Origin of the sequence: Pseudoalteromonas aquimarina, from assembly GCF_049257255.1 — a bacterium.
GTDB lineage: Bacteria > Pseudomonadota > Gammaproteobacteria > Enterobacterales > Alteromonadaceae > Pseudoalteromonas.
Genome location: NZ_JBMMUG010000005.1, coordinates 344,894 through 402,564, shown reverse-complemented (window position 1 = coordinate 402,564; position 57,671 = coordinate 344,894). Strand labels below are relative to the sequence as shown.

The window sequence follows — 57,671 nt, the reverse complement described above, 5'->3', positions numbered from 1 at the left end:
TCCCAATGCTGAACGAAGTGCTACTTTGCTTACAAGAGAATATTGTTGCATCACCACAAGAAGCTGATATGGCACTTATTTACGGTCTAGGCTTCCCTCCATTCAGAGGTGGTGCGTTCCGTTATTTAGACCAAATTGGTTTAGCTAACTTTGTAGCAAAAGCAGACCAATACGCACACTTAGGTGCAATTTACCAAGTTTCTGATATCACACGCCAGTGGGCAGAAGAAGGTCGTCAATTTTATTCAGTAGAGGGTGCATAATATGAAAACACCAGTAATTGTTGATTGTATTCGTACTCCTATGGGTCGTTCTAAAAACGGTGTTTTTAGAAACGTACGTGCCGAAGATTTAAGTGCACAATTAATGAAAGGGCTAGTTGAACGTAACCCTGCTTTAAATCCAGCTGATATTGATGATATCTACTGGGGTTGTGTACAACAAACCCTAGAGCAAGGTTTCAATGTTGCGCGTAATGCGCAGCTTCTAGCAGGTATTCCTCATAGCGTACCAGCAACTACGGTTAACCGTTTATGTGGTTCATCAATGCAGGCATTACATGATGCTGCACGCGCAATTATGACTGGCTGTGGTGATGTTTACCTAGTTGGTGGTGTTGAGCATATGGGTCACGTACCAATGAACCACGGTGTGGATTTCCACCCAGGATTATCAAAATCAGTAGCACAAGCTGCAGGCATGATGGGTTTAACTGCTGAATACCTAGGTAAGCAGCACGGTATCTCTCGTCAGCAACAAGATGAGTTTGCAGCACGCTCGCATGCACGCGCTCACGCAGCAACCATTGAAGGTCGTTTCAAAAATGAAATCTACCCGATTACTGGCCACGATGCTGACGGTGCAATGATTTTAGTTGAAGACGATGAAGTTATTCGTCCTGAAACAACTGTAGAAGGCCTTTCACAGCTTCGCCCTGTGTTTGACCCAGCAAATGGTACTGTAACAGCTGGTACATCATCAGCGCTTTCAGACGGTGCATCTGCAATGCTTATTATGAGCGAAGAAAAAGCTAACGAACTTGGCTTAACTATTCGTGCAAAAGTAAAAGCTATGGGTGTTGCTGGTTGCGATCCATCAATCATGGGTTACGGCCCTGTTCCTGCTTCTAAAAAGGCATTAAAAGCAGCTGGCTTAACCATTGATGATATTGATGTAGCAGAGCTTAACGAAGCATTTGCAGCACAAGCGTTACCAGTACTGAAAGACCTAGGTTTAACCGACGTGGTTGACGAAAAAGTTAACCTAAACGGTGGTGCTATTTCACTTGGTCACCCACTTGGTTGTTCAGGTACGCGTATCAGCACAACGCTTATTAATCTTATGGAAGACAAAGACGCAAAATATGGTCTTGCAACAATGTGTATTGGTTTAGGCCAAGGCATCGCAACCATTTTTGAACGCCCATAGGTTTTAAGCGAATAGATTTATTCTTGGTGATAAGGCGCTGTCTCGAAAGAGCAGCGCCTTTTTTAGGCACAATTAACACATTTTAGACTGAAATTATTAACTAAAAAGCCCCATTTTTAGGTGGGGCTTTTGTTTTTACCTCAATAAGCTGAGGTCGCTACTCTTTAATAATACCTACAACTCTATCGTTTATTTTTAATTCGCCAGAAAGCAATTTTGTCGATTCTGTTGTGCCTCTTGTATACCATAATTGATAGCCAAATTTATTATTCGGAGATGCGAAAAATACAATATCATCACCGCTTACTTGGTGAATATGCTCTTTTGATAACCGGTTTAAGTTTAATGTCTCTGTTAGATTTACTAATTCACTTTCACTACCTTGCACATTAATAGTCCAAAGAGATGCGTCTGAAATTAAGTAAAGTCGCTGATTTACCAATTTGTAACTAAATTCCTCACCAAGATCACCAATAAAGGTCAGCTCACCGTTTTCTATTCTGAATAATTCTGTATTCAATCTAGCAAAATCAATTCCCGAAACTCCAAACACTTCGACATCTCCCTCTAAGTTTGAAATATCCAGTATTTGCTTCGTACCACTTTCTGTGCCGTCGGTTCGCCATATCTGAGTATTATCATTGATAAAGTACAGCAAGTTTTCGACTCTGTTAAAAAGGTGTCTTTTATAACAGTTGGTGTAGCCACAATAATCCGAAGGCTTTATATTCTCTTTAAGCTTTATCTCTTGTTTGGTTTGGTCATTTATTACAAAAAGATCAACAAGATTATTATCCCATGTAAACTCTTCATTTTTTCTTGTAAAGAAAATGTTTTCAGAATATTGACTTGTGTATGGCCATTCATATAAAGAGTAGGAATCAGATATTTTCAAAGGTGCATTTTTGTTTGGTAATCAAATATAGATATTACATTACCATCAGTATATACAAGTGCATTTTTTGACTTAAACAGTTCGTCTTTGTGTCCATGAGTTTCATTGTCTTGAAGCACACTTTTTTCATTACTACCATCAAACTCAATTATATCTGAGAATGATCTGTAATAAATTTTGCCATCAATTTCATGTCGGTAGTGCTTGGGGATGTCAAACAGTGAGATTCCATTAACATCTTTCTCTACGGTGCCTTGCTCAGTGCCATCAGTACTAGTTATTTTGGTAAGGTTATAACCCAAAGCAGAGCATAAATATGTATACACCTGATTGCTAGCAACCGCTAAATCATTAATACATGTACCTGCTTTTTCGAGTTCAGCAATACTTCCCTTAAATTCATATTCAAGTTCAATATGTTGATAGTCAAAGGCATAAAGACTCATTTTCTGGTCAGTAAGCGACATAAAATAGGCTATGTGATTTTCATCATCAACAACTGGATAACCCTTGTATAAATTTGAAAGTGCTCCAGGTAATACTCGTGTTCCTACTAACGTGCCATCAGATATCCAAGTATGACTATCACCACTTTGGTTTTTGGCGAAATAGTAATGATGCTGACCAAGTTGAAATACATGTTGAAATTCAGTCAGTTCGGTACTTAAATCTTCTATCATGAATGTTTCAGCATTTTTTATGCTGTTACCTTCATGCTCAAAGCTTACTAGCGCTTGATTCCAACGCAATGTTACACGCTCACCAAGTAATCTAGCCTCAAGGCTATAATTAGGCTTTTCGCTTTCTAAGAGCGTGGTTACTAAAACCGGTGACGTATTTGGACTACCTAAGAACCAAATTTCATTTTGGCTATTAGCCCAAACAATTATGCCTCCTAAATTTGCTGTTTCTTCTATTCCAAGGCCATGCTCAGATGAAATAATCAAAGAATGCTCGCCGGTCATGCTATCTAAGGAGTAAATTGCCTTATCAGAACTATAAATGAGCGCACTTCCAACAACACCCATAATTTTAAATTCATTAACAGGCACACTAACTTTGAATGTGCCAGCTTCAGTACCATTCGTAGTCCACAGCTCATCATATCGATTAGCATAATAACCACCTACCCCGAAGTAGAGCTGATTATCGATCTGAAAAAGTTCTGAACTTTCAGTATCCCAAGCCCTCTGAAATTTAATAGAAAATAAACTTTCGGCCGTTTCGTTAGCAATGTTAGTGACGCTTAGCTCAGGGTACCTGTCATCATAATTGTAATAATCTGTATCGATAATTTGTTTTAGCGAAACGTGTTTATCAAGTAAAAATAACCCTTCGTTAGAACTTTCGATAATACTTAACTTATCAAGTAACTTTTCTGTTCCTTGGCGTATAGAGGTGCCATTAGTCTTATATAAAGTTGTTGATGTTCCATAGGGAGTATAATAACCCGCTCTAAAACGCAGCTCGTTATCTGCAATATGCATATCATTAAGAATACTGCCATATAATGCGCCAGGATCTATATCAATAGAGCCACCTCTCACGGATGTAGCAATACCTAAATCTTGTAAATCCAGTACTGTACTGAGTTGTTTTGTTGCCAAGTCAAATTTTATTAATGCGCCTGAGTTGGATGAATAGAAACTATTTTTATAGATGACGCCTTTTTGTTGCTTGATATATCCTGATGATTTATCTTTAGTTAAGTCTTTTACTAATTGCTGTGTGTTTTCAACGAAGTTTGAAACTCTCAACTCATTCCCAAACTCTTGATCTTCTCCTGTAAAAATCAGTTTTATATGAGGACTCTTAACCTTAAATAGCCCCTCTACTGAGCCAATATTTACAACCGTTGTATTCGTCTCTGAGTATTCATTTACCATGGCCCTAACTGAAACTTTTTGACCATTTTTTACTGTGGAGCTGCTACTACTGTACTCCCCTCCATCAATCCGGTATTCACCATTTTCAATCGAAATTGCTGTTGCAGTGTTAATACCTGAAATAGTAATAGCTTCTGACTCTACCCATTTATTTAACAGAACATTTTCAACCGTCGTAAATGTAAAGTTGTCTGGAATGCTATCAACAACTTCTGTTGGAGGTTTAGGTTTATCATTTGAAGAGCCACCACAAGCAGTGATCGCAAGAGAGATAACAGAAAGCAGTAAAGCCGATTTAAGCTTCATTCTAACATTCCTTGTTTTATTAATTTATTTAATCATGACCAAAAACACCCTATTATTCAATTTAAATCAAATACTTAAAAAAAATCACTTTAACTTTTTCATTCCCATGCAATCAGCCAAATTCATTTACAACCATCTGATTGAAAAGTTTCGTGCTTATTATATTTTTACCAATAAAGATATGTAAACAATAGACAAGGCATCGCAAACGCCTATTTGTTTTAACGTATTGATTTATTTTTGGGTGATAAGGCGCTGTCTCGAAAGAGCAGCGCCTTTTTTGTGGTTAATTATCTGTTAGACGTTCTAAGTCTAGTGTTTGGTTATTCAACATCCATACTTCTCTGCCATTGACTCCATCATCCGCAAAAAAAGTTAAGTAGCCATACTCTGATGTTAAATTTGAAATATTAGAACCACTTGCACCACTCTTAATATCTTTAACTAAGCGCGTACCTTCTTTAGTTCCATCAGTACGCCATAGTTCTTGACCGTATTCCTCAGAAGTAGAGATAAAATACAACAAACCTTGGTGTTCAACAAAGCCATCATTAACCTCATTTAGACCTGCATCATGTATTTCTTGTAAACTAAAGGATTCCGTATTAACAGTCCAAGTTTTATTATTCATAGACAACATCAAGGTGTCGCCTAAAGTAATTACGCTATCTTGATTTACTTCACCCTGCAGCGGCATTTTATCAACAAGAGGTAAGCCTTTTTTGCCTATCCACAAAAAAGACTCAGCGTTTTCAGAATCAAATGTTACAACATACAAAGTTTCTTTATCACTTTCTTTTAGAGCTAATACTTTATCGAATTCACCAACGAATTCTTTACTATTGTCAGTATCGTTATAGTGATATAGGTTTTCAGAATCCGCACCGTAATTACTCTCTGTGAAGTATATGGTTTTATTAACTGATAAGTGGCCTATTGACATATCAGCCTCTAAATCTATGATTTTTATTGTATCAGCCCACTGCCCAACGGTTTGATAAAGCGACTTTTGACCATTCCATTCATCACTAGCCGTAAAATAAAGTTGATTATTACTGCGTGTTAAAACGTCATATTGCTCAAAACCATAATCATTACCTTCTTTTATTTGTTCTCGGGTATATGCGTACAACTTGTAAGGAAAACTCATAATACTCGAAAAACTAATATATCGGTCTGACAAAGAAAATTGTTCAGAGTACGCTTCAGCACCTGATGATTGGGACTGAAATAGAAATTCCGTATCGCTAGGCGTCCCATTTGTTGCCCATCGATGGGTATAGTTTTGTGATGAGTAGTCCGCATCTTTATTCACAGCTTTAATATCAAAATAGAAGTCATTATCTGTGCGAATTGTTTTCCCGATTGAGTAAGTAAAATTAGTATCTTGATAGTCGTCTGCATTTTTTAAATCAAACAACATTACATCTTTTTTAGATTCTAAATTTAGAGCCCAAACCTCGACTCCATGTGTCTCTAAATTTTGTTTTATCGTAACTAAATGAGTATTGATTACAGCTTTATTATTCAAGCTATAAAGTTGATTATCGACTAAAGAGGCATCTGTATTAGAATCAGAAGATGAATCCCCGCACGCGGTTAAACCTGAAAGAGATATAACACCTACTAGTATAGATTGCTTTATGCGCATATTGCTGTCCTTTGCTGATTGATGATTGATGATTGATGATTGATACCTGATACCTGATACCTGATACCTGATACCTGATACCTGATACCTGATACTACATGAATTTTAGCAAAACGAAAACCAACCAAGTTTTACATGTTGTTGTAATTTTTAAATTTATTAATGAATATAACTTTAGCTTTCAGAAACTTAATATATCATCCCTCTATCGTGCTTAACCTTATCTCTGATAAGCCTCACATTCCTAAAAATAACAAGTCATCTCAGTATGTATTAAAGCTCTCATGATGTGCCTCAACAAATCACTAATTTAAGATTACACGCCTCAAAATCCTTTTATTTTACTATGGTTTTAGGTTTACATCACACGCTTAGCCACCTACAATTCCGCCTCTACTTTTTAACAGGGCTAAATTTTAATGACTGATTTTTCAAATGCAGACCACACTCTTGATGCTATTGGTTTACGATGCCCTGAACCGGTAATGATGGTGCGTGGTGCAATTCGAAAAATGCAGCACGGTGAAACTTTAGTAGTGATCGCAGATGACCCATCAACAACCCGCGACATTCCCTCATTTTGTCGTTTTATGGATCACACCTTGCTGGCACAAGAAGTGGAAAGTGAACCATACAAATATTTAATAAAAAAAGGGCTTTAAATGCCCTTTTTTATTGCTCGTCGTTAAGTCGTAGAGCTAATTTAATTTTGCTAAGTTGCTGTTGCTTAATCGAAAATTTGGTTAATTGTCACCAGCGGTGTACTTTTATTACGGAAGTTAATTGATACTTCATACCAACCCGCTTCATAAGGTGTAAAACTGAAATAGTTATAAACGCTGTCACAGTTTGCTTGTACTGGAATACCAATTTCTAAAAACTTATCTAAGTCTTCGTTTTTAAAACCGCAGTTGTAGCCTTGCGTCCAATTCGCATCTGCTACTTTAAATTCGTATGCTTTACCAATTGTGCCAAATTTAACTTTGGTGCTAAAAACATTCGCAGTTTGCTGTGTCAACTGATACGCCTTTTGCGCTTCCCATAGAGTGAAGTCACCTCGTAAATAAAGCGTAGTATCTACATTACCAACATTGCTTGTTTGATCTAACAGGCTATCGTCTGTGCTTGAGCAACCAGCGAGCACTAAACTTGCTGCTGCCATAATTGTAAGTGATGCTTTTTTCATTGTTGTTATCCGCGATTTTCTAAGCTTAATTACTATACTAAATATCGTAAAATTTAATGCAAGCGGCTTTTGTACCTAGCGTAAATATTTCCGCTATAACTAAGCTAAATACTGAATAAGTGAATTGAAAATAAAAAAGCCGGTGAAATCACCGGCTTTTTTTATTATGTTTTTACTTACTTTTGTAACAGTGAAATATCTGCTACTTGTAAGAACAAACTTCTAAGTTGGCTTAATAATGTTAAGCGATTTAGTTTCACTGCCTCGTCGTCAGCCATAACCATTACGTTGTCGAAGAAGGTATCAACTACTTCGCGTAAATCAGCAAGACTTGCTAAAATCGTTTGGTAATCATGTGCTGCAAATGCAGGCGCTAGCTCTACTTGGTAGTGTGCAATTTTCTCTGCTAATTGCTTTTCAGCATCTTCAACTAATAAGCTCTCATTAACGCTGTCAGCAAGCGTTACTTCATTCTTAGCTAAGATGTTACCTACGCGCTTATTTGCCGCTGCAAGCGCTTCTGCTGCGTCTAATTCACGGAAATGAGATACCGCTTTAACGCGCTGATCAAAGTCCGCAGGCTTAGTAGGACGACGAGCAAGAACAGCTTGAATAATATCAACACTGAAGCCTTCATCTTGATACCAAGCACGGAAGCGACCAAGCATAAATTCAATTACATCAACTTCAACATTGTCATTACTAAGCTTATCGCCGAACAGTGATTTTGCTTTCGCAATTAAATCAACTAAGTCGAGGTTGTAACCCTTTTCAACGATAATACGCAATACACCTAACGATGCGCGGCGAAGCGCAAATGGGTCTGAACCTTTTGGTGCTTGACCAATACCGAAGATACCCACAATCGTATCAAGCTTATCAGCCATAGCAACTGCCGCCGACACACCTGTACTTGGTAATTCATCACCTGCAAAACGCGGCATATACTGCTCGTAAAGTGCTTTTGCTACTTCAGCATCTTCTCCATCATGGGTTGCGTAGTGCATACCCATTACACCTTGTGTATCTGTAAATTCAAATACCATTGAGGTCATTAAGTCACACTTTGCTAGTAAACCTGCGCGTTTAGATTTTTCAACATCTGCTTCGATTTGCTCAGCAATGTAGCCAGCAAGCTCGGTAATGCGGTCAGTTTTATCTTTAATGGTACCCAACTGTTTTTGGAAAATAGCTTGGTCTAACTCTGGTAAACGTTCGATTAACGGACGTTTACGGTCAGTATTAAAGAAGAACTCTGCATCGGCTAAACGAGGACGAACCACTTTCTCGTTACCTTCAATTACGTAACGAGGCTCTTTTGACTCGATGTTCGATACGAAGATAAAGTTTGGTAATAAGTTTTTGTTTTCATCGTAAACTGGGAAGTACTTCTGGTCACCTTTCATGGTGTAAACAAGCGCTTCTGAAGGTACTTTTAAAAACTCTTCTTCAAATTTAGCTGTCAGTACTACAGGCCATTCAACAAGTGAAGTTACCTCTTCAACTAGGTCATCTTCTAAGTCAGCAATACCACCAACAGCTTGCGCAGCCTTTTGTGAATCAGCAAGAATAATCGCTTTACGAGCTTCGTAATCAGCCATTACTTTTCCGCGTTCTTCTAGAATCGCTGGATATTGCTCGGCAGAATCAATGGTAAACTCTTGTTCACCCATAAAGCGGTGACCACGAATAGTTCTATCTGATGCGACACCTAAGATCTCACCAGTAACTAACTCGTCACCCATCAGCATTGTTAACGTTTTCACTGGACGAATAAATTGAGTCGCTTTATCACCCCAACGCATTGGCTTAGCAATCGGCAGCTTCGCAAGTGCCTGTGCTGCTAACTCAACAATAATCTCGTTTGTCGCTTTACCTTTTACTTCTTGCTTGAATAAAAGCCACTCGCCTTTATCTGTTTTAATTCGGTCGGCTTGCTCTACAGTAATGCCATTACCACGTGCCCAGCCTTGTGCTGCTTTTGTTGCATTACCGTCTTCATCAAATGCAACCGATACTGCCGGACCGCGTTTTTCTACAACTTTATCCGCTTGTGATTCAGCAAGTGATGCAACTTTAAGTGCTAAACGACGTGGTGCTGCGTACCATTTAACACCCTCATGGCTTAGTTCTGCAGCTTTTAATTCTGCTTCAAAATTTGATGCAAAGCTCTCTGCTAGTGTACGAAGTTGTGTTGGTGGCAGTTCTTCCGTGCCTAATTCAATTAAAAATTCTTTTGCCATGATTACTTCTCCTCACCACTTTTTTTACACATTGGGAAACCAAGCGCCTCACGCGATGCGTAATACGCTTCAGCAGTTGCTTTGGTAAGGTTACGAATACGAAGAATATAGCGCTGACGTTCTGTTACTGAAATTGCTTTACGAGCATCTAATAAGTTAAATGCGTGCGCAGCTTTTAAGATTCGCTCATATGCAGGTAACGGTAATGGTTTCTCAAGCGCTAATAAATCTTGTGACTCTTTTTCACATTGGTCAAAGAAGCTAAATAAGAAATCTACGTCTGCATGTTCAAAATTATAAGTCGATTGCTCTACTTCATTTTGATGGAAAATATCACCATAAGTAACTTTGCTACCGTCTGGTGCATAGTTCCACACTAAGTCATACACAGAGTCTACTTCTTGGATATACATAGCTAAGCGCTCAATACCATAAGTAATTTCACCTGTAACAGGCTTACACTCAAGGCCACCTACTTGTTGGAAATAAGTAAACTGAGTTACTTCCATACCGTTTAGCCACACTTCCCAACCAAGGCCCCATGCACCTAGCGTTGGATTTTCCCAGTTGTCTTCTACGAAGCGAATATCGTGTACTAGTGGGTCAACACCTAGTACTTCTAAAGAGCCTAAATAAAGCTCCTGAATGTTATCTGGAGACGGTTTTAACGCTACTTGAAACTGGTAGTAATGTTGAAGGCGGTTCGGGTTTTCACCATAGCGACCATCGGTAGGACGACGTGATGGTTGAACATATGCAGTCGACATTGGCTCTGGGCCAAGTGCACGCAAACATGTCATTGGGTGCGATGTTCCCGCACCTACTTCCATATCGAGTGGCTGAACGATAGTACAGCCGTTTTGTGCCCAGTAATCCTGTAATGCTAGGATCATTCCCTGGAAGGTTTTGATATCGTATTTTTGCATTGGCTTTAGCTGATAATTTAATCTGAAAAATTACCTTACAGTATACCGCGGCAACAAACAGGTTTTAAGCGATTTGTTAAGTAACAGCCAATAAAAAAGGGCCATTTAGGCCCTTTTATTAAAAATATTCACGATGTTCTAAACATCTAAGTTCACAACTTTAAGCGCGTTTTGTTCAATGAACTCGCGACGCGGTTCAACTTGGTCACCCATCAGTGTTGAGAATAATTGATCTGCACCAATCGCATCTTCAATGGTTACTTTCAACATACGACGTACTTCAGGGTCCATAGTTGTTTCCCAAAGCTGATCTGGGTTCATCTCACCTAGACCTTTATATCGTTGAATGTATAAGCCGCGCTTAGATTCAGAAATTAACCACTCAAGTGCTTCAACAAAGCTAGAGACTTGTAATGTCTTCTCGCCACGCTGAATGTAACCACCTTCTTCAATTAGGTTACCAATTTGCTCACCTGTTTTTGCAATTGCAAGGTAATCACGAGAAGTTAAGAACTCATAATTAAGCACGTGTTCACGGTCAACACCGTGTTGGCGAATAACGATATTTGGATAGTATAAATTGCGCTCTTCGTCTTTCTTCACTTGTGCTGTGAATAAAGTCGCATCTACATCATTTTCAGTTAAATACGCTACCACTTTATCTGTCCACTCACGAACATGAGCTTCATTTGATAAATCAGCTTCGTTAATTCTTGCTGAGTAAATTAATGAATTAAGCACACTTAACGGATACTTACGTGTTAAACGTGTAATAATCGCTTCAGTTGATTGGTAATCTTTAACTAATGCTTCAAGCGCAACATCACTAATACCTGGCGCTTCTTCATTTACATGTAAAGAAGAACCATCTAATGCAAGAGTGGTTAGGTATTCAGTTAACGCTGGGTCATCTTTAATATAACGCTCTTGCTTACCTTTTTTCACTTTATAAAGTGGCGGCTGAGCAATATAAACATAACCACGCTCTACAATTTCTGGCATTTGACGATAGAAGAAGGTCAATAGTAGCGTACGAATGTGCGAACCATCGACGTCAGCATCGGTCATGATAATAATGCTGTGATAACGCAATTTTTCAGGGTTATATTCATCGCGACCAATACCACAACCTAATGCTGTGATAAGTGTTGCAACTTCTTGTGAAGATAGCATTTTATCAAAACGAGCTTTTTCAACGTTAAGAATTTTACCTTTCAGCGGTAGAATCGCCTGATTCTTACGGTTACGGCCTTGCTTAGCCGAACCGCCCGCTGAGTCACCTTCCACTATGTATAGTTCAGAAAGTGCTGGGTCTTTTTCTTGGCAGTCAGCTAATTTACCTGGTAGACCAGCTAAATCCATCGCACCTTTACGACGTGTCATTTCACGCGCTTTACGTGCTGCTTCACGAGCACGTGCAGCATCAATAATCTTAGTTACAACTATTTTTGCATCTTGTGGGTTTTCTAATAAGTATTCACTTAATTTTTCACCCATAGCTTGCTCAACAGCAGACTTAACTTCACTTGATACAAGTTTGTCTTTTGTCTGAGAAGAGAACTTAGGATCAGGTACTTTAACAGAAATAACTGCAATTAAGCCTTCACGGGCATCATCACCTGAAGCACTGCTTTTTTCTTTTTTGTTAAAGCCTTCTTTATCCATATAGGTATTTAGAGTACGTGTAAGTGCACTTCTAAAACCAGCTAAGTGAGTACCACCATCACGCTGTGGAATGTTGTTAGTAAAGCAGTAAATACCTTCTTGGAAACCATCGTTCCACTGCATTGCAACTTCAACACTAATGCCATCTTCTTCACGCGTTGAAGTGAAGTGGAATACATTTTGGTTAACTGGTGTTTTATTCTGATTTAAATACTCAACAAACGCTTGAATACCACCTTCGTATTTAAAGTGGTCTCTTTTCTCATCACGCTCATCTGAAAGAATTATACTCACACCTGAGTTTAGGAATGATAATTCACGTAAACGTTTTGCAAGAATATCGTAATGGAAGTTAGTATCGCTGAAGGTTTCTGCGCTTGGCCAAAAACGGATTTCGGTACCGTTTGTTTCAGACTCGCCAATGACTGCTAATGGTGCAGCTGGTTCACCCATGTTATAGATTTGCTCGTGAATTTTGCCACCACGACGAATCGTTAACTTTAGCTTTTCTGATAATGCGTTTACTACTGAAACACCAACACCGTGAAGACCGCCCGATACTTTATAAGAGTTATCATCGAACTTACCACCGGCATGAAGTACCGTCATGATAACTTCAGCAGCTGATACACCTTCTTCTTCGTGAATCTCTGTCGGAATACCACGACCATTATCGCGCACCGATACAGAGCCATCAGAATGGATGGTTACATAAACATCATCACAGTAGCCAGCAAGAGCTTCATCTATTGAGTTATCTACAACTTCAAACACCATATGATGAAGACCCGTTCCATCATCCGTGTCACCTATGTACATCCCAGGACGCTTTCTTACTGCATCCAGTCCTTTTAGTACTTTAATACTCGACGAATCGTAATTTTCAGACATGGTTTCTTCCAATTAACTTGTTATTAGTTTGCCATGTTTCACGTGGAACACTTTCATAGTTTTATTTAGAGGTTCCACCACAGCTGAAATACTGTCGTAATCAATCGCGCTTATAAACAACTGTGAAGTTGAATGAGATAATAACTCACTCACAGCTTGTTTGGTTTCGCTGCTTAATTCAGACGGTAAATCATCAATTAAAAAAAGTGATTGTTTATCTGTTTCGCTTTCAATTAGGCTATTTTGACAAATCTTTAGCGCATACATTAAAAGCTTTAGTTGGCCACGTGATAAAAAATTCTCGACAGCTATGCCATCTATTAGAAAATTAATATCTGCTTTATGCGGCCCTTTACTGGTGTGACCCAGTTTAGCGTCCCTTTCAAAGTTATTTCTAAGCTGTTCAGCTAAATCTTCTTCAGCTTTCCAACCCGGAGAAAAATCAAAAGTAAGACTTTTAAATAATTCAATCTGACTAGCTATCTTATCAAAAAACAGGTTAGATAACCTAGTTATATATGAGGTTCTTAATGCATTTATCTTAGTTGCGATTGTTACAAATTCTTTATCCCAAAATAGAATTTGCTGCTCAAAACCCTGTGGTTTTTGCTTTAGTAATGCATTTCTTTGCTTTAACAGTTTATTAAAGCGATACCAGTGATAATAAAACTCTTGTTCCACGTGGAACAATCCTAAATCCAAAAAGCGTCTTCGCTCTTTGGGACCACCAAAAAACAACTCAAAACTCTCAGGTGTAATCACTTGAACAGGCAATACTTCAGCAAGCTGAGCCATGCGTTCACAGCGCTTTCCATGCACTTTGGCTAGAGTATCACCAGAACGTTCTTTTTGGAGCCCTACAGGGATTTGTAAGCTGTTAAATTGCTTTTTACCATGTAACACCATGGCATTTTTTTGATGCTGAATAACTGCTTTGAATTTTGAAGTGCGAAATGACTTACCATGTGAAAGGAAATAAATAGCTTCTAGTAAGCTACTCTTTCCACTACCATTTTCACCAATGATGACATTGATTTCTGGCGAGGGGTCAAAGCTTAGCGCTTCAATATTACGAAAGTTGGAAATATTAAAGTTAACTAAGCTCATTGATTATTCTTACACAATCCAATTCTATAAACGCATTGGCATAACAACGTACATAGCGCCTTCGTCACCCTGACCTTCAATTAATGCACTGCTATTTGAATCTAATAATGTAAATAAAACGTCATCCGTTTTTATGGTATTCAACACATCAAGTAAATACGAAACGTTAAAACCAATTTCTAAATCTGGCCCTTGATACATTACTTCAACGGTTTCTTCCGCTTGTTCTTGCTCAGGGTTATTGGCAGAAATTGTTAACTCACCCGAGGTAAGATTTAATCGCACACCACGGAATTTTTCGTTTGATAAAATTGATACGCGAGCAAATGCACTGCGCAACCATTCACGATTAGCAATAATTTGCTTATCACCACCACGCGGTAAAACGCGACGATAATCAGGGAAACGACCATCAACTAGTTTAGAGGTAAAAATAAACGCTTGGTCAATTATACGAACATGGTTAGCGCCTAATTGGATTTCAACACTTTCATCATCAGCAACCAACAGGCGCATAATTTCTTGCACGCCTTTACGCGGAATAATCACCTGACGTTGTGTGTTTAACGATGCGCCAAGAGGTTTTTGTGCTAATGCTAAACGGTGGCCGTCTGTTGCAACCGTTTTAACAACATCGTTTTCAATTTCTAGCGACATACCATTCAGATAATACCTAACATCTTGATTAGCCATAGAAAAACTTGTACTTTCAAGTAGCTTTCTAAGTTCAAGACGGGTTAGGTTCATGGTTACTTCGCTATCCCAATTCTCTAAATTAGGGAAATCTTCAGCAGCGAGTGTTGCCAGTGAAAAGCGGCTTTTACCCGATGTTAGTAACACTTGTGCATCTTGAACAGTTAATGTGATATCTGAGCTATCAGGCAAACTCTTACAAATATCCAATAACTTTTTAGCCGGTAATGTCAGCTTACAGTCTGCTACAGGCTCAGCAAGCACCACACTCGCAACTAACTCTATTTCCATATCTGTACCAGTGAAGTAAAGAACACCTTCTTTTACTTCTAACAATACATTAGAAAGAATCGGTAACGTGTGTTTGCGTTCAATCGCCCCTGAAACCTGCATTAAAGGTTGTAAAAATTGCTCGCGCGAAATTGTAATTTTCATGCTGTACTCGTCCTAAGATGACAAAGTTCTAATCAAGTTTTGATAATCTTCTTTTACTTCGTGAGATTCTTCACGAAGCGACTTCACTTTTCTACATGCATGTAGCACAGTTGTATGATCTCGACCGCCAAACGCATCACCAATTTCAGGCAAACTGTGGTTGGTCAATTCTTTTGATAACGCCATTGCTACTTGGCGTGGTCTTGCTACAGAGCGACTGCGACGTTTCGATAGTAAATCAGAAACACGAATACGATAGTATTCTGCAACCGTTCTTTGAATGTTATCTATGGTAACCAATTTATCTTGTAATGCTAATAAATCACGCAGTGCTTCTTTTACAAAATCAATCGTGATTGGCCTACCTGTAAAGTTAGCATTAGCAATTACACGGTTTAATGCGCCTTCTAATTCACGTACATTTGATCTTAAGCGTTTAGCAATAAAGAAAGCCACTTCTTCAGGCAGTTTAATCTGGCTTTGCTGTGCTTTTTTCATCAAGATGGCAACACGTGTTTCAAGCTCTGGCGGCTCAATCGCAATTGTTAAACCCCAGCCAAAGCGAGACTTAAGACGATCTTCTACCCCTTCAATTTCTTTAGGGTAGCGATCTGAAGTTAAGATAATTTGCTGGTTACCTTCTAATAATGCATTAAAGGTATGAAAAAACTCTTCTTGTGATCGTTCTTTATTAGCAAAGAACTGAATATCATCAATAAGTAATGCATCAACACTGCGGTAATAACGCTTAAATTCTTCAATCGCATTATTTTGTAGAGCTTTTACCATATCTTGTACAAAGCGCTCAGAATGCATATAAACAATTTTTGCATTTTCTTTTTTAGCAAGAATACCGTTACCCACAGCGTGCAATAAGTGTGTTTTACCTAAACCAGTACCACCATATATAAATACAGGGTTGAATGCCGAACCTGGATTATCAGCAACTTGCGTTGCCGCAGCTTTCGCTAACTGGTTAGATTTACCTTCAACAAAGCTATCAAAGGTATAGTTTTCTTTAATATTGGATTTAGGCATGTTCTTAGGCGCAGGCTCAACAGGAGCTTTGCTTTCCTTTTTAACAGGCGCTTCTACTACTGTTTTTTCTTGTGCTGCCGCTTGTGGTGCAGCTGGTTTACTAATACTAACCGTGCTACCAACCTCAAAACGTAATTCAGGTGCTTCATCACCACAAATTTCAATGAGAAGTTCATTTATACGGTTTAAGTATTTTTCGCGAACCCAATCCAGTACAAAACGGTTTGGTGCATATATTGTAAGGGTATCTTCTGTGCTTTCCGCCTGAAGAGGGCGCACCCACATACTAAATTGTTGTGATGGCAGTTCATCTTGTAAAACGTAAAGACAGCTTTGCCAAACTGACAAATACACGGCAACCCCCAATAATATTCCCGCTCACCATAAACGAGCAGAAAATAAGCATAAAATCCAAGTTAAGACTGCCATTATGAAGCTAGTTTATCCACAACATCAATATTGATTTTTCTATTTTTTATGATCTCACGCACGAAAACATTTAAACACATGTTTTAAAACAATTTATTTATTAAAAATAATGTGGATAAATTACTTATAAAAAACAAGATCCAAAAGATTAAAGATGATCTATAAAAGTTTTCCAAAGAAAAGTCGCAATTTTTACACTATCATTGTGGAAAACTTTATTTTAAAATTGATCCCCGCTGGATCATGTAAGAAAGCAAAAGCGATCACCCCTCTATAACAGTTAAATGTAATTAACTTGTTAAGATTAGATTAGCTTTTATCCGCCGCCTATAATTAATACTGTTATTGAGTGTTTTTTATTGACTTTGCGTATGCTTCTCTATAACATCTCGCGCTCGCAATGGCACCTGTGCCAGGATCGCGACCTGCATAGGATGTTTTAATTTTTAACCGATCGGATGGAATATAGTTATGAAAAGAACTTTTCAACCTAGCGTTCTTAAGCGTAAGCGTACTCACGGTTTCCGTGCACGCATGGCGACTAAAAATGGTCGTAAAGTTTTAGCACGTCGTCGTGCTAAGGGCCGTAAGGTTCTTTCTGCTTAATATAGTGGAAGACTTTCGCTTTGGTAGGGAGTTACGTCTGTTAACTCCCTCACACTACTCCCGCATCTTCAATGAGCCTGCTCGCGCAGCAAATCAACACTTTACTCTTCTAGCAAAACGTAACGATTTAGACCACCCTCGTCTTGGTTTAACTATTGCTAAAAAACGCGTTAAAAAAGCAGTTCAACGTAATCGCATTAAACGCCTTGCTCGTGAAAACTTTCGTCTTAACCGTCACAAACTCGACAACATCGATATTGTATTAATGGTTAAAAATGGCGTTGATGAGTTATCAAATGAAGAGTTACACGCACAATTAACTAAGTTGTGGCGTAAAATCAACGAACGTTGCCAGCCTGGCTATAAGCCAAAACCGCGTCCTAATAACTGGCAAAAGAATAAAAACACAAAAAAAGCGTCTAACTAAAGCGAATTAGCCAGCAGTTGCATAGCAAATGCAGGTAAATTTAGGTAAAGTTAGCTCACCTTTTAATCAGGCACTTTTTCATTAAATGCACTTTTTATTTGCTCTGCCAAGTAATGTGATGATCTTTATTATTAAAGCTTATCAAAAGTTACTCAGTCCACTGCTTGGACAGAACTGTCGCTTTACTCCGACATGTTCAAGTTATGCGATAGACGCAATAAAAATACATGGATTTGTAAAAGGGAGTTGGTTCGCAGCGAATCGCATTATAAAATGTCACCCTTTGCATCCAGGTGGGGATGATCCCGTGCCTGATAAACAAAATTCAATTAAACAACACCACGAGAAATAAGAGCTGTTATGGAATCACAACGCACGTTTTTATTTATCGGTTTTCTTTTGGTAAGTTTTCTTTTATTCCAACAGTGGAATATGGATAACAACCCTCAAGTAAATACCGAGACAAGTGCTACAACACAATCATCTACAAACCAGTCAACCGACAATGACTTTGTTCCTCAGTCATCTACCGGCGACTTACCTGTAGCTAGCGTCGCTAATTCACGTCAAATTGTTGAAGTAACAACTGATGTATTTTCTGTAAAACTAGATACTTTTGGTGGCGATATTATCGAAACCAAACTATTAAAGTTTAAAGAAAAAATCGATAGCGATGAACCATTCATGTTGCTTGGCGTATTAGACGGCAATCAATATTTCTCACAAAGTGGCTTAATCGGTTTACACGGACCAGATGCATCAGCTGAAGGTCGTCCAACATACCAAGCAGCACAAACAAGTTACCAACTTGAAGGTGATGAGTTACGTGTACCACTTACATTTGTTAAAGATGGCGTTAGCTTCACTAAAACATACATCTTTAAAGCCGGTCGTTACGATGTTGATGTTGAATATCAAATTGCTAACAACACAGCTGAAACAAAACAAGTACAACTGTTTACACAAATTAAGCGTTCGATCACCGAAAAAGGTGGCATGATTGACCAAACGTACTTAGGTACAGCTTACGGTACAACAGAAGAGCCTTACGAAAAATACAGCTTTGATGACATTAAAGAGCGTGATTTAAATATTAACACTACTGCGGGTTATATCAGCTTTATCCAGCACTACTTTGTAAGTGCGTGGGTGCCTAAGCAAGACCAGCAAAATAATATTTATACCAAAGCGCGTAACGATAATTCAATTATTATTGGTTTAAAAGGCCCACTTGAAAATGTTGCAGCAAACAGCGCGCAAACAATTACTTCAACTTACTATATGGGTCCTAAAGATTCAGCAACGCTTGAAGCATTACAAGAAGATTTAGACCTAACGGTAGACTACGGTTTATTCTGGTTTATCTCACAACCGCTACATTCACTATTAATGTGGTTATACGGCTTAATTGGTAGCCTTGGTTTAGCAATTATCGCGATTACGCTAATTGTTAAAATGGTGCTTTACCCGCTTACCAAAGCACAGTACACCTCAATGGCTAAAATGCGTAACCTTCAGCCTAAAATTATGGCACTTAAAGATCGTTACGGCGATGACCGTCAGAAGATGGGTCAAGCGATGATGGAAATGTACCGCAAAGAAAAAGTTAACCCTATGGGTGGCTGTTTCCCACTATTGCTACAAATGCCAATCTTCCTAGGTTTATTCTATGTGTTCATGGAATCGGTAGAAATTCGTCACACTGAATTCTTATACCTAAATGACTTAGCAGCAATGGATCCATACTTCATTTTACCAATTCTATTTGGTGCAAGTATGTTCCTAATGCAAAAGCTACAACCAATGACAGTAACTGATCCAATGCAGCAGAAAATGATGACTTGGATGCCGGTAATGTTCTCAGTATTCTTTATCTGGTTCCCTTCAGGTCTTGTAATGTACTGGTTAGTATCTAACTTAATTTCAATTGCTCAGATGCTTTACATCTACAAGGGCATGGAAAAGAAAGGTATTTCGGTTAAGTCATAATCTGTACTTAATAGATAATAAAAGGCGACATTGAGTCGCCTTTTTTGTGCCTGCAATTTTCACATTGGCATTATCTTTTCATTACCGCTCTTGCTATTTATCTAACACAATAATTGACCAGACAATTTATCTAATTGGTATTACAATACACCTATTCGTAGCTATCAATTATCTCTATGTTTAATCAAGACACCATCGTTGCACAAGCAACCGCGCCAGGCAAAGGCGGCGTTGGCATTATTCGTGTTTCAGGCAAACTGTCACAACAAGTTGCTGAAAAAATCTTAGGCAAATGCCCAAAGCCACGTTATGCCGACTACCTCTCATTTAATACCTTACAAGGCGAACAACTCGATCAAGGTATTGCACTCTATTTTAAAGGTCCAAACTCCTTCACTGGTGAAGATGTACTAGAACTACAAGGGCACGGTGGCCCTGTTATTATCGATATGCTACTGCGTGAAATTACGCAAATTGAAGGCGTACGTTTAGCAAAACCAGGTGAGTTTAGTGAACGCGCATTCTTAAACGACAAAATGGATTTAACCCAAGCAGAAGCAATCGCAGATTTAATCAATGCAAACTCAGAGCAAGCAGCCAAAAGCGCCCTACACTCGCTGCAAGGCCAATTCTCTAAGCATATCGACACGCTGGTGGAACAAGTTATTCATCTGCGCATGTATGTGGAAGCAGCCATTGATTTCCCAGATGAAGAAATCGACTTTTTATCTGACGGTAAAGTATCGAACGCCTTAAATGCGATTATTGAACAACTCGATAACGTAACCGCGCAAGCCAAACAAGGCGCGATTATGCGCGAAGGTATGCGCGTAGTAATTGCTGGTCGCCCTAACGCGGGTAAATCGAGTTTGCTTAATGCACTTGCTGGTCGTGAAGCAGCAATTGTTACTGATATTGCCGGTACTACCCGAGATGTACTTCGCGAACACATAGATATCGACGGTATGCCGCTACATATTATCGACACCGCAGGTCTGCGTGAAAGCCCTGACGTAGTTGAACAAATAGGTATTGAACGCGCTTGGCAAGAAATCAATCAAGCTGATCGCGTATTGTTTATGGTTGATAGCACCGAAACAAGCGAGACCGATCCTGCAAAAATTTGGCCTGAATTTGCTGAGAAACTTCCGCAAGGCATGGGCATAAGTGTGATCCGCAATAAAGCCGATTTATCAGGCGAAGCAATTCGCATCGATGATTCTGCACAAACACCTGTACTAAGCGTAAGTGCTAATAATGGCGAAGGTGTAGAGCTGGTAAAATCGCATTTAAAACAGATTATGGGTTTCCAAGGTGCTACCGAAGGCAGCTTTATGGCGCGTCGCCGTCACCTTGATGCACTTGAAAGTGCAGCGTATCACCTTGCAACGGGTAAAGATCAGTTAGAAATGCACATTGCAGGTGAGATCCTTGCAGAAGAATTACGCTTAACTCAGCAATACTTAAATGAGATCACGGGTGAGTTCACCTCAGATGACTTGCTTGGCAAAATCTTCAGCTCATTCTGTATTGGTAAGTAATAAATTAAGTTTTAGTACTTAGAATTAAGATGTTAGATGCTGATATTTTCTCAGCATCTATTCTTCCAAAATTAATAAAAAAACCATGCTTGATATTCAATTAAACACCTTTGTTCGCCGAATTGAAAAAGCTAACGAATTAAAAGCACAAATCAAATCATCTGGCGCCAAGTTAAGTCGTAAAGGCCGCTCTCGACACTGGCGACTACAAGGCACTTGGCCGCAATTTCAAAACATCATCCAACAAGCACAATCATTCGAAGAACCCAGCTGGCAATGGGTGATTGAAACACTTAAAAGTCATCAACCTAAACCACAAATTGAAGATTTAGTTGAAATTGTTAAAACTAACCCGAGTATCACTCAGCAGCAGCTTATTAGCCAAACCGACTGCACGCTGGTGGAAGCAAGAAAAGCCTTTGATGTGGTTGAGTGGGAAGAGTGATCACTCTTAATTCTGGCTTCCATGCAAATATCTTACGCCATCCATGACGCACTCGTTCATTCTTTTTAAACGGCCAAAAAGAACGAACCAAGAAAAAGCCACCCCCAATATCAAACTGATCTTCAAACGTTATTTAAATATGAACATAAACGCCATGAAGCGGCATCCATTCCTAAGCATGGCTTACTCGACCCGCTACGCTCCCTGTCTCGTATTATTCATTTAAATCCCATTTTCAGGTTTGATATAAGGGGTGACGAAAGACCGAAGCAACGCTTCGCAGCATGAGGAAGTGAGGTCATGGATGACCGATGGAACCAAGCTTCATGGATGAATTACTAACTCGAGTCCATAACACTCTTAGTTACTCTAAGGCAGTAAAGTGCCATAAGTAGAAATTATAAAGATCAAAAATACAACCACCTATTCAAGCTATATCATTTAGGTGGCATTTTATAACGCAACTATTAGGTAAAAGTTGCGTTTATAGCCATATTTAATTTTAGCAATAACAAGAAAAGCTGACACTAGGTCAGCTTTTACAAGGGATGAAAGGTGTTCCATGGGAAACGTATTATTTCGTTTCTTTGGTTGAAAGAGCACCATAAAATTTATTAAAAGATTTTTCAATCCGGTCATGCTCTGCTGTTATTTCTTCAGCATACCTTTCTTGTATCTCTTTAGGGTTTTGAGCAAGAGAAAACACTTTCGTCATTAAATCCAAGCGTAGCTTCGACCTTTCTATATCGTGAGTTAGTGTAGTTAATTGATTTTGCATTTTTAGAGCTTCTAACTGTTCGTTTTGAGCATTAGCTTGACGTGTTAATTCTTTGATAGATTCATCTGTACTTTCGCGCTGTAAAGCTAGCTCATGTCTTTGCAGAATAATTGTATAAATCAAACCAGCAAATGCCAAACCACTGAATAAGGCATTTGTTGGTCCAAACATATCGCCATTGCTTGCACGACTTGCGAGACTGTCATTTATTAATGGGTAGATGTATGCATTAAATAGCCATATAGCTACTACGAGCAAAATGGACCCAATAAACCATCTAAAAGAATGATCTTTCTTTTCATCGACTTCGTTTTTATTAGTGCTCATGTGCTTCTTCAATATAGAATAAAACCAATATGTTACCTAAACAACGGTTCATGCGGCAAATACTGTCTGTGCAGAACTGGGGTTTCTTATCAGGATTTATGTTTAATCAATGCTCCAGCTTTAAACAAAGTCCCCCGTTATTTTGCGAGCTAAAATGAGGTTAGTCTTACTGATAATGGCTTTATAGCCGGCTGCTCTTCGCTCAGCACCTTCCTTATAGAATGTTGTTAAGAATAACCTTCCGCTTTAATCAAACCAGAACAACGAGTTTGAATTGATAATACGAGATAGGAAGCGTAGCGAGTCGAGTAAGCCATGCTGAGATAAGGATATCGATTCATGACGTTTATCATAAAATTCAAATTTGTTGTGAGGATCAGTTTGATTTCGCGGCGGCTTTTGTTACGAAATATATCCCTATATTTCGCCCTTTGGGCCAGCTTCGCTGTTCAAATTTATTCCCGATAAATTTGTGGTTCGTGCTTTTTGGCCGTTTAAAAAGAATGAACGAGTACGCCATGGATGGCGTAAGATAATGCAAGGAGGCAAATTCAAAGGGGATTACCAAAAGATAAATGTATGCACGCCTCTAAATCTAACCCCTCAACACCCCAAATTATGCAATAAAAAGCCAACTTCTTATAAGTTTCTAACCTGAAAACTGCTCTGCCCGAGCTTTTTTAATAGCATTGCTAAGCGATCTAAACGCCATGATCGTAGCTCATCTACCCTCGCTTGGCGGATTGTATAGCCCTTTCCGGTTTGCGTATTTATGGCAAATAAGTGATACTTATTGGGCTCTAAGTTCGATTCTTGGGCAATAAAGTCTGTCATAGAGCCTGTTTCTACAAGTCTTACAAACTCACCTTCTTTGATCCGATAAAAATCAATCACAACAATTCACCAAAATAATCATTACATATTGCCATTTTGTCATATTACGATCTAAAAAGCAGATCTGATATTGGCTAGCTAAGTGAAAAGATCGCCTATTTTTAGAATATTTGGATCTTAAAAACAACTTATTAGATCTAATAAAAAACCTGATCTTGAAACCAAATGAATAGATCTATCCACAAGCAGATAAACCTCCCTGTAAAATGCTCCTTTTTACAGACTTTTTTCCCTAGTATTTAGATTTCATAAATAGCTTAACAACGTGTTGTGCACAGTTAGATCGCAAATATATTAAAAATATAATTAAATTTAAAACATTAAATAACAGATACTTAAACAAATAACGATGATAAAACAATCAGATTTAAACTATCCACTGTGAATAAGATCTTTTAACTATGTAGTTTATACCTTAAGATCGGCAAAAATACCTGATCAACTCATCATGAAAAACCTAAGTATTATCGTTGGTAGCCAAATGGGCTCGGCAGAATATGTTGCAGAGCAGCTACAAGACGCCTTAGCTGAAGAAGGCCTAAGCGTTACAGTACACGAACAACCTGTATTAGCTGATATTACAAATACAGATTGGCTTATTTGTACATCGACACATGGTGCTGGCGAATTACCTGATAACATTCAAGCTTTTGCAGCAGAACTTGCTGAAGGCGAAGCGTTAAATGATATTAACTACGCGGTGATTGGTTTAGGTGACTCTAGTTATGATCAGTTTAATCAAGCAGCTAAGCAGATTGATCATCTTCTGTTGGATAAAGGCGCAAATAAGTTATTAGATCGCCTTGAAATCGACGCGCAGTCAGAAGAATTGCCTGAAGATATAGCTTTAGCCTGGTTACCACAGTTAATTAAAGTGCTTAGCTAATTAATTAGCGATAACGATCATATGAAAAGGTTATTCACAATTTTTGTCTTTTTTAGATCGGAATGTGGATAACCCTTGATCTAACCTTGTATTTATAGATGATTATGCATTGGATAGAATTTTAGCTTGATCGCATTGTTGATAACTAGGCTAGTTGATCAAAGGTTTTAAAGTTGTTGATCCGATCATATCAACATCAAGTGATCTAACTTAACTTAATGATTTAATTATCGAATTGATACTTATCAACAGAAATGGGCGTTCTATATAATATAAATAACAAGATCTTTCTAAAGATCATTTAATTTATATTAGATCAACTCTTTAGATCGTGTTCAATATTTAATCGTTTCACTTCTTAGAATTTCTAGGTAGAATACGCATCCTTTCAAAATCTAACTCGGATATTACGCAGGATCCTTTACATGCTATTTCATGAACAATTTGACGTTATTGTTGTTGGTGGTGGACATGCTGGTACAGAAGCAGCATTAGCTTCGTCGCGCATGGGAATGAAAACATTACTGTTGACTCATAATATTGATACTTTAGGTCAAATGTCATGTAACCCTGCGATCGGTGGGATCGGTAAAGGCCACTTGGTAAAAGAAATCGACGCTTTAGGTGGTGCTATGGCACAGGCGATCGATAAAGGTGGTATTCAATTTAGAACACTGAATTCTTCTAAAGGCCCAGCGGTACGAGCTACTCGTGCTCAAGCAGATAGAAAGCTTTACAAAGAAGCAATTCAGCAAACGTTGCAAAACCAAGAAAACTTAACGATTTTCCAACAGTCGTGTGATGATCTTATTGTTGATGGCGACACTGTAAAAGGTGTTGTAACGCAAATGGGTTTAAAGTTTGAAGCGCGTACTGTGGTATTAACGGTAGGTACTTTCTTAGGTGGCCAAATCCATATTGGTATGGAAAACTTTAGTGGTGGTCGTGCAGGTGATCCACCGTCAATTGCATTAGCAAAACGTTTGCGTGAACTACCGTTCCGTGTGGATCGCTTAAAAACAGGTACTCCGCCGCGTATTGACGCGCGCACTGTTGATTTTTCAGTAATGCAGGCACAACCTGGCGATACACCAACACCTGTATTTTCGTTTATGGGTAAGCAAGAAGATCACCCAACGCAGATCCCGTGTTACATCACATATACAAACGAAAAAACACACGATGTAATTCGCAATAACCTTGATCGTTCACCTATGTATGCTGGTGTTATTGAGGGTATTGGTCCGCGTTACTGCCCTTCTATCGAAGATAAGATCATGCGTTTTGCTGATAAAGACAAACATCAGATCTTCGTAGAGCCAGAAGGCCTTACAACACATGAACTTTACCCAAATGGTATTTCAACAAGCTTACCGTTTGATGTGCAAATGCAGATCGTAAGATCAATCAAGGGCTTTGAAAATGCCCATATTTGCCGCCCTGGTTATGCAATTGAGTATGACTTTTTTGATCCGCGCGATCTAAAACAGTCACTGGAAACTAAATTTATCAATGGTTTATTCTTTGCTGGCCAAATTAATGGGACTACAGGTTATGAAGAAGCAGGTGCGCAAGGCTTAATTGCAGGTATGAACGCTGCATTACAAGCGCAGGGCAAAGAGGCGTGGACTCCTCGTCGTGACGAAGCCTACACAGGTGTGCTTATTGACGACTTAGCAACGCTTGGTACTAAAGAACCGTACCGTATGTTCACTAGCCGTGCTGAATACCGTTTATTACTGCGTGAAGATAATGCAGATTTACGTTTAACAGCAAAAGGCCGTGAGTTAGGCTTAGTTGATGATGCGCGTTGGCAAGCATTTAACGAAAAGATTGAAGTGATGGAACTTGAATCTCAACGTTTAAAGGATACGTGGATCCATAAAGATCACCCTGCCCTAGAAAATGTGAATGCATTACTAAAAATGCCACTCGCTCGTGAGGCAAGCCTTGCTGATTTGGTAAAACGCCCAGAAGTAAATTATAAAGATCTGGTTGCGATTGAAGGCTTAGCGCCTGAAACAAATAATGACCAAGCGCATGAGCAAGTTGAAATTCAAATCAAGTACGCTGGTTACATTGCACGCCAGCAAGATGAAATTGATAAGCAACTGCGTCACGAAAGTACATTACTCCCTACAGACTTTGATTACAGCAAGGTTTCTGGCTTATCAAACGAGGTTGTTGCTAAGTTAACAGATGTAAGGCCATCAACAATTGGTCAAGCATCGCGAATTTCAGGTATAACACCTGCTGCAATTTCGCTATTATTAGTGTACTTAAAAAAACAAGGTTTATTACGCAAATCAGCTTAGTGCTGATTTGCTGCTTTCTAGGTTCATTACGTGATTCGCAATAAATTAGATGCCTTATTGGCAAAAACATCGATTACCCTATCTGAAACACAAAAACAGCAACTGGTTAGTTATGTTGAGATGCTTGATAAGTGGAATAAAGCTTACAACTTAACATCAGTACGCGATCCACAGGAAATGGTGGTAAAACACATTCTTGATTCGCTTGTTGTAGCACCTCACTTAGAAGGTAATAATTACATTGATGTTGGAACTGGTCCTGGGTTACCAGGTGTTGTGCTTGCGATTGCTCATCCAGATAAACAATTTGTACTATTAGATAGCCTCGGCAAACGTATTCGTTTTTTAAATCAAGTTAAGCTAAATTTAAAACTCAAAAACATTACGCCAGTACAATCTCGAGTAGAAGAATATCAACCAGAACAACCATTTGATGGGGTTTTAAGTCGTGCCTTTGCATCTTTGCAAGATATGGTAGACTGGTGTCAGCACTTAGTGGATCACTCTGGTCGTTTTATTGCGCTAAAAGGCCAATTTCCTGAACAAGAAATTGACCAATTACCGGCCTCGATTGAATACCAAGATAAAGTTGTATTAACAGTGCCTGAGCTGGATGCCGAAAGGCATTTAATAATTCTAAAAAAGAACTAATTTGTTAGGGGACACCGTGGCTAGAATCATTGCAATTGCAAACCAAAAAGGTGGTGTTGGTAAAACAACCACTGCGGTAAACTTGGCAGCATCGATGGCTGCAACCAAGCGTAAAGTGTTGTTAATCGATCTAGACCCTCAAGGCAATGCCACTATGGGCAGCGGTATCGATAAATATGACGAAATTGCCACTACTTACGATTTATTGGTTGAAGAAAAACCTTTTAATGACGTTGTAATCACTGAAACCTCGGGTGAATATCATTTAATCGCTGCAAATGGTGATGTTACTGCCGCTGAAGTGAAACTGATGGAAATGTATGCCCGTGAAGTTCGCTTACGCAACGCACTTGAAAAAATTGCTGACCAATACGAGTTTATTTTTATCGACTGTCCACCATCGTTAAATATGCTAACGGTAAATGCGATGGCAGCTGCAGACTCTGTTCTTGTACCTATGCAATGTGAATACTTTGCACTTGAAGGCTTAACAGCTTTAATGGATACCATTACGCAGCTTGGAAAACTAGTTAATCCAAAATTAGAAATTGAAGGCATCTTACGAACCATGTACGATCCGCGTAATCGTCTGGCAAATGACGTGTCTGACCAATTAAAACAACATTTTGGCGAAAAAGTATACCGCACTGTAATTCCTCGCAATGTACGTTTAGCAGAAGCACCTAGTTTTGGTGCGCCGGCAATGTACTACGATCGCGCTTCTACTGGTGCAAAAGCCTATTTAGCATTAGCCGGTGAAATGTTGCGACGTAAAGAGAAAAAAAGTCAGGCCGTTGCTTAATTTTTGAGGAAAGTGAATGTCTGCTAAAAAACGTGGTTTAGGGCGCGGCTTGGATGCCCTGTTAACATCTGCAAAACCAAAAGTGCAGGATGTTGAAGAGCAATCTAATGCACAAAATGACGGTGTAAAAGATTCAACAACAGTTGCATCGTCAAGTGAGTTACAAAAATTACCTATCGAGTTTTTACACCCAGGAAAATATCAGCCACGTAAAGACATGTCAGAAGAGGCGCTTGAAGAACTTGCCTCGTCAATTCGTGCTCAAGGGGTTATTCAGCCTATCGTTGTGCGCCCTATTGCTCATAACAGCTACGAAATTATTGCTGGTGAGCGTCGCTGGCGTGCTGCACAAATTGCAAAGTTAGATATCGTTCCTTGTTTAATTAAAGAAGTGCCTGATGAAGCGGCTGTTGCTATTGCATTAATTGAAAATATTCAACGTGAAGATTTAAATGCAATGGAAGAAGCAGTCGCTCTTGAACGTTTATTGAACGAATTTGAACTTACACATCAACAAGTTGCTGATGCTGTAGGTAAATCACGTACCACTGTGACTAATTTATTGCGTTTAAATAATCTCAATGAAGATGTTAAGCGTTTGCTTGAACATGGCGACATTGAAATGGGCCATGCTCGCTGTTTATTAGCGCTTGATGGTGAAGACCAATCTGCAACAGCACGTATTGTTGTAGCAAAAGCCCTAACGGTGCGTGAAACAGAAAAACTGGTACGTTCAGTATTAGAACCTAAACCTGAAGTTGCGCCAAAAGAGAAAGATCCTGATGTTGTTCAGCTTGAACAACAACTTGCACAAAATTTAGGTGCAAAAGTAGAAATTAGTTATAACCAAAAAGGGAAAGGTAAATTGGTTATTTCTTATACTTCTTTAGACGAGCTTGATGGCATTTTAGAGAAAATTAATTAACGGTATATTAATTTCCGATATACATTTCATTAATATTATCTAATAGTCTAAAAATACCTTAAATTTTGCATAAAAATCACGGTTTAAAGCCTGTTTATGCACCTTCCAAAAGCCTATAAATAAACGGCTTTCAAGTTGCAAATCTGGCAAAAATAAGTATAATTTTGCCAGTTTTTTGTACCCTGTTCTATTGTGCATCGTCAAGGTTGATTATTTTTGTGGCAAATTCATTAGCAAAACCTTTACGAACCAAAGCACTGAAGTTTATTTATTTACAGGGCGTAGTAGCACTTGCAAGTGCGTTAGTTGTTTGGCTTGGTTGGGGAGTTTTAGCGGGCAAATCTGCATTAATTGGTGGATTTGTGGCGTTGCTTCCCAATTTAGTATTTACCCTCTATGCTTTTCGTTTTGCTGGGGCCAGACAAGTACAGCAAGTTTACTCCTCGATAAAACGAGGGGCAGGATTAAAGTATTTATTAACCATTGTGCTGTTTGCACTGGTGTTTAAGTCGTCTGCGGTAATGTTATTACCATTTTTCTCGGCTTATGTACTGGTAATGATAGTAAGTTGGTTTGCACCGATTTTTTTTCATTAACTTTTGGGATAAAACATGGCTGAAGAAGTAACTCTATCGAGTCACATTCAGCACCACTTAACAAATGCTAAGATGTGTTCGACCGATGCCGGTCTTGCCTTCAATAAAGCATGTGCTGACAGTGGTTTCTGGACGTGGCATATCGATACCCTTGCTTGGTCTATCGGATTAGGGATCTTATTTTTATGGATCTTCCGAAGCGCAGCAAACAAAGCAACTACCGGTGTACCGGGTAAGTTTCAATGTTTCATTGAGATGATTGTGGAGTTTGTTGGTGACAACGTACGTGATACTTACCACGGTAAGAGCGCGTTAATTGCACCACTTGCACTGACCATCTTTGTTTGGGTTTTCTTAATGAACCTAATGGACTTAATTCCTGTTGACTTCTTACCTGCATTTGCTGGCTTTGTTGGCGAATCAGCATTTGGTATGGATTCACACGATGTCTACATGAAGATAGTACCAACCACAGATATCAACCTAACTGCTGCATTAGCGCTAGGTGTATTCTTACTGATGATTGGTTACTCAGTAAAAATTAAAGGCATCAAAGGTTTCATTGCTGAACTTACGCTTCACCCATTCAGCACTAAGAACAAAATCGGTATGTTGTTCTTAATCCCGTGTAACCTTTTGTTAGAAACAATCGCGTTAGTTGCTAAGCCGTTTTCACTAGCACTACGTTTATTCGGTAACCTGTATGCAGGTGAGCTTATCTTCATCCTAATCGGTGCAGTTGGCTTAATGCAGTTACCATTACACTTTATTTGGGCAGTTTTCCATATCTTAGTTATCGTTCTTCAAGCATTCGTATTTATGATGCTGACGATTGTTTACCTAAGCATGGCAAGCTCAGACAACCACTAATTTACAAACTTTTTTAATTTAACTTTTAATTTACATTTTGGAGATAAAAATGGAACTAATGATTGGTCTTAAGTACATCGCTGTGGCTCTACTTATCGGTTTCGGTGCAATCGGTACTGCTATCGGTTTCGGTAACATGGGTGGTAAATTCCTAGAAGCGTGTGCTCGTCAACCTGAACTAGCGCCTTCACTACAAGTTAAAATGTTCATCCTAGCTGGTCTTATCGATGCGGTAGCAATGATCGGTGTAGGTATCGCAATGGTATTGTTGTTCGTACTTTAATTTTATTAATCGTTGAACAGCAAACTATTTAAGGAGGAGCGGTCGTGAACTTAACTGCCACTCTAATTGGTGAATTAATTGCGTTTACTGTTTTCGTACTTTTCTGTATGAAATATGTATGGCCACCGCTAAACGGCGCAATTGAAGCTCGCCAGAAAAAAATTGAAGAAGGTTTAGCTGCTACAGACAGAGCTGAAAAAGACTTAGAGCTTGCTCAGCAGAAAGCAGCTGACCAGCTTAAAGAAGCTAAAGCACAAGCAGCTGAAATTATTGAACAAGCTAAAAAGCGTGCTACGCAAATCGTTGACGAAGAGACATCTCGTGGTCAAGAAGAGCGTAAAGCTATCATTGCTCAAGGTCACTCAGAAGTAGAAGCTGAGCGCAATCGTGCGAAAGAAGAACTTCGCCTACAAGTTGCTAAATTAGCAGTTGTTGGTGCAGAGAAAATCTTAGAGCGCGAGATCAATGAAACGGCACATAGCGACATCGTTGAAAAACTTGTTGCTGAGCTATAGATAGGAGGGTATGAGCATGTCTGAATTGACTACCATCGCTCGCCCATACGCGAAAGCGGCTTTTGATCTAGCCGTTGAGAAAGGTACTGTTGAAAGTTGGAACGAGATGTTGTTCTTCGCTGGCGCATTAGCGAGCGATGCACAAGTTAAAGCCCTACTTTCAGGCATTCCTTCTGCAAACGAGCAAGCAGATGCAATCATCAAGCTTGGCGCAGAGCAGATCAACGAACAAGGTCAAAATCTTATCAAGCTAATGGCCGAAAATGAGCGTTTAGCCGCTATTCCTGCTGTTGCTGAGTTATATGCTGAATTTAAATCAGAATATGACAAAGAAATCGACGTTGACGTTGTTTCTGCAACTGAGCTTACTGCACAGCAGCAAGCTACTCTTAGCGCAGCATTGGAAAAACGCTTCGCACGCAAAGTTAAGCTGAATTGTAGTGTTGATGCTAACACTATGGGCGGTCTAGTGATTAAAGCTGGCGATACTGTGATCGATGGATCAGTACGCGGTAAGCTAAATCGTCTTGCAACCACACTACAATCGTAATTGGGAAGAAGAGCATGCAACTTAATTCCACTGAAATTTCAGAACTAATCAAGAAACGTATTGAGCAGTTCGAAGTTGTTAGTGAAGCACGTAACGAAGGTACAATTGTATCTGTTACTGACGGTATCATCCGCGTACACGGTCTAGCTGACTGTATGCAAGGTGAGATGATCGAGCTTCCTGGCAGCCGTTACGCTATCGCACTAAACCTTGAGCGCGACTCAGTAGGTGCAGTAGTAATGGGTCCATACGCAGACCTTAAAGAAGGCGTAAAAGTTAAAGCAACAGGTCGTATCCTTGAAGTACCAGTTGGCCGTAATCTACTTGGTCGTGTTGTTAACACACTAGGTGAGCCAATTGATGGTAAAGGTGCTATCGAAGCTGAAGGCTTCGAACCTGTAGAAAAGATTGCACCTGGTGTAATCGAGCGTCAATCAGTAGACGAGCCAGTACAAACTGGTTATAAGTCTATCGATGCGATGATCCCAGTTGGTCGTGGTCAGCGTGAGCTAGTAATCGGTGACCGTCAGACTGGTAAAACTGCATTAGCTATCGATGCTATCATCAACCAAAAAGGCACAGGCGTTAAGTGTGTGTACGTAGCGGTTGGTCAAAAAGCATCTACTATTGCTAACGTAGTACGTAAGTTAGAAGAGCACGGTGCACTTGAAAACACAATCGTTGTTGTTGCATCTGCTTCAGAATCAGCTGCGCTTCAATTCCTAGCGCCATTTGCTGGTTGTACAATGGGTGAATTCTTCCGTGACCGCGGTGAAGACGCACTAATCGTATATGATGATCTTTCTAAGCAAGCTGTTGCTTACCGTCAGATTTCACTACTTTTACGCCGTCCGCCAGGTCGTGAAGCATACCCAGGTGACGTTTTCTACCTTCACTCACGTCTTCTAGAGCGTGCATCACGTGTTAACGCTGATTACGTTGAGAAGTTCACTAACGGTGAAGTGAAAGGTAAAACTGGTTCACTAACTGCACTTCCAATCATTGAGACTCAAGGTGGTGACGTTTCTGCGTTCGTACCTACAAACGTAATCTCAATCACGGATGGTCAGATCTTCCTAGAAACTGACTTATTCAACTCAGGTATTCGTCCTGCAGTTAACGCTGGTATCTCGGTATCGCGTGTTGGTGGTGCAGCTCAAACTAAGATCGTTAAGAAACTAGGTGGTGGTATCCGTCTAGCGCTAGCACAGTATCGTGAACTAGCAGCGTTCTCACAGTTTGCGTCTGACCTTGACGATGCAACTCGTGCTCAATTAGAGCATGGTGAGCGTGTTACTGAGCTGATGAAGCAGAAGCAGTACGCTCCAATGTCTGTTGCTGAAATGTCTCTGTCACTATTCGCTGCTGAAAAAGGTTATCTAAAAGACATCGAAATCAACAAGATCCTTGATTTCGAAGCTGCGTTAATCTCTTTCGCTAACAGTGAATATTCAGCGCTTATGACTGAAATCAACGAAACTGGTAACTACAACGCCGAGATCGAAGCTCAACTTAAAGAGCTTTTAGAGAAGTGTAAATCTACACAAACTTGGTAAGTTATTAATGGTGACTTCGGTCACCACTGATTCGGAGATAAGTCATGGCCGGCGGAAAAGAGATAAAAACCAAGATCGGGAGTATTAAAAATACTCAGAAGATCACCAGCGCAATGGAAATGGTTGCCGCTTCAAAAATGAAGAGAGCGCAAGAGCGCGTGGCAGCTAGTCGTCCTTACGCTGAAAATATACGCAAAGTGATCGGTCGTGTTGCTCAGGCTAACTTAGACTTCAAACATCCGTTCCTTGAAGAACGTGAAGCGAAGCGAGTTGGTTATATTATTGTTTCTACTGACCGCGGTCTGTGTGGCGGCTTAAACTCAAACGAGTTTAAGAAAGTTGCACTAGACGTAAAAGCGTGGAAAGAAAAAGGCGTAGATGTTGAATTTGCTGCATTAGGTAGCAAGGCAGCAGGCTTTTTCCAGCGCTTTGGCGGTGAGTTAATGGCAAGCAAAGCAGGGCTTGGTGATGCACCTTCTGTACAAGACGTTATTGGTCCTGTAAAAGTAATGCTAGATGCATACTCAGAAGGCAAAATTGACCGTTTGTTTGTTGTTTACAATAACTTTGTAAACACCATGAAACAAGAGCCAGTGATCGATCAGTTATTACCTTTGCCTAAAGCTGAAGAAGAAGTTTCTAGCCACTCTTGGGATTACTTATATGAGCCAAACCCAGAGGCAATTTTAGAAACTCTTATCAAACGCTTTATTGAGTCTCAGGTATATCAAAGTGTTGTTGAAAATGCTGCATCTGAACAAGCTGCACGTATGGTTGCGATGAAAGCCGCAACAGACAACGCTGGTGACTTAATTAATGAGTTACAACTGGTATACAACAAAGCACGACAAGCTGCAATCACACAGGAAATCAGTGAGATTGTTGCAGGTTCAGCAGCCGTTTAACGGTTAGGCAAAGTTAACGAGAGGAATAGACATGAGTTTAGGTAAGGTCGTCCAAATTATCGGCGCCGTTGTGGACATCGAGTTTCCACAAGACAACGTGCCAGCCGTATATGACGCGCTAAAAGTAACAAACGGCGAGCTAGCTGGCTTAACTTTAGAAGTTCAGCAGCAGCTTGGCGGTGGTGTGGTACGTGGTATCGCACTAGGTACTACAGACGGTTTACGTCGTGGTACTGAAGTAGAAGGTACTGGTGAGCCAATTAAGGTACCAGTAGGTACAGCGACACTTGGTCGTATCATGAACGTACTTGGTGACCCAATTGATGAAGCGGGTCCAATCGGTGAAGAAGAGCGTTACTCTATCCACCGTGAAGCACCAAGCTACGAAGAGCAGAGCAACTCAGTTGAGCTTTTAGAGACTGGTATCAAGGTAATCGACCTTGTATGTCCATTCGCTAAAGGTGGTAAAGTTGGTCTATTCGGTGGTGCGGGTGTAGGTAAAACTGTAAACATGATGGAACTTATCCGTAACATCGCAATCGAGCACAGCGGTTACTCAGTATTCGCAGGTGTTGGTGAGCGTACACGTGAGGGTAACGACTTCTACCATGAAATGAACGAATCAAACGTACTTGATAAAGTATCGCTTGTTTACGGTCAGATGAACGAGCCACCGGGTAACCGTTTACGTGTTGCTCTTACAGGTCTTACAATGGCTGAGAAGTTCCGTGACGAAGGTCGTGACGTACTTTTCTTCGTTGATAACATCTACCGTTACACACTAGCGGGTACAGAAGTATCAGCACTTCTAGGTCGTATGCCATCAGCGGTAGGTTACCAGCCTACACTAGCTGAAGAAATGGGTGTACTTCAGGAGCGTATCGCATCTACTAAGACTGGTTCAATCACGTCTATCCAAGCAGTATATGTACCTGCGGATGACTTAACTGACCCATCTCCAGCGACTACATTCGCTCACTTAGATGCAACAGTTGTACTATCTCGTGATATCGCTTCACTTGGTATCTACCCTGCGGTAGACCCACTTGATTCATCTTCACGTCAGCTTGACCCATTAGTAATTGGTCAAGAGCACTATGAGACTGCTCGTGGCGTTCAAACAGTTCTTCAGCGTTATAAAGAACTTAAAGACATCATCGCAATCTTAGGTATGGACGAGCTATCTGATGAAGATAAGCAAGTTGTATCACGTGCACGTAAAATCCAGCGTTTCCTATCTCAGCCGTTCTTCGTAGCTGAGGTATTTACAGGTGCATCTGGTAAATACGTATCACTTAAAGACACTATCTCTGGCTTCAAAGGCATCTTAAACGGTGACTACGATGATATGCCAGAGCAAGCGTTCTACATGGTTGGTTCAATCGACGAAGCGATCGAAAAAGCCAAAGACATGTAATTAGGGGGCTGTTATGGCAATGACAATACATCTTGACGTAGTAAGCGCAGAAGACACTATCTTCTCTGGTCGCGTTGAATCGCTTCAAGTTACTGGTAGTGAAGGTGAACTAGGTATTTTACATGGTCACGCGCCACTGCTAACACCCCTAAAGCCAGGTATGGTTAACTTTGTTAAGCAAAACGGTGAAGAAGAGATGATTTACATTGCAGGCGGTACGTTAGAAGTACAACCTGGCACTGTAACTGTTCTTTCAGACGTTGCTACACGTGCAGAAGACTTAGATGAAGCAACTGCATTAGAAGCTAAACGCCAAGCTGAAGAGCATATGGCGAACGCATCAGCAGCAGACTTTAACTATGCTGAAGCGGCAATTGAGCTTTCTAAAGCGATTGCGCAAATCAAAGTACTTCAGTCAATTCGTAAGAAGTAACCAAACCTTACATGGTTAATTAAAAAACCCGCCTCATGGCGGGTTTTTTGTTTTTTCATTTTCTAAATTGAGGTATATAAGAAACACAACTTGTTATTCAGGAAGTAAGATGGAACTCAAATTAACGACTGTTGAACAACGCATTATTGGCTGTTTACTCGAAAAACAACAAACCACACCCGACCAATACCCTCTTTCGCTTAATAGCTTAACCAACGCCTGCAATCAAAAATCCAATCGTGAGCCGGTTTTAGATTTATCTGAATCAGAAGTACAAGATGGTTTAGATTCACTTGCTGCAAAACGCTTAGTGACAGTTGATGAAGGCTTATCTGGCCGCGTTAATAAATATGCGCATCGTTTTTGTAACACTGAATTTGGTTCAATAAAGTTAACCGATCAGCAAAAAGCGATTATCTGCTTAATGCTGGTGCGTGGTGCGCAAACTCCGGGTGAACTAAGAACGCGCTCTAATCGATTAGCAGACTTTAGTAATGTGACTGAAGTGGAAAGCGCACTAAATGCCTTAGTAGAGCAAGAATATGTTGTGAAGTTAGAGCGAGAGCCAGGCAAGCGTGAATCGCGTTTTATGCATTTATTTGGTGATACAGATATTTCTGAACTCAAGGTGATGAATTCGAATGCACAATCAACGGTTGTGGCTAGCCATCAAAGTGATGAAGTGGCACAATTACGATTAGAAGTTGCTGAATTACGCAGCGAACTTGCAGAAATTAAATCACATCTAGGTTTATAACACAGGAGAAAACCAGTGCGCGCTGAAATCATGGCTGAAATGAAGGTACTGCCTTCAATCGATCCTCAAGCAGAAATTACCCGTCGAGTGGCATTTATTAAAGGTAAGCTGGTGGAATCAGGTACGCGCAGTTTAGTGCTAGGTATCTCTGGCGGTGTTGATTCGTCAACGTGTGGTAAGCTTTGCCAGCTAGCCATTGATGAGTTAAATCAAGAACACGCTACTGATAAATACCAGTTTATCGCCATGCGTTTACCTTATGGGGTGCAAGCAGATGAAGATGAAGCGCAACTTGCTGTTGATTTTATTCAGCCATCAAAGCGCGTGACTGTAAATATTAAACCAGCAACAGATGGTATGCACACAGAGGCGCTAGCAGCGCTTGAGGCTGCGGGTATTGAGCCACCAGCACAAAGTGCTGTTGATTTTACAAAAGGTAATGTAAAGGCGCGTCAGCGCATGATAGCGCAATATGAGATTGCTGGATTAACGCAAGGTTTAGTTGTGGGCACAGATCACAGTGCTGAAAATATTACAGGCTTCTATACCAAGTTTGGTGATGGTGCATGTGATTTAGCACCACTATTTGGTCTTTCAAAACGTCAAGTTCGATTGCTCGCAAAAACCTTAGGTGCGCCAGAACTATTGGTAACTAAAACACCAACTGCTGATTTAGAATGTGACCGCCCAGGCCTTGCTGATGAAGATGCACTTGGTGTGAGCTATGATCAGATTGATGACTTCTTAGAAGGCAAAGAAGTATCGAGTGAAGTTGAAGAAAAGCTGATTGCGATTTATAAGCGCACAGAGCATAAGCGCCAGCCAATCCCAACAGTTTATGATTAATACTTACAAAGTTATGGCATAAAAAACCGAGGTTAATCCTCGGTTTTTTATTTTGTATGACTTTTATTTATTGGGAGTGATTCCCACAGCTAATTTCATCACCACTTCAACAGGCACTCGGTTCGTATTTTGGTCACTTGGTAGATATGATATTTTTGGCATATCTGTTAGCTGCTGCTGCGTAATCCAATTATTTGGTGTAGTTGAAATTAACTCTTTTGTAACTTCGTTACCGTTTGAATCGATAACTAGTTTATAAGTCATCATTCCAGGTTGTTCTGGTAACCAAGAAGGGCGTTTGCCGCTAAATTTTTTTGTTTTTTGCGGTTGAAATACCCAATATTCTTTCACTTCACTTTGATCTACCTTTATAGGAGCTTGTGTAAAGTAAGGCTCTTTTACCTTTTCTGTTGAATTACATGCTCCCAGTAGTAGTGAAAATAAAACTACTATCGCTTTTTTCATATATCATATCCTTTGAAAATAAATCGAAATATGACAATACAATAAAAAAGCCGAACAATAAATGTTCGGCTTTCAAGCATTTTGTCTAAATTCGCGTAGCGATATAAATTACGCTTTTAATGCTTTCTCAATTAGCATATCAATATAGGCTTTTTGTGCTTTCGCAGCATCCGACGCACCCCAAGATAGGCTTGCGCCTTGAATATCTTGAAGTTGCTTAAATGCGGCTGCTTTGGCTAGGTTGTCATGCTTAGATGGCTTATCAACACCAGCAACCTTAATTAACGACTTCACATATTCAGTTTGTACATTGTGGCTTACTGATGTTGCAGACTTAGCATCAACGAAAATGGCTGCTGTTAGATCGTTTAAGAAGCTATTTACATCGTATTCATTGCCGTATTTTGTACTATCAGAAATACGTGTCATTACATTTGGGTGTAACAACTGAGCTAAAACGTTCTTTTGCATACCTAAAACCATAGCATGGTACTTAGGATCTTCGTTTTTACCATAATGGCTAAAGCCGCGGCGTTGGTGCTGCATTTTATTTAGTAGCGGCTCCATTGAAGATAGCGCATCTGGTGCAAATACGAAGCTTGTTAGCACGTTCATCGCTTCTTTTTGCTTAGCAAGTGGCACTGGCGTGTAAGGTTGCGTATTGCTACCTACATTGTCACGTTCTACATAAACACCACCAATATAACGAGATACAACACCCGCTTGAGCACGGTATTGACCAAATAGCATATTCGCTTTTACAAGTAGCTCTTGATACGACTCACCGTCTTTAAGCGCGGTTTGCTCAAGTTTACCGAATGTTTGGTTTACTAATTCCATACGATCTTTGGCATAAGCCACAGCGTTTGATGACATATCGCCAATCATCACGCGTGGGTCGATATGACGACCTGGTGCACGCATATCGTCGGCATCATTACCAAATGCTAAACCATGCTCGCTAGAGCGTTTTAAAATAGATTCTAAACGTGCTGCTTCCGCTGCTGCATCAGTTAAACCTTGAGAGTAACCATACTCAATTGCCCAATCATCGTAAGGGCCTGGCTTATCTTGGAAGTAATCGCCTTGAGTCATACCTTTTGGTGCAATATTCGCAGGTGTGTAGTCCATTACTGAACCAGTTAAAATACCTTGCGTTTTAGATTTGTCGTGAACTTCTTTTTCATCCCACAAAATAGACGCTTTCATATTGTGGTTAAGACCAAGCGTATGACCTACTTCGTGAAGAATCAGCATTTTTAACCCTTGCTCTAAAATTTCTTTCTTCGCAATATCAGTCGTTGCCAGTGAATTAGCTAGCATCATACCCTGCTGCAATTCATGTCCTTGGCTGCAATGTAAACCTTGTTGGCTTGCAATATCATGGTTGTGAGCGCTTGATGATGCCGCTTGGCTGTAAAGGCTATCCATCATCCAACGGTTTTTCATAAACACGTATTCAAGCATGATATCAGAGCCTAAAATTTGGCCTGTTAACGGGTTAGCAAGTGATGGGCCGTAACCGCCAAATGGAGGACGTGGTGAAGATGTCCAACGTAACACGTTATAGTTAATGTCACCTGCATCCCACTCTGCGTCATCTGGTTGTACTTTTACTTCAATGGCATTTTTGAAACCTGCTTTTTCAAATGCTAAGTTCCATGCAAGCACACCCTCTTTTACTGTTTCGCGCCACTCTACTGGTGTCGTATTTTCAATCCACCATGTAATTGGTTCAACTGGCTCTGAAATCGCCGCATTAGGGTCTTTTTTAACAAGGTTCCAACGATTAATGTAATCTTGGTAAGGTGCCCAGTCGCTAGTTGTCATATCGTCAAACTGCTGACCAAAGTAACCAATACGCGAATCATCTTTACGTGGCTGGTAGTCATTTTGTGGCAGTTCAATAAATGAATGCTGAACTTTTACTGAAACTGTGCGCGGATCGGTTACTGATTGTGTGCCACGAACCGTTGGATTAGCATTATTAAATACATAATCAACAACGATATCTAAGTTATTTGTGTAGTTGCGGTTTGATAAAATGCGCGATTTTTTGTCATCTAGTTTACCAGGGTTAAAACGTTTGCTGGCATTTTTATCATCGGTACGCTTCCATGGTGATACTTTATGAAGCGCTTCACTTTTAAATAGCTTATCTACCTTAAGCGCAAACTTGCCTTCTTCTTCTTTTTCAATTTTTAAGCTTGCTAACACCGCTTCGCTGATATTTGCATCGCTAGCTTTAGCAATTGCATTGTTTGGATCAAATTTATAGCGTGGTGTTTTACTAATAATATCAATGCGATCAAAGTGACGACGGAATTCAATTAACTTTGTTTCACGGTATGAACCACGTACATGGCCTGCATCAACAACGCCATCAACGGTGTGTGCAAAGTAAACGTAAGGCTTGTTTAAGTTTGCCTCACTAATCACCATCATGGTTTCGCCGGTTTTTGTATCTTGGTAAAGATTAAAAAGACCTTCTGAAACGGTTTTTTTCTCTAGCATTTCAGCCAGTGTTTTATCTTTTTTCTCGTCTTTTTTCTTGTCATCTTTTGCCAATGCAGCACTGCTAGCAAAGCTAAGCGCCACCGCAAGTGAAAGTAACTTTAATTTCATTGTGTTTCCCTTGGAACATTCAAAGTGAATATTTGCTTTTTTATCAACAAAAGAGTCTACCCAATGCAAAAACAGATTAAAAACGTAAAAAGTAACTTAATGTTAACGATGCTTTATTTTGCTAAACTGCGGCTATTACTAATGCTATTCATTTTGGGTTTATAGCTAACTTCATGACAACTCTACGTTTAAACCGTACCGCAATTGCCCCAATTGCGAATAAAAAAGCAAAAATTCTTAGTTCACACAATTTGGAGCGCACCGATAACTATTATTGGATGCGCGATGATGATCGAAGTGCGCCTGCTGTACTTGACCATCTCGCAGCTGAAAATGCGTATTGTGATACGGTTCTTAAACCGACAGAAGAGTTGCAGCATCAGCTTTTTGAAGAGCTGAAAGGTCGTATTCAAAAAGACGACAGCACAGTACCGGTAAAGGATGGTGATTATTGGTATCACAGTGAAGTAACAGGTGATGATGAATATGCTCGTCACTATCGCACCACCAGCTTTGCTGGCGACAATAAGTTGCTGTTATTAGATGTGAATGCACTTGCCAGCGAGCATGAATTTTATGATCTAGGTGAAATTGGCATTAGCCCTAATGATCAGTTGTTAGCGTATTCAGAAGACACCGACAGTCGACGCATTTACACCGTACGTTTTAAGCATATTGCGTCCAATACTTACTTAGATGACGTACTGGAAAACACCGAAGGCCAAGTGATTTGGGCTAATGATAATAAAACAGTATTTTATGTAAGGAAGGACTTACAAACCTTGTTGGGTTACCAAGTATATCGCCATATTCTAGGAACCCCTCAAAGTGAAGACGTGTTGGTTTATGAAGAAGACGATCACAGCTTCTATATGGGGCTTGGTAAAAGCCGTGATGATAGTTTGTTGATGATTGATCTTGCCGCAACTGAAACTACCGATTGTTTAGTGCTTGATGCAAATAATCCAATGGGCGAATTTAAACGCTTAATTCCCCGTGAAGAAAATCATATTTATGATATTGATAAACTGGGCGATGAGTATGTTATTTACTCTAATTGGCAGGCAAAAAACTTCAGAGTTTTAACAGCAAATGTTCAAACCATTAGCCAAAAATCTCAGTGGCAAGAGTTTGTTGCCCATCGTACCAATGTACTGATTGAAGGTATTGAGTTATTTACCCATTTTAAAGTAGTGACAGAACGTGAGCTAGGGCAAATTCGTTTTATTATTTACCCAAAAAATAGCGACAGTTTTGCGCTTGCGTTTGATGATCCATGCTTTTTTGCCGGAATTGGCGATAACCCCGAGCCAAATACCGATAAAGCACGCATTTTCTATTCGAGCTTAACCACACCAAGCAGTTTGTTTGAGTTTGATTTAAATACCGGTGAAAAGCGCGTTCTGAAACAGCAAAAAGTGTTAGGCGAATTTGATGCATCACATTATCAGGCTGAGCGCTTGATGATCACTAGCCGTGATGGGGTGGATATTCCAGTATCCTTGGTTTATCGCAAAGACTTATTTAAACAAGATGGTACTAATCCGATTTATCAATATGGTTATGGTGCTTACGGTATTACTATCGATCCTAATTTTTCTGCGCATAACCTAAGCTTGCTCGACAGAGGGTTTGTTTATGTCATTGCCCATGTGCGCGGCTCTGAAATGCTTGGTCGTGAATGGTACGAGCAAGGCAAAATGCAACATAAGCAAAATAGCTTTAATGACTTTATTGATGCTACCAAGGCCTTAGTTGAAAAAGGGTATGGTGCAAAAGACAAAGTATTTGCATCGGGCGGCAGTGCTGGTGGCTTACTTATGGGGGCGGTGGTAAACCAAGCGCCAGAGTTATACCTCGGCATTGATTGCACAGTTCCTTTCCTAGATGTACTAACAACCATGTTAGATGAAAGTATTCCACTTACTACCAATGAGTATGATGAGTGGGGTAACCCAAATGAGCGTGATGCTTATGATTGGATTAAAGCGTATTCACCATACGATAATATTTGCGCACAAGATTACCCGAATATTTTAGTCACCACCGGATTTCATGATTCGCAAGTGCAGTATTGGGAGCCAATGAAATGGGTTGCTAAGTTGCGTGAATATAAAACCGATAATAACTTACTATTATTTAAAACAGATATGGACAGTGGCCACGGTGGCGCATCTGGGCGCTTTAAAAGCTTAAAAGAACGTGCGTTAGTGTTGGCTTTCTTCTTGTCATTACTTGCAGAGAAATAACATGCAGCCCTACTCTAAAGCCTGTGAAAAAAACAAAGAACCGATTTTAGCTATTTTAAAATTGGCCTTTGCAGATGTAGCTCGCGTTTTAGAAATAGGCTCTGGCAGTGGACAGCATGCTGTTCACTTTGCCCCTGCACTACCGCACTTAATCTGGCAAACAAGTGATGTACCGGTTAATCATTCAGGTATGCAGTACTGGTTAGATGCGTTCCCTGCACCAAACTTACTACCGCCCTTGTCGCTTGATATTTCAGAGTCTTGGCAAATTACTCTATACGATGGCATATTTACTGCCAATACCTTGCATATTGTTAACCCTCAACTTGTCGAAGCGTTTTTCGAAAAGGTGAAGCGCTTTTTAGCGCCTAATGGCACGCTGTGTATTTATGGGCCATTTAACTACAATGGCCAGTTTACATCAGACTCTAACGCTGAATTTGACCAATGGTTAAAAGTAAAAGACAGCACTCGTGGTATTCGTGATTTTGAATGGATTTGTCAGCTTGCAGCAGATGCTGGGCTTGAATTGATTACCGATCACGAAATGCCAGCAAATAACCGCTTGCTAGAATTTATTAAGCGCAACTAACACTGCCCATCAATTGTATTACTTGCATTGTTTACATTCGTATAAGTTATTAGATAATTTTAGATCAGCTTATCTTGTAAATTGAGGTAGTATTTTGTTATTCCAATAAAAATCGAAAAGGTTGGTTTGATGAGTAACGTATTTAAAAGATTAGGCATTTTGCTACTTTTTATAAGCAATAATAGCTTTGCAAATTGTTTATCCCAAAGTACAGATGTTAAGTTAATCAACCAATCTATCGCTGAGGGTAGTTATCGATTTTTAGTTAAATCTGACGTTGCTAAGGTACTGGATTTATCTGACCTTACTTTTAATGATTACTTAACTCAAACTGAGCAACAAATTATTGCGCTTAATCCGCGTGCTAATGTGCCCTGCCCAATTAACAATTATGTTTTAGCCCAGCAAAATATTAGCTCACCAACCATTGCTGATTTAGTAAAACCGTATCAATTAACACAACCACATAGCCAAAAAGTAGTGGTGCTATTTCATGGTTTAACCGATTCACCGTACAGCTTTCATGACTTGTCTGCGTTTTACCATCAACAAGGTTTCAATGTACGCACAGTGCTATTACCAGGTCACGGTACCGCTGCTGAGCACTTACGCCACGTTGATTACAAAGACTGGCAAGCGATTGCAGCGTTTGCTATTGAGCAATCACTTAATGATTTTGAGCAGGTTTATTTAGGCGGTTTTTCAACAGGTGCGGGCCTTATTTTAGACTATATGCAAACGCGCACGTCACTCGATGAAAAACTTGCTGGCGTAATGCTCTTTGCGCCTGCAACAAAAGCTAAAAATTCAATGTCATGGCTTGCGCAGTACATTGATTATATTCCTTTTTTAAATTGGCTCGACAAAGACGCCGATGTTGATTTTGCCAAGTATGAATCGTTTCCGATTAATGCGGGAGCCCAAGTACATTTACTAATGAATGAAGTGTATCCACTGACAAAACAGCACACCACGCATACTGTACCTATGTTTGTTGCTGTGCCTGAGCTTGATATGACGATTGAAACTAGCGCAACACTTGATTTATTAAAGCAGTGGCAGCAAAGAGCGCCTTCACCACTGACTTTAGTGTATTACGGTGAGCGCAATAATTTAGCCACGTTCAAGGCTTTTGATAAGGTTAAGCTCGTAACACCACAATGCCAAACGGAGTGCGACACGCAAATTCAAATGGCGCATACCGCGTTACCAAATGCTGCTGAGAATGTGCATTATGGTGAAAAGGCTGGTTATCGAAATTGCGGCCATTACTTGGGTGATTTAGCAAAATACAACGAGTGTAAAGTGGTGAGTGGTATCCATGCATCTGAAATTACGCCATCAGCAAAAGAACAACATACAAGTTTTAAGCGATTAACCTATAACCCGTATTACGCGCAGCTAACCGAAGAACTAGCTCTATTTTTAAATAACTAAGCAAGTTGGGTATTAAGTTAACGCTTTTTATACCCTTTCTTGAATATAGATTAGACTGAAAGCTATCGCTTGGTTTACTTTACGCAACTTTTTAAAGATAAAAATAATAACAATGCAGCATAATAACTCACATAGAACAGATTGGTGGCGCAACTTTATTGAAGTTGATGGTTTACACAGTGCTGAATTAAAACGCCGAATTTTTTCGTTTTTGGCAATGTCAGGTATTGCCTTAGTGGTGTTTTCAGGGCTATTGCTAGCAAACTTTCAAACCTACCCGTGGCTTTTAAGTATTACTTTATTGGGCGCACTCATTGCCGTATTTATTAATGTGGTGATTTACTTTAGTACCCGCCAACTTAAGTATTGCAGTATCGGCATTGCACTTACGGTATTGCTGTTAAGTATTTTGTTGGTTTACACCGGAGGCAAAGAAAACACCGCGCTTTATTGGATTATGTTTTACCCTGTTGTGGTATTTACCATGCTAGGCGTGCGCTCGGGGCTTTTATTAACGGCGCTTGCTGTAAGTGCGATTGTTTTTCAGCTATATGGCCCTGATTTTGGTCAAGCAAACTATGGTCAAACTGAAAAATCTCGCTTTCTATCAGGTTTTTCGTTAGTGGTGTTATTTGCTTTTATAAGTGAGTATTTCCGCGATAAAAGTCACCAAGCAATTACCAGCATTACCTATAACCAGAAACAAAAAGCTAATACCGATGCGCTTACAGGTTTACCAAATCGCCGCTTTATCGATGCTATCTTATTAACCAAAATGGAAAGTGCGACATCTGAATTCTTACCAATGACGGTAGTTATGTGTGATGTTGATCGCTTTAAAGCAGTTAATGACAACTATGGTCATGACATTGGTGATAAAGCACTAATGCACATTGCAAAGTTGATGCAAAATCAGCTGCGTTACTCTGATGTGGTGGCGCGTTACGGTGGCGAGGAGTTCATTATTTGTTTGCCACATGCATCAATGCGTCAGGCAGTACAAATAGCCGAAAAACTAAGAAAGAATATTGAAGATCACCCGGTTAATCTAGATAACGGCGAGCAGCTTTCACTTACGGCGAGTTTTGGTGTGGCTGAAGTACATTCAGTAGTTGCGTTTTATAATGCGGTAAAACAAGCTGATGAGGCGTTATACAGTGCAAAACGTAATGGACGAAATCGCGTTGCGACAGCATAAAAAAGCGAGCTATTAGCTCGCTTTTTTAATGAATAATATCTACTTGATAAACCGCAAGGTGCTCTTCAATAAAACGCTCTGTTTCTGCAGGCATAAAGGCTTTAGAAAGATAAGTTTGTTGGCCTTTGTAGTTAACAAATATCATGCCTTTTGGGGTGTGAATGATTTGTTTTATCTGATCCCATTCAAGTAGCGATTCGGTATACGGGTTTTTACTTTCAATGCCATCACCATTCATGGTGATGGTAACGGTTGAATTAGACGCCCTGCTCCACATTTGGCGCGCCAACCACCATGGGCGGCGGTAGTAAAAACTAATAAACTCTAAAACACCTAAACCAACCATAATATAAGGTGCTACGCCACCCATATCAGTAAAGATAATTAATCCCATACCAATACCGATAAAACTCCCAGCAAAACCGTATTTAGGTGATTGATGTGGGCTGTGTGGTAGCGATTCATCAAAACATTCTTCAAGGTAATTTTTATCGAGTGTAAATTGGTAACTAATGGTCATTGGTATTTAACTTTTACTCATAAATAAAGCGAGAGATAACATCAGCGGAGTTAAGTTTGCCGCTGCGGCAACTAAGCCCATGGCGGGCAAATGCTGCGCAATATTATCGCCTAAACGGTACAAGTATACCAAGGAAATCAAGCAAAGTCCGAGCGGCAGCAATGTAATCAATGCAAGTGTTGGCAATAAATTACTTGCAACGAAATAGAGTAAACAACCGATGGCAGCGAATAAAGAAAGGGCAAATACCTGTCTGGCAAATGTAACGCCATAACGAATCGCAAGGTGGTTTCTACCAACGTTTTTATCTGCTGAAATATCAGGAAACTGATTTATTAGTAATAAATTATTGGTAATTAAAAATGGCACTAAGGTGATAGCCAACAAAGAAAAATGCCACTCACCAGTTTGCACCACAAATGCCCCAATTGGCATTAAAACAGCAAAACCAAGGCCAGGTGCAATAAAGCAGAGCCATGGGTGCTTATTTAAGAAATTGGTATACGTGATAACAATAAGCAAACCTAAAATACCTATTGGAATAAGCGACACACCAACAGTTACAATAAAAAATACGCCAATGGCTAACACCACTGTAATGGCGATAATCGCTAGTTTCTTAACATAGGTGGCTAAATGAGGATGCTGTTTTAATAACCCACTGCCGCCACTAAAAGGCGTGCGATTGGTGTTTAAGTCTAAGCCACTTTGAAAGTCTTGATACTCATTGATGGTGTTAACTGCAATTGCAGCAAATGTTGCACCTAAAATTGACAGTGCCGCAAACAGAAAATTAATGTGAAATCCAAGATAATTACAATAGGCTAAGCCAACAAGGCAAGATAAAGGTGCTAAGGTGAGAAATGGTGGCCTTATCGCCGGTAGCGCGGCAATGTAGTTGTTCATAAGACAACTCCTAATGTAGTTTATACTCTTCCTTAAGTGCTAAATGCTGTTCTTTTAACTTATCTAAACTGCTTTGAAATGCATGCACTATTTCGTCAGGTGTATCTTTGCTAAACGCAATGTAATCATCAATCACGTTAAGTAATAGAATACGTTGAAATTGTTCTGTGCCAAGCTTTCTTTGATTTATCGCAGCATTTAACCCTGATTTTGAAATTGCCATTAAATCAACTCGTTTGGCTTTAAAAAGCGCTAAAGCATCATTCATGCTTTTGGCCGCGAGAATTTGCTCGGCTGGAAAATCTGTTTGGTTTATTAAACTTTGCGTTACATCGTTACGAATTACCGCGATGGATTTATCATAAACTTGGGCGATATCGGTAATTAATAACTGCGAATCTGGCTGCGCAATAAGGTAGTACTCAGCTGTAAATAATGGCCCTACCCACTTAAATTTTGCTGCACGATCAGCAGTTTTGGACATGGCAAATAGTGCAGTATTAGTTTTATGAGTGATTTCTTGATAACCGCGCGCCCAAGGTACCACTAAAATTGGCTGTTCGGTGATTCCTTGGTCTTGCCAAATAAGCTTTAACATATCGACAGACAAACCAATCAGTTTTTCGTTGTAGTAATAACTTGAGGGTGGATAAAGCTCGGTATAATAAGTGATTGGGTGAGTTTTTTCAGATGCAGTAAGTTGCGTTACCAGCAATAAACAACCTGAAAGTATTACTAACCAATATTTTAAACTACAAAAACGAAAAAACTGCATTGTACTACATAATTCACACGACCTTTTTCTACTCTAGCTTATTGAATTCATGAGAACAATGCATTTAATCTATACAGTTTTGACCTAGCGCTAGGTTTCTTTAATTTATTATTCGCTCAAGCGGTTGACGGGTAATAAACTGTTGAGTGAAATAACGAATCAGCCCCGCTGTAATTAATACCGCAATACAAATCAAATAAATACTAAGCTGCTCGCTAACATAATGCACTAAGCCAAAAATACCTATTTCAAAGCCACAAATTATTGTGAACAATAAAATGTTTTTCGCATTAATACAGCCATTAAAGAAAACCAGTAATAATGGTGCAAAGGCTAAAAATGTTGCTGTTGCAAAGAGTGTTAAAAACGCTATTTTGATGGCAGCATCAAAATCTTGTTTAAAGAGAGTAATAGCAATAATTGTTGCGAAAATCAGTAAAGTGTTTCTTATTACCACTTTATCAAAGCTATAAATAATGCCTTTAATTACGCTTTGCTTATCAACAAAACAGTGCGCTATTGATTTTAGCTGATGCTTTAACTGCGAAAATTCCTGATAGACCGGAAACTGACAACCAATTACCAAGGATAACAATAAAAAACTCACTAATATTTCGTTATCGTTAGTTGCTAATAAAAAGGCAAAAATTGCAGCAAAGTAGCCGCCCATATAGCCCATTTTTGTTTGTGGGTAACACACTGCCCAAGCGATATCTTTGTTAAATGATTTTTTAAATTTAGCGGTAAAGGTTGCTAGCTTCCCATTCCACCATATCACTGATTGGCGATCTGTTAGCATCATTGACTTACTGCTTATTGAAGCACGCTTTGATGAATTAAATTCTGAGTAAATGACGTAGCAGCAGCTTGCGATAATGATTAATTTAGCTACCTCATGAATTGTTTGAAACATCATGGCAATGAGTAGCGCCGAGCATGCTAAGTTGCGTAAGATATTGTATTTCAAAGACGATGAACTGTTCACAAACAGGCCAATAATTGCAAAGCTGATAGGCAATACAAGGTAGTGCAGCGCGATTTCACTGGTAAAAGTAATATAAAGACTCATACATAGCGCGCCTATTACAGTTACTGTCAGCCCCGCTTTCAGAATGGAATACCGATACACCTCGTTAGTGACCCAAAGGTAATGTGCTTTTAACTTTTGCAAGCCTATACCCAGCATAAAACCCAAAAATAATGAGGGTAAACAAGTCATTAATAAATACGTTTTAATATAACGAAAGCTTGATGGATCAAGCGTTTTTTGTTGCCATAATACGCTAAACACAACGGATAGAATCAACAAAAATGGCAGAGCAATTGTGCCACTACGCATTAAAATCAATGCATTTGATTTAAACAAATTCATTGGCCACCTCTAAATACCAGTCTTCTAAGTTCATTGGTTGAATGGTGGCGTCTAATCCATAAAAAGCGCACCACTCTTCAATCGGCTTTTTCAAAGGTGCAATAATGCTGGTGGTTGTGGTTTCGCCAAACTGTTGAATCTTGCTAATACTTGCATCTTTTTCTAACAGCTTGGTTTTGCTGCTATTGGCAAAACTGAGCTTGGCGATGCTTGCTTTTAACTCGTCTAGCTCGTAGTAATGACGAATTACACCAAATTGCAGTACAGCTACACGATTTGCAACACGCTCTAAATCCGACACAATATGAGTTGAGAAAATCACTGTGGTGCCATGCTCGCAGCAAAGATCTATCACTTCTTTTAAAAATGCTCGGCGCATATTAGGGTCTAAGTGTGCAACAGGCTCGTCTAAAATGAGCAGCTCTGGTCGTATTGATAATGCTTGCACAACATCGAGCATTTGCTTTTGGCCGCCAGAGAGTTTACTGATCACTTGCTCATCACTGATACGCCAGCGTTTTAGTAGGGTTTCACAATAGGCTTTATCCCAACTTGGGAAAAATTGGCAAATATAATTAAGGTATTGCGACACCTTCATCCAATCAAATGCTGAACTGGTTTGTGCAACATAGCCTATTTTTTGCTTTTGGCTTTGCGGTAACTCGTGCCATGAGTAGCCCCACAATTTTATTTCGCCTAACTCTAATTCGCGCAAACCCATAATCGACTCTAACAGAGTACTTTTACCGGCGGCATTTTTACCTAATAAACCTACAATATCGCCTTCGTTTACTTGCCAATTCAGTTTATCGAGTACACGGTGGCTGTTATAAGATTTTATGGCTTTTTCTATAGTGATTATGGGCTGTGTCATGGTTACGTCCTGTTGCTAAGAGCCGAAAGCGCATCTTGAATTAGTGTTATTATTGCGTCGTCAGAAAGCTGATTTTGCTTTGCCAATTGAATAAACTCGTCGCGTTTAGCAAGTAGCGACTCACTGTAATTACTAATATTGTGTTGCTCTGCCACCAGCATACCTATGCCTTTTCGTCTTTCTAAAACGCCTTGTTGCTCCAGCTGCGAAAATGCTTTTGAAATGGTCATGGGGTTCACTTGTAAGCATGAGGCCATCACTCGCACCGATGGCAATTGTTGCCCCGGTAATAATAAACCCGCACGAATGCCTTGCTTGGTTTGCTCCATCACTTGGCGATAAAGCGCGCTCGCTGCTTGCGTGTTTATAGTGTAAATTGCATGAATTAATTCTATGCTCATAGTGTATTAGTAATTTAAAGGTGTATTAATACACTAATACAGTTCAAAAATAAGTCAATATTTAATATGAAATTGATAGAAACACTTAGCTATCCCGTTGTGATTCATTATTGCGGCGATGATGAATTGGAATATGTTGAAAGCATGCAACAACTCCAGAGCTTATTGGGAAGTTTTGTTTGTGATGATGCACTGATTGATAGCCAAGGTTTTCGCTACCTCTGTTTGCATAATGGCGAGTTTAGTAAACCGAGTGCATTCGAATTAGCTGAGTTTGAATTGGTGCTGCAAAAGCACGCCTTTGCATTAGCTAATTGCTGTATTACTAAAATGCGTTTTACCAGCTTTGATGAAGGAATCGCATTTGTAAAAGAAAGCCTCGGTTAAAGCGCTTGTTTTGGCTCTGGCGATAAACGCTTAATATCACCCTCTATCGCTTCCATACGGGCAATTGTAAGCTGCTCATATGGGTCAATATCAAAATGCCAAATTAAATTACCCTGCTTCACTAATTTAATATCGCTGGGGTTTGCCAAATCAAGACGCCAAATTTTATCTTGTTTTGACCAAGAAGACTGCCAATACAGCGCATTGTTTTTGATGCGAATATTATGCAGCAAATTGGTTTGTTCATTACTAAGCTCAGCAAGTTTTTCACCCTCAAGTGATAAATCGACTTTGCTGAAAAGTTGATGCTCTTGCAATATTAGCCAGCGGTTGTTGTGGCTATCGTAATAGGCAAATTGGGCATTTAAGTCGATGCTTTTTAGCATACGGCCTTGTAAGTCATACAGTTGCACTTGTGAGCCGTCAAAGGCGTACACGGTTTGCATATCATACCAACCGGTATTTTTTATAGTGCTATTAAGCTCAGTGGTAAATTGCAAAATTTGGCTCTTGCGATCATATAAAGCCAAATCCATATCACGATTTGATAACAGCATGCTTAAATCAGGGCGCCATTCTAAAAACTTAACGTATTCATAGCCTTTGTGATTCGATAAGCGAGTTACTTTGTTGTCGGCATGCAAATACACTTCACACACACCACTGCGGCGCGACATAAACGCGGTTTCGCCCAGGCTGTTACTCACAGGTAAGTAATCAATGCTTGAGGTTGAGAAAATCGGTAAGTTGTCTTTATCGCGAATATTAACCTGCCAACTCTCAATCGCAGTGTAAATATCGCCATATTTATCGATAGATGCACTGGTAAATAGGCCTTGAGCGGTGTTGTAAATAGGGTAACTTTGGCCATCGCGATGGGTCGCAATTAAGTTATGACGTTGGCTTTCATCGTTACTAATAATTGCGCCATTTTTTGGGTTGTACGCAACAAGCCAAACTGGGAATGACCAGCTTAGGGCTTCTTTACCATCAAGCGATACTAGTTTGCTGGTGTGATCTATGTAATTAAATAAGAAGTAAACACGGTTATCCCAAGCTGAAATTGCGCCTTTATATTCAGCTTGCGCAGGTCGCTCAAGCGGCATAGGGATCAGTTCTTCGGTGCCAATGCGGTATAAATAGGGCACTAACGTACCTTGTTGTAACACGCTTAAAATCAACTCGTCATTAGATTTCCATACGGGAGGCTTTGCGGATTCACAGGCGATACCTTGGGCTGTATGGCTAGTTGCACCTTGTGGCGAAATAATTGAAAGCTCGCATCTATCTTCAATAAATTGCCAATAGGCCAATAATTTACCTTGATGTTGCCAAGCAGGAAAACCGACGCGGTGGGCAAAACTGCGATTAAATAGCATTGCGCCTTGTTTATCTGTGATGGTGAGGGTTTTGATGTCTTTAATATAAGCCATTAAATCGTGTTCACGATGCACATTTACGTCAAACTCTAAGCCAAGCTCATAACTCACATCATGTAACTGATAGTGGGGGATTTCGAACTCGGTTTCCTTGCTATTAAAAAAAGCCCATACGCTAAAGCAAACAATTAATATTGGTAAAGCAGCGACAAGAGGATGAATTTTACGCCCGCGCGGTAGGGTTTTGACAGCAGGGGTATCGTTAGAAATTAACTCAACCTCAGCAATAAAACAGTAGCCTTTTTTTGGCACGGTTTTAATAAATTTAGGATTGCGCGAACTGTCGTTGAGTAATTTACGCAGTTTTGTTAACAGCTGATAAAGGCTGTTTTGTTCAACAATGGTATTTGGCCATAAAGCACTTTGAATCTGCTCTTTTGAAATTACTTGCTGTGCATTATTTATTAACATAGCAAGCAATTGTGATACTTGTGGCTCAAGTTTTTCTATCTGGCCTGTTCGCCATAGGCATAGCTCGTCTTTAGCTGCATTGAATTCAAACTCTGCAAATCTAAATGTACCTTGTTGTGGCTTTTGAGCGTTTTCCATAGCGGTTGAACATGCCTTTTGTTGATTTAACAACAAAAATACGGTTTTGCAGATTAAAGTCAATAAATATAAGACTTCTAGCAGCTTTATTAAGAAAAAAATCAGCTTTTTTATCACCTTTTTCTGCTCATATGTAATGCAAATCAACCGCAAATGAGCTGATATGAAAACACCGTTAATTTACTCTTTTACGCTTGTAAGTTTTGCAACAATGGCTGAGCAATCAGCGATTATATTAGATGGCAAACTTTCAGAGCCTGCATGGCAAAATGCCACGCAATACAGCACCTTTTATCAAGTTGTGCCTGCCACGTTATCTGAACATAAAAATAAAGTGGAGGGGCGTGTCTATAGCGATGAAAAAGGCATGTACATCGGCATGATCAACTATCAGCCGGCAAATCAAAGGCAAAAGCAATACAACCTACAAGATGGCTTTATGCAAGCTGACTTTAACCGCTTTGTGGTTGATTTCTCTGGCGATGGCAGTGGTGCGTATTTATTTGCTGTAACCTTAGGTGGTGGTATTCAAGATGCAGTACTCACGCCACAATTAGCAACCGACTATGATTGGGATGGCGCATGGCAATCTGCGTTTTATGAAAGCGAAGACTTTTGGTCAATTGAAACTTTTATTCCATGGCACGCCGTATCGTTTCGTCATAAGCAAGATGAAAATGGGTATTCACAAGTAGGTGTGTCGCTACAGCTGTATGATTTAGCTAAAAACTATATTTATGGTTCGCAGCAACAAACCACAGGTAACAGCGACTTCTATATTGAAATGCCTAAAGTACAGGTAAAAATCCCGCAAAGCCAACAGTGGGCGTTTGTGCCTTATGCAAGCTACTCAAACAATTTGGTGGCGAATGATGGTGAAGCAAACTTAGGCTTTGATTTAGTGTACAAGCCGAATCACCACCAAAAATTAAGTGTGGCAGTGAACCCTGATTTTGGTCAGGTCGACAGTGATGAAGTGGTGCTTAACTATTCGGCTGTTGAAACACTGCGAACTGATAAGCGCCCATTCTTTACCCAAGATATCAGTGTGTTCAGTATTCCGTCTGAGCGTAATACCAAATTAATTCATACGCGTCGTATTGGTGCGGGCAGTGATGATCAAAGTGAACTAATTACACCAATTGATGTGGCTGCTCGGTTTGTGCATCAAGGTGAAAACTTGCAATTGGCAGGTTTTGCTGTTGCGGAAGATAATTTAGATTCAAACGCTGGCAAAGATTTTTATGCAGGGCGTATTAATTACACCCAGCAAACAGCGCAGCAAAACTGGCAAACTGGTGTGCTGGCGACCAAAACTAAGCGCCCATGGTTAGATAGAGATGCCTATAGTTATGCTTGGGATAGTCAGTATCAAAGTGATACTTGGTCAGGTCAAATTGCATTAATGCACACGGATATAACCGATAAAGGAGTAAGCACACAAGGTACTGGGTTATCGCTTAATGCAAAGTACCAATTTAGCGTAAACACATCAATATCAGCTAATTATTTAAGACTTGATGATAGTTTTGATAATAACGATTTAGGTTATAGCGAACGTAATAATTGGCGTGCCAGTGAAATCAACTTTAGTCATGCTATCAACACTGACAATAAGTGGTTTAACCGCGTACTACAAAAAGCCAGTATAAATTATCACACTGATGATAACGGCCTAAAACTCACTAATAACCCGCAATATTTAGTGAATTTAAACTTAGAAAATGGCGGCCAATTTGAAACCGTTATTAATTATTATGCTGGCGCATGGCATGACAACTTAGGTTATGGCACAGATGCTGTCTATGTTGATGATAATTGGACAACGCGTTTTATGTATATTAGCCCGTATACAGGCATGTTCAGCTGGGCGGCGAGTTATCAAAACGATCAAGAAGGGTTGAATGGCCGTGCTGATCAGTACGCGATTGATCTAACCTTAATGCCACATCCAAATTGGCGCGTTGTATTTAATAATTATTTTCGTACCGGTGATGGTTGGCTGGTTGCTAATCAGCACAATATGATCACTGAATATGACCGAGACTATTACGCCAACTACATCAAAATATCTGGTTTGATAATGGACAACTTAGAGTTTAGCTCGACTTTCCAGTGGGCGAGCTTAAAGGCGAAAAGTAAGGATGTTTACCGTGTGTTTGAAGGAGGCTTAATTTCGCAACATAGCGATACCAGTTTTGATGATTCGCGCTTTAATTTGCAACTAAAACTGCGCTACAAAATGGGGGCGTATTCTGATGTGTTTTTGGTTTATGGCAGAGGCGGTAACGAGTTTATTGAACGCGATTTAACGCAAAACCGCTTTGCAACTTTAGAAAACAGTTGGCAACAGCCAGATCAGGAATTTGTAACCTTTAAAATACGATACCTTTTTTAACTAAACTTTTTTGCTTTTTTCTTGCCTCTTGCAAGTTTTATCCAAAATGCCAGTTCAAATAACACACCTAATATAATTACCAAAAAAGTACCACTTTGAAATGAAACTGTATAAAAGAATATGGCAGTGATCAGCAGCGCCGCTAAAATTAGGTAGTGAGTAACAGTTGAAAACATATTTAGTCCTTAAGCGTTGGCTTTAAATAGCAACTGATTTTGGCCTGCTGACTTTAAATAAAAGCGAATTTCCTGGCCTAATCGTGTGGTTACCTGGCTGATAATAAAATCACCCATTTTTTCAAGCTTAGCTAAGTAGTTAGTGCGATTTTTAAATGATTGCTTAATTAAGGTTTGCTTTTGTCCGTTGATGTAAAGCTTTGCATCCTGCTGATCATTCTTTGTTAAGCGTATTTGCTGTCCAGCTAACACTAATTTGTATGTTTTAAGCATAATGTCTCCTTAATTCGTTAAGACTAGACTAAGCAAAAATTAAAAATGATGAGCTTAAAAGTGTTTAAAGGCGATTTGGGGTGATAACTGGTTTTAGTCGTGGCGTTTTGCCCACAGGTTAACTTTGTTATGTAACTCTTTTTCCACCAGAGGCTTAGATAGAAAGTCATCCATTCCTGCGGCTAAGCATTTATCTTTGGTTTCGCTTTGATTGCTTGCGGTAAGTGCAACGATAGGCGTAGTAATACCCATTTGGCGGATTTGTTTAGTGGCATCAAAACCGTCAAGTTCGGGCATTAAACAATCCATCAAAATAATATCAAATGTGCTTTCTTTTGCTTTAGCAACAGCTTCAACACCATTGTTGGCAGTGGTTATGGTGTGACCGGCTAACATTGCTTTTGCAATATGTTGATTTAGAGGCACATCATCAACTAATAAAATATTGGCATTTTCGACTTTAGTGAGCTCACAATCAGCTTCAGTGTTAATAATAGGTTTTTCAGCTTCGTTGCAGGGTAAGGTCACGACAAAACGAGAACCTTGGCCTAATTTACTAGCTACATTTATGGAGCCGTCCATTTGTTTAACAAGGGCATTGCAAATTGCGAGTCCTAAACCTGTGCCACCATACTTACGTGTGGTACTGGCATCTGCTTGGACAAATTTGGTAAATAAAGAGTCAATTTGTGATTCACTTAAACCAATACCCGTATCGACAATTGTAATAGTAAGAATATGTTTGCCAGGAACGTTATTTTTCAAATCAACAGACACCGACACAGTACCTTTATCAGTAAACTTTATTGCATTACTGATTAAGTTAATGAGTACTTGTTTAACACGCACATCATCCAGCGCTAGGTAAGTGGTTTGTTTGGTATAGTTGGCAATAATACTAACGTCTTTTTCCATTGCTGAGGCATTAAACATATCCACTAC

General features: G+C 39.7%; 54 protein-coding genes (2 of these 54 running past the window's edge). 31 read left to right on the top strand and 23 right to left on the bottom strand.

Annotation, left to right across the window (positions count from 1 at the left end; genetic code table 11):
- Together fadB and fadA are read left to right on the top strand one after the other, a co-directional pair.
- A protein-coding gene (fadB, locus tag AAEU29_RS15080) for a fatty acid oxidation complex subunit alpha FadB (RefSeq protein WP_038638729.1) crosses the window boundary here: on the top strand, positions 1–263 show its end. It extends 1,900 nt beyond the left edge of the window; 263 of the gene's 2,163 nt are visible here — the last part of the coding sequence; its start codon lies off the left edge, out of view; it ends in the stop codon at positions 261–263.
- Position 264: 1 nt separating this feature from the next.
- Entirely contained in the window at positions 265–1,428 is a 1,164-nt protein-coding gene (gene fadA / locus AAEU29_RS15075; protein WP_421974088.1) for an acetyl-CoA C-acyltransferase FadA, read from the top strand.
- Positions 1,429–1,585: 157 nt separating this feature from the next.
- Here the strand turns inward: fadA and AAEU29_RS15070 are convergent, their stop codons facing one another.
- The 3 genes from AAEU29_RS15070 to AAEU29_RS15060 all read right to left on the bottom strand — a co-directional run bounded on the left by AAEU29_RS15070 (position 1,586) and on the right by AAEU29_RS15060 (position 5,938).
- A complete protein-coding gene (locus AAEU29_RS15070) occupies positions 1,586–2,323 on the bottom strand; it encodes a hypothetical protein (protein WP_421974087.1) in 738 nt (245 codons plus the stop codon).
- Positions 2,320–4,515 carry a hypothetical protein gene (locus tag AAEU29_RS15065; protein WP_421974086.1) on the bottom strand — a complete coding sequence of 732 codons (2,196 nt, stop codon included), beginning with the start codon at positions 4,513–4,515 and terminating at the stop codon, positions 2,320–2,322. The genes AAEU29_RS15070 and AAEU29_RS15065 overlap by 4 nt, the downstream gene beginning before the upstream one ends.
- Before the next feature lie 286 nt (positions 4,516–4,801).
- The gene (locus tag AAEU29_RS15060; RefSeq protein ID WP_421974085.1) at positions 4,802–5,938 is read right to left on the bottom strand and encodes an ELWxxDGT repeat protein; all 1,137 of its coding nucleotides are present in this window, start codon (positions 5,936–5,938) and stop codon (positions 4,802–4,804) included.
- Positions 5,939–6,585: 647 nt separating this feature from the next.
- Here AAEU29_RS15060 and tusA point away from each other — a divergent pair.
- Positions 6,586–6,828: a sulfurtransferase TusA gene (gene tusA, locus AAEU29_RS15055; protein WP_421974084.1), complete on the top strand. Its 243-nt coding sequence runs from the start codon at positions 6,586–6,588 to the stop codon at positions 6,826–6,828.
- Positions 6,829–6,893: 65 nt separating this feature from the next.
- On the opposite strand, the gene AAEU29_RS15050 is transcribed toward tusA, so the two are convergent.
- From AAEU29_RS15050 to dnaA, 7 genes are all read right to left on the bottom strand, one after another.
- Complete coding sequence (locus AAEU29_RS15050) at positions 6,894–7,352, bottom strand: hypothetical protein (RefSeq protein WP_421974083.1); 459 nt, start codon at positions 7,350–7,352, stop codon at positions 6,894–6,896.
- 176 nt (positions 7,353–7,528) lie between these two features.
- Positions 7,529–9,595 (bottom strand): glycine--tRNA ligase subunit beta, encoded by a 2,067-nt coding sequence (glyS, locus tag AAEU29_RS15045; RefSeq protein WP_421974082.1) that lies wholly within the window; start codon positions 9,593–9,595, stop codon positions 7,529–7,531.
- Positions 9,596–9,597: 2 nt separating this feature from the next.
- Positions 9,598–10,521 (bottom strand): glycine--tRNA ligase subunit alpha, encoded by a 924-nt coding sequence (gene glyQ, locus AAEU29_RS15040; protein WP_372769886.1) that lies wholly within the window; start codon positions 10,519–10,521, stop codon positions 9,598–9,600.
- 138 nt (positions 10,522–10,659) lie between these two features.
- Positions 10,660–13,077, bottom strand: a complete 2,418-nt coding sequence (gyrB, locus tag AAEU29_RS15035; protein WP_421974081.1) for a DNA topoisomerase (ATP-hydrolyzing) subunit B — start codon at positions 13,075–13,077, stop codon at positions 10,660–10,662.
- Positions 13,078–13,089: 12 nt separating this feature from the next.
- A complete protein-coding gene (gene recF, locus AAEU29_RS15030; protein ID WP_421974080.1) occupies positions 13,090–14,184 on the bottom strand; it encodes a DNA replication/repair protein RecF in 1,095 nt (364 codons plus the stop codon).
- Positions 14,185–14,208: 24 nt separating this feature from the next.
- Complete coding sequence (gene dnaN / locus AAEU29_RS15025) at positions 14,209–15,312, bottom strand: DNA polymerase III subunit beta (protein ID WP_372769880.1); 1,104 nt, start codon at positions 15,310–15,312, stop codon at positions 14,209–14,211.
- Between the two features lie 12 nt (positions 15,313–15,324).
- Positions 15,325–16,704 carry a chromosomal replication initiator protein DnaA gene (gene dnaA, locus AAEU29_RS15020; RefSeq protein ID WP_421974079.1) on the bottom strand — a complete coding sequence of 460 codons (1,380 nt, stop codon included), beginning with the start codon at positions 16,702–16,704 and terminating at the stop codon, positions 15,325–15,327.
- A gap of 546 nt (positions 16,705–17,250) precedes the next feature.
- Here dnaA and rpmH point away from each other — a divergent pair.
- The 6 genes from rpmH to AAEU29_RS14990 all read left to right on the top strand — a co-directional run bounded on the left by rpmH (position 17,251) and on the right by AAEU29_RS14990 (position 21,787).
- On the top strand, positions 17,251–17,385 hold the full coding sequence (gene rpmH, locus AAEU29_RS15015) for a 50S ribosomal protein L34 (protein WP_010376846.1): 135 nt from the start codon (positions 17,251–17,253) through the stop codon (positions 17,383–17,385).
- Positions 17,386–17,389: 4 nt separating this feature from the next.
- Positions 17,390–17,812, top strand: a complete 423-nt coding sequence (rnpA, locus tag AAEU29_RS15010; protein WP_274762661.1) for a ribonuclease P protein component — start codon at positions 17,390–17,392, stop codon at positions 17,810–17,812.
- 85 nt (positions 17,813–17,897) lie between these two features.
- Positions 17,898–18,164: a membrane protein insertion efficiency factor YidD gene (gene yidD / locus AAEU29_RS15005; RefSeq protein ID WP_372769873.1), complete on the top strand. Its 267-nt coding sequence runs from the start codon at positions 17,898–17,900 to the stop codon at positions 18,162–18,164.
- A gap of 8 nt (positions 18,165–18,172) precedes the next feature.
- On the top strand, positions 18,173–19,801 hold the full coding sequence (gene yidC / locus AAEU29_RS15000; RefSeq protein ID WP_421974078.1) for a membrane protein insertase YidC: 1,629 nt from the start codon (positions 18,173–18,175) through the stop codon (positions 19,799–19,801).
- Positions 19,802–19,977: 176 nt separating this feature from the next.
- Complete coding sequence (gene mnmE / locus AAEU29_RS14995) at positions 19,978–21,342, top strand: tRNA uridine-5-carboxymethylaminomethyl(34) synthesis GTPase MnmE (RefSeq protein WP_421974077.1); 1,365 nt, start codon at positions 19,978–19,980, stop codon at positions 21,340–21,342.
- An 85-nt stretch (positions 21,343–21,427) separates the two neighbouring features.
- Entirely contained in the window at positions 21,428–21,787 is a 360-nt protein-coding gene (locus AAEU29_RS14990) for a ribosome recycling factor family protein (protein WP_421974076.1), read from the top strand.
- Between the two features lie 574 nt (positions 21,788–22,361).
- Here AAEU29_RS14990 and AAEU29_RS14985 read toward each other — a convergent pair.
- Positions 22,362–22,892 carry a hypothetical protein gene (locus tag AAEU29_RS14985; RefSeq protein WP_421974075.1) on the bottom strand — a complete coding sequence of 177 codons (531 nt, stop codon included), beginning with the start codon at positions 22,890–22,892 and terminating at the stop codon, positions 22,362–22,364.
- A 639-nt stretch (positions 22,893–23,531) separates the two neighbouring features.
- On the bottom strand, positions 23,532–23,786 hold the full coding sequence (locus tag AAEU29_RS14980) for a hypothetical protein (RefSeq protein ID WP_421974074.1): 255 nt from the start codon (positions 23,784–23,786) through the stop codon (positions 23,532–23,534).
- Positions 23,787–24,234: 448 nt separating this feature from the next.
- On the opposite strand from AAEU29_RS14980, the gene mioC reads away from it, so the two are divergent.
- The 16 genes from mioC (at position 24,235) to nadE (ending at position 38,093) form a co-directional block, all read left to right on the top strand.
- On the top strand, positions 24,235–24,672 hold the full coding sequence (gene mioC / locus AAEU29_RS14975) for an FMN-binding protein MioC (RefSeq protein WP_421974073.1): 438 nt from the start codon (positions 24,235–24,237) through the stop codon (positions 24,670–24,672).
- A 425-nt stretch (positions 24,673–25,097) separates the two neighbouring features.
- Positions 25,098–26,987: a tRNA uridine-5-carboxymethylaminomethyl(34) synthesis enzyme MnmG gene (gene mnmG, locus AAEU29_RS14970; protein WP_421974072.1), complete on the top strand. Its 1,890-nt coding sequence runs from the start codon at positions 25,098–25,100 to the stop codon at positions 26,985–26,987.
- Between the two features lie 30 nt (positions 26,988–27,017).
- Positions 27,018–27,638: a 16S rRNA (guanine(527)-N(7))-methyltransferase RsmG gene (gene rsmG / locus AAEU29_RS14965; protein ID WP_421974071.1), complete on the top strand. Its 621-nt coding sequence runs from the start codon at positions 27,018–27,020 to the stop codon at positions 27,636–27,638.
- 16 nt (positions 27,639–27,654) lie between these two features.
- Entirely contained in the window at positions 27,655–28,440 is a 786-nt protein-coding gene (locus AAEU29_RS14960; protein WP_421974070.1) for a ParA family protein, read from the top strand.
- Positions 28,441–28,456: 16 nt separating this feature from the next.
- Positions 28,457–29,365 (top strand): ParB/RepB/Spo0J family partition protein, encoded by a 909-nt coding sequence (locus AAEU29_RS14955; RefSeq protein WP_421974069.1) that lies wholly within the window; start codon positions 28,457–28,459, stop codon positions 29,363–29,365.
- A 218-nt stretch (positions 29,366–29,583) separates the two neighbouring features.
- Positions 29,584–29,961 carry an ATP synthase subunit I gene (locus AAEU29_RS14950; RefSeq protein WP_421974068.1) on the top strand — a complete coding sequence of 126 codons (378 nt, stop codon included), beginning with the start codon at positions 29,584–29,586 and terminating at the stop codon, positions 29,959–29,961.
- 15 nt (positions 29,962–29,976) lie between these two features.
- On the top strand, positions 29,977–30,831 hold the full coding sequence (gene atpB / locus AAEU29_RS14945; RefSeq protein ID WP_421974067.1) for a F0F1 ATP synthase subunit A: 855 nt from the start codon (positions 29,977–29,979) through the stop codon (positions 30,829–30,831).
- Positions 30,832–30,880: 49 nt separating this feature from the next.
- The gene (gene atpE / locus AAEU29_RS14940) at positions 30,881–31,114 is read left to right on the top strand and encodes a F0F1 ATP synthase subunit C (protein ID WP_010561330.1); all 234 of its coding nucleotides are present in this window, start codon (positions 30,881–30,883) and stop codon (positions 31,112–31,114) included.
- 44 nt (positions 31,115–31,158) lie between these two features.
- Positions 31,159–31,629, top strand: a complete 471-nt coding sequence (atpF, locus tag AAEU29_RS14935) for a F0F1 ATP synthase subunit B (RefSeq protein ID WP_421974066.1) — start codon at positions 31,159–31,161, stop codon at positions 31,627–31,629.
- Positions 31,630–31,645: 16 nt separating this feature from the next.
- Positions 31,646–32,179 carry a F0F1 ATP synthase subunit delta gene (atpH, locus tag AAEU29_RS14930; protein ID WP_421974065.1) on the top strand — a complete coding sequence of 178 codons (534 nt, stop codon included), beginning with the start codon at positions 31,646–31,648 and terminating at the stop codon, positions 32,177–32,179.
- Between the two features lie 14 nt (positions 32,180–32,193).
- Positions 32,194–33,735 (top strand): F0F1 ATP synthase subunit alpha, encoded by a 1,542-nt coding sequence (gene atpA / locus AAEU29_RS14925; RefSeq protein ID WP_421974064.1) that lies wholly within the window; start codon positions 32,194–32,196, stop codon positions 33,733–33,735.
- Positions 33,736–33,779: 44 nt separating this feature from the next.
- Positions 33,780–34,640, top strand: coding sequence for a F0F1 ATP synthase subunit gamma (gene atpG, locus AAEU29_RS14920; RefSeq protein WP_421974063.1), 861 nt, complete (start codon positions 33,780–33,782; stop codon positions 34,638–34,640).
- A gap of 31 nt (positions 34,641–34,671) precedes the next feature.
- Entirely contained in the window at positions 34,672–36,057 is a 1,386-nt protein-coding gene (atpD, locus tag AAEU29_RS14915; protein ID WP_421974062.1) for a F0F1 ATP synthase subunit beta, read from the top strand.
- A 13-nt stretch (positions 36,058–36,070) separates the two neighbouring features.
- Positions 36,071–36,490 (top strand): F0F1 ATP synthase subunit epsilon, encoded by a 420-nt coding sequence (locus AAEU29_RS14910; RefSeq protein WP_421974061.1) that lies wholly within the window; start codon positions 36,071–36,073, stop codon positions 36,488–36,490.
- Between the two features lie 109 nt (positions 36,491–36,599).
- Positions 36,600–37,247: a YceH family protein gene (locus tag AAEU29_RS14905; protein WP_421974060.1), complete on the top strand. Its 648-nt coding sequence runs from the start codon at positions 36,600–36,602 to the stop codon at positions 37,245–37,247.
- Positions 37,248–37,262: 15 nt separating this feature from the next.
- Positions 37,263–38,093 (top strand): NAD(+) synthase, encoded by an 831-nt coding sequence (gene nadE, locus AAEU29_RS14900; protein ID WP_421974059.1) that lies wholly within the window; start codon positions 37,263–37,265, stop codon positions 38,091–38,093.
- Positions 38,094–38,156: 63 nt separating this feature from the next.
- On the opposite strand, the gene AAEU29_RS14895 is transcribed toward nadE, so the two are convergent.
- A complete protein-coding gene (locus AAEU29_RS14895; protein WP_421974058.1) occupies positions 38,157–38,558 on the bottom strand; it encodes a hypothetical protein in 402 nt (133 codons plus the stop codon).
- A 108-nt stretch (positions 38,559–38,666) separates the two neighbouring features.
- Positions 38,667–41,183 (bottom strand): zinc-dependent metalloprotease, encoded by a 2,517-nt coding sequence (locus AAEU29_RS14890; protein WP_421974057.1) that lies wholly within the window; start codon positions 41,181–41,183, stop codon positions 38,667–38,669.
- A 173-nt stretch (positions 41,184–41,356) separates the two neighbouring features.
- Between AAEU29_RS14890 and AAEU29_RS14885 the strand changes: the two genes are divergently transcribed.
- The 4 genes from AAEU29_RS14885 (at position 41,357) to AAEU29_RS14870 (ending at position 46,659) form a co-directional block, all read left to right on the top strand.
- Positions 41,357–43,432 carry a S9 family peptidase gene (locus AAEU29_RS14885; protein ID WP_421974056.1) on the top strand — a complete coding sequence of 692 codons (2,076 nt, stop codon included), beginning with the start codon at positions 41,357–41,359 and terminating at the stop codon, positions 43,430–43,432.
- A 1-nt stretch (position 43,433) separates the two neighbouring features.
- A complete protein-coding gene (locus tag AAEU29_RS14880) occupies positions 43,434–44,024 on the top strand; it encodes a DUF938 domain-containing protein (protein ID WP_421974055.1) in 591 nt (196 codons plus the stop codon).
- A gap of 129 nt (positions 44,025–44,153) precedes the next feature.
- Positions 44,154–45,461, top strand: coding sequence for an alpha/beta hydrolase (locus tag AAEU29_RS14875; RefSeq protein ID WP_421974054.1), 1,308 nt, complete (start codon positions 44,154–44,156; stop codon positions 45,459–45,461).
- A 112-nt stretch (positions 45,462–45,573) separates the two neighbouring features.
- On the top strand, positions 45,574–46,659 hold the full coding sequence (locus AAEU29_RS14870) for a GGDEF domain-containing protein (RefSeq protein WP_421974053.1): 1,086 nt from the start codon (positions 45,574–45,576) through the stop codon (positions 46,657–46,659).
- Positions 46,660–46,684: 25 nt separating this feature from the next.
- Here AAEU29_RS14870 and AAEU29_RS14865 read toward each other — a convergent pair whose 3' ends face one another.
- The 6 genes from AAEU29_RS14865 to AAEU29_RS14840 form a co-directional block, all read right to left on the bottom strand.
- Entirely contained in the window at positions 46,685–47,179 is a 495-nt protein-coding gene (locus AAEU29_RS14865; RefSeq protein ID WP_421974052.1) for a YcxB family protein, read from the bottom strand.
- 6 nt (positions 47,180–47,185) lie between these two features.
- The gene (locus tag AAEU29_RS14860) at positions 47,186–48,085 is read right to left on the bottom strand and encodes a prenyltransferase (protein ID WP_421974051.1); all 900 of its coding nucleotides are present in this window, start codon (positions 48,083–48,085) and stop codon (positions 47,186–47,188) included.
- 10 nt (positions 48,086–48,095) lie between these two features.
- Positions 48,096–48,860, bottom strand: a complete 765-nt coding sequence (locus AAEU29_RS14855; RefSeq protein WP_421974050.1) for a substrate-binding periplasmic protein — start codon at positions 48,858–48,860, stop codon at positions 48,096–48,098.
- Between the two features lie 100 nt (positions 48,861–48,960).
- Positions 48,961–50,232: a hypothetical protein gene (locus AAEU29_RS14850; protein WP_421974049.1), complete on the bottom strand. Its 1,272-nt coding sequence runs from the start codon at positions 50,230–50,232 to the stop codon at positions 48,961–48,963.
- Positions 50,219–51,106 carry an ABC transporter ATP-binding protein gene (locus AAEU29_RS14845; protein ID WP_421974048.1) on the bottom strand — a complete coding sequence of 296 codons (888 nt, stop codon included), beginning with the start codon at positions 51,104–51,106 and terminating at the stop codon, positions 50,219–50,221. Before AAEU29_RS14845 ends, AAEU29_RS14850 begins: the two co-directional genes overlap by 14 nt.
- A 2-nt stretch (positions 51,107–51,108) precedes the next feature.
- A complete protein-coding gene (locus AAEU29_RS14840; protein WP_372766618.1) occupies positions 51,109–51,507 on the bottom strand; it encodes a GntR family transcriptional regulator in 399 nt (132 codons plus the stop codon).
- Between the two features lie 66 nt (positions 51,508–51,573).
- Here AAEU29_RS14840 and AAEU29_RS14835 point away from each other — a divergent pair, with 66 nt between their 5' ends.
- Positions 51,574–51,894, top strand: a complete 321-nt coding sequence (locus AAEU29_RS14835; RefSeq protein ID WP_421974047.1) for a DUF4144 family protein — start codon at positions 51,574–51,576, stop codon at positions 51,892–51,894.
- Here AAEU29_RS14835 and AAEU29_RS14830 read toward each other — a convergent pair.
- Positions 51,891–53,882, bottom strand: coding sequence for a winged helix-turn-helix domain-containing protein (locus AAEU29_RS14830; protein ID WP_421974046.1), 1,992 nt, complete (start codon positions 53,880–53,882; stop codon positions 51,891–51,893). The genes AAEU29_RS14835 and AAEU29_RS14830 overlap by 4 nt on opposite strands.
- A 163-nt stretch (positions 53,883–54,045) precedes the next feature.
- Between AAEU29_RS14830 and AAEU29_RS14825 the strand changes: the two genes are divergently transcribed.
- On the top strand, positions 54,046–56,280 hold the full coding sequence (locus AAEU29_RS14825; protein ID WP_421974045.1) for a DUF5916 domain-containing protein: 2,235 nt from the start codon (positions 54,046–54,048) through the stop codon (positions 56,278–56,280).
- 185 nt (positions 56,281–56,465) lie between these two features.
- Here AAEU29_RS14825 and AAEU29_RS14820 read toward each other — a convergent pair whose 3' ends face one another.
- Positions 56,466–56,729, bottom strand: a complete 264-nt coding sequence (locus AAEU29_RS14820; protein ID WP_010561357.1) for a hypothetical protein — start codon at positions 56,727–56,729, stop codon at positions 56,466–56,468.
- Between the two features lie 93 nt (positions 56,730–56,822).
- On the bottom strand, positions 56,823–57,671 hold the end of the coding sequence (locus AAEU29_RS14815) for an ATP-binding protein (protein WP_421974044.1). It continues 1,038 nt past the right edge of the window; only the last 849 of its 1,887 coding nucleotides appear in the window; its start codon lies off the right edge, out of view; its stop codon occupies positions 56,823–56,825.

Excerpts from the sequence above, each read along its gene's own strand:
- recF (WP_421974080.1), bottom strand. The coding sequence starts at position 14,184 with ATGAGCTTAGTTAACTTTAATATTTCCAACTTTCGTAATATTGAAGCG.
- yidC (WP_421974078.1), top strand. The coding sequence starts at position 18,173 with ATGGAATCACAACGCACGTTTTTATTTATCGGTTTTCTTTTGGTAAGT.
- mioC (WP_421974073.1), top strand. The coding sequence starts at position 24,235 with ATGAAAAACCTAAGTATTATCGTTGGTAGCCAAATGGGCTCGGCAGAA.
- AAEU29_RS14845 (WP_421974048.1), bottom strand. The coding sequence starts at position 51,106 with ATGACACAGCCCATAATCACTATAGAAAAAGCCATAAAATCTTATAAC.
- AAEU29_RS14860 (WP_421974051.1), bottom strand. The coding sequence starts at position 48,085 with ATGAACAACTACATTGCCGCGCTACCGGCGATAAGGCCACCATTTCTC.
- glyS (WP_421974082.1), bottom strand. The coding sequence starts at position 9,595 with ATGGCAAAAGAATTTTTAATTGAATTAGGCACGGAAGAACTGCCACCA.
- AAEU29_RS14880 (WP_421974055.1), top strand. The coding sequence starts at position 43,434 with ATGCAGCCCTACTCTAAAGCCTGTGAAAAAAACAAAGAACCGATTTTA.
- yidD (WP_372769873.1), top strand. The coding sequence starts at position 17,898 with ATGCACTTTTTATTTGCTCTGCCAAGTAATGTGATGATCTTTATTATT.
- fadA (WP_421974088.1), top strand. The coding sequence starts at position 265 with ATGAAAACACCAGTAATTGTTGATTGTATTCGTACTCCTATGGGTCGT.
- AAEU29_RS14905 (WP_421974060.1), top strand. The coding sequence starts at position 36,600 with ATGGAACTCAAATTAACGACTGTTGAACAACGCATTATTGGCTGTTTA.
- dnaN (WP_372769880.1), bottom strand. The coding sequence starts at position 15,312 with ATGAAAATTACAATTTCGCGCGAGCAATTTTTACAACCTTTAATGCAG.
- atpE (WP_010561330.1), top strand. The coding sequence starts at position 30,881 with ATGGAACTAATGATTGGTCTTAAGTACATCGCTGTGGCTCTACTTATC.
- AAEU29_RS14835 (WP_421974047.1), top strand. The coding sequence starts at position 51,574 with ATGAAATTGATAGAAACACTTAGCTATCCCGTTGTGATTCATTATTGC.
- AAEU29_RS15060 (WP_421974085.1), bottom strand. The coding sequence starts at position 5,938 with ATGTTGTTTGATTTAAAAAATGCAGACGACTATCAAGATACTAATTTT.
- AAEU29_RS14865 (WP_421974052.1), bottom strand. The coding sequence starts at position 47,179 with ATGACCATTAGTTACCAATTTACACTCGATAAAAATTACCTTGAAGAA.
- AAEU29_RS14825 (WP_421974045.1), top strand. The coding sequence starts at position 54,046 with ATGAAAACACCGTTAATTTACTCTTTTACGCTTGTAAGTTTTGCAACA.
- AAEU29_RS14890 (WP_421974057.1), bottom strand. The coding sequence starts at position 41,183 with ATGAAATTAAAGTTACTTTCACTTGCGGTGGCGCTTAGCTTTGCTAGC.
- mnmE (WP_421974077.1), top strand. The coding sequence starts at position 19,978 with ATGTTTAATCAAGACACCATCGTTGCACAAGCAACCGCGCCAGGCAAA.
- AAEU29_RS14820 (WP_010561357.1), bottom strand. The coding sequence starts at position 56,729 with ATGCTTAAAACATACAAATTAGTGTTAGCTGGACAGCAAATACGCTTA.
- AAEU29_RS14895 (WP_421974058.1), bottom strand. The coding sequence starts at position 38,558 with ATGAAAAAAGCGATAGTAGTTTTATTTTCACTACTACTGGGAGCATGT.
- AAEU29_RS14955 (WP_421974069.1), top strand. The coding sequence starts at position 28,457 with ATGTCTGCTAAAAAACGTGGTTTAGGGCGCGGCTTGGATGCCCTGTTA.
- rpmH (WP_010376846.1), top strand. The coding sequence starts at position 17,251 with ATGAAAAGAACTTTTCAACCTAGCGTTCTTAAGCGTAAGCGTACTCAC.
- atpA (WP_421974064.1), top strand. The coding sequence starts at position 32,194 with ATGCAACTTAATTCCACTGAAATTTCAGAACTAATCAAGAAACGTATT.
- atpB (WP_421974067.1), top strand. The coding sequence starts at position 29,977 with ATGGCTGAAGAAGTAACTCTATCGAGTCACATTCAGCACCACTTAACA.
- AAEU29_RS14990 (WP_421974076.1), top strand. The coding sequence starts at position 21,428 with ATGCTTGATATTCAATTAAACACCTTTGTTCGCCGAATTGAAAAAGCT.
- atpG (WP_421974063.1), top strand. The coding sequence starts at position 33,780 with ATGGCCGGCGGAAAAGAGATAAAAACCAAGATCGGGAGTATTAAAAAT.
- AAEU29_RS14910 (WP_421974061.1), top strand. The coding sequence starts at position 36,071 with ATGGCAATGACAATACATCTTGACGTAGTAAGCGCAGAAGACACTATC.
- atpD (WP_421974062.1), top strand. The coding sequence starts at position 34,672 with ATGAGTTTAGGTAAGGTCGTCCAAATTATCGGCGCCGTTGTGGACATC.
- AAEU29_RS14830 (WP_421974046.1), bottom strand. The coding sequence starts at position 53,882 with ATGGAAAACGCTCAAAAGCCACAACAAGGTACATTTAGATTTGCAGAG.
- AAEU29_RS14985 (WP_421974075.1), bottom strand. The coding sequence starts at position 22,892 with ATGAGCACTAATAAAAACGAAGTCGATGAAAAGAAAGATCATTCTTTT.
- tusA (WP_421974084.1), top strand. The coding sequence starts at position 6,586 with ATGACTGATTTTTCAAATGCAGACCACACTCTTGATGCTATTGGTTTA.
- AAEU29_RS14855 (WP_421974050.1), bottom strand. The coding sequence starts at position 48,860 with ATGCAGTTTTTTCGTTTTTGTAGTTTAAAATATTGGTTAGTAATACTT.
- atpH (WP_421974065.1), top strand. The coding sequence starts at position 31,646 with ATGTCTGAATTGACTACCATCGCTCGCCCATACGCGAAAGCGGCTTTT.
- AAEU29_RS14840 (WP_372766618.1), bottom strand. The coding sequence starts at position 51,507 with ATGAGCATAGAATTAATTCATGCAATTTACACTATAAACACGCAAGCA.
- AAEU29_RS14875 (WP_421974054.1), top strand. The coding sequence starts at position 44,154 with ATGAGTAACGTATTTAAAAGATTAGGCATTTTGCTACTTTTTATAAGC.
- AAEU29_RS15050 (WP_421974083.1), bottom strand. The coding sequence starts at position 7,352 with ATGAAAAAAGCATCACTTACAATTATGGCAGCAGCAAGTTTAGTGCTC.
- glyQ (WP_372769886.1), bottom strand. The coding sequence starts at position 10,521 with ATGCAAAAATACGATATCAAAACCTTCCAGGGAATGATCCTAGCATTA.
- AAEU29_RS14885 (WP_421974056.1), top strand. The coding sequence starts at position 41,357 with ATGACAACTCTACGTTTAAACCGTACCGCAATTGCCCCAATTGCGAAT.
- gyrB (WP_421974081.1), bottom strand. The coding sequence starts at position 13,077 with ATGTCTGAAAATTACGATTCGTCGAGTATTAAAGTACTAAAAGGACTG.
- mnmG (WP_421974072.1), top strand. The coding sequence starts at position 25,098 with ATGCTATTTCATGAACAATTTGACGTTATTGTTGTTGGTGGTGGACAT.
- AAEU29_RS14870 (WP_421974053.1), top strand. The coding sequence starts at position 45,574 with ATGCAGCATAATAACTCACATAGAACAGATTGGTGGCGCAACTTTATT.
- AAEU29_RS14850 (WP_421974049.1), bottom strand. The coding sequence starts at position 50,232 with ATGAATTTGTTTAAATCAAATGCATTGATTTTAATGCGTAGTGGCACA.
- AAEU29_RS15065 (WP_421974086.1), bottom strand. The coding sequence starts at position 4,515 with ATGAAGCTTAAATCGGCTTTACTGCTTTCTGTTATCTCTCTTGCGATC.